The sequence below is a fragment of the Microbacterium sp. NPDC078814 genome, assembly GCF_040702645.1.
Taxonomy (GTDB): Bacteria; Actinomycetota; Actinomycetes; order Actinomycetales; family Microbacteriaceae; genus Microbacterium.
Genome location: NZ_JBFBLT010000013.1, coordinates 1 through 55,098, shown reverse-complemented (window position 1 = coordinate 55,098; position 55,098 = coordinate 1). Strand labels below are relative to the sequence as shown.

Here is a 55,098-nt window from a genome sequence, read left to right as displayed (position 1 = left end):
GGCGACTTCTCCTTCGCGAAGCTCATCGACGCCGGCACGCCCCTTGCGGAGATCCTCGAGCGCGACGCAGCCGCACGCGACCAGTCCCGGCAGCGTGACAAGATCGCCGCTCGAGAAGAGCGCCGGGCCGCGGCCGAAGCCACGCAGCCCCGCCGACCCAAGCAGGCCTCGAAGCGCACACCGACAGCACGGCCCGCCCGCCCGCCGAAGACGGCGCCGCTGAGGATCGCGACCCCGCGACCGACGTTGCTGAGGACGCGCACGCATCCTGGCTATCAGTGGATCGACAAGGCCCGCCTCGCGGCCGAGACGCTCCCCGTCGAGCGTGCCAGCACGTTCGCGGAGACGGTCGACGGCTACGAAGCAGCGCTGGATCGTCACGTCGACGAGCTCGCACAGTGGCGCAGCGACCACCGGGATCTGCGCGTCCAGCTGCGTTCCGCGGTCGAGACGCTCAAGACGGCCACCATCGCCGCCGGAAGCGGCCTATCGGTCGGCGGCGTGATCGAGCGTGCTCTGCAGGACGCCACCGCCAGGCATCAGGCAGCAGTCGACGAGCTCGCGAAGCATGATCGCCCGGCACCGCCGGCCAGGCCGCGGATGCCGCGGCCGCAGACCCCGCGGGCCCCTCGCGTCTCCCGACCGCGGCAGCTGCAGCCGCACGGCACCAACGCCTGCCGGGCGCGTGGCTGCGATCGACCGGAGTGCATCGAGGCGGGCCGCGAGTATCACCGGCAGTGGATGGCAAACCGGAAGGAACAGAGCATCCCGGCCGAACACCACGGGACCGCCTACGGCTACCAGCTCGGCTGCAAGGACCGAGATCAATGCCCTGCCGAGATCTCCTGCGCCGACGCATCGCTGACCGAAGAGCGACGCCGGCGGCGGGAAGCCGGCATCGCCCCGCAGGCCCCGCGCGTGCCCGCTGACCCCGTTCGCCGGCACGTCCGACAACTGATGGCCTCCGGCATGACCATCCTCGAGATCGCCGACCGAGCGCAGGCCTCCAAGACCGGCGTGAAAGTCCTTCTCTACGGCCGCTCCGGCGCTCGTAAGGGAGAGCTGCCGGGCGAGATCGAAGCAGCGAAGGCGCAGCGGCTCCTCGCGCTGCAGCCGACCGCCTCCGCTGCGCAGCTCGCACGTTCCGCCTGACATCGACAGCTCAACCGCCGCAAGAAGGCCCCGCCGTTGAACTGGTCGCAGCGGGTCACCATGCGGATGATCGCCGATGGCCGGTCCCCCTCCGGTGGCGCCAGCTACCTCGATACGACAGGCCTGGGGATTCCCGGTGGCACCATCCAGTCTCTCCGCAGGCGCGGTCTGATCGAGCGCTACTCATGGGTCGAACCCGGCTGGGTGCTCACGAAAGCCGGCGTCGATGCCATCAACAGTGGCGCGTGTGACGAACCCGACAGCAGCATCGACGACTAACCTCACCGATCTTCGCAACTCGGGTGTCCGCGAACAGCGCCAAGACCGGCCTATACCCAGCAAGAAGGGCCTGCGGCACAGTCAGGCACGGGGGTTCCCCTACCAGACTCGCAGGCGTATAGTCAGTGAATGTCACATTCACTATTTGATTGAGGAGACAGGCCATGACCATCACCCAGGCCGCAGCCCCCACGGGCACCGCGGTCACCATCGCAGGAACCGTCCGCACACCGCTCACCCTCGTCCGCCGACTCACCGACCGTCAGGCGCGCGTAGGGTTCCGCGTCGAGACCGACGCCGGCTCATACAACGTCCACGCCAACGGGATCCTCGCCGAGATGCTCCGGCTGACGACCCACCGCGGCGACCGTGTAATCGTCCACGGCCCGGCTGTCACGTTCAGCCACCCTGCCCAGACCATCCCCGACCTCGAGGCCGACAGCGTCGAGCTCGACCTCCGCTGACCCACGACGAGGATGGACACCACGACGCATCAGCAGGAGAGAACCCCATGACCCGCATCTTCCACGTCAACGGCAAGCCCGTCGACGTCACCGACGCCGCCGCGGTCCAGGCACTCACCGCGGACGAGTACGCCGACCTGCTCGCTCAGACCCTCAACGACACCGACGCGACCGACACCGAGATCGTCGGACTGCGCCAGGACCAGCCCGACGCCGGCACAGGGTTCATCATCACCAACCCGCCCAACGAGAGCGGGAGCGAGCGATGACCGAGCGCCGGAACAACACAGCCCATCGCCGCGGCGTTGGTGTCCGCAGCGCGGAGGCTCGACGATGCCCCGTGTGCGGACGCGGCGCCGCGCTGGTGAGCGTCACTCCCCGCCCGCTCACGCCAGAGGAGACGACCACCTACTGCCGGTGGGACGACTGCACCTATGCGCGGGTGGTGCCCTCTTCGAGTGATCTGTCGCGGCTGCGAGACGGCACACATGCGACTGCGAGAGCGATCGCCGACGCCGAGGCTCGCGGAAGGATCGACGACGCTGCGAATCAGGTGCTGATCGACCGCCTGTACCCGCCGCTCGATTCGACCGGTCAGCCGTGGCGGAGCGCGTTCGATCATGCGCGCCAGGAAGGGCACAGCGAGGCCGAGGCATACGACTTCGCAGACGAGTACGCGGCCTACGTGGAGGACCGGCAGTACGAGATCCGCGATCCTGACCTGCCGATCCCGTCCCCGAGCGAGTACACGCGATGACCGGGCGTGAGAGTAGTAGGGATCGGCATCAGCGCACGCTGAGCGAGTGGACAACTCGCGCAATCCGGAGCATGTTGCGTTCCTCGGACCCGGCCACCGCCTTCGCACAGCAGGACGGGGTCATCAAGGATCGCATCAGGAACGAGCTCGGTCAGCACCGCCGCGCAACGCTGAGGGTGATCCTGCCGATCGTGCTGCTCGCTGTCGGCGTGGTGATCGTGGTCCCCGCCCCGATCGTGCTCCTGCCTCTTGCCGGCATTGCGGTGGTCTTCGTCATCATCGTGCGAGAGGACCGACTGGCCCGCCTGCACGAGGCGATCCAGCGTGTGGACCCCGACGAGGACACCCGATGAACGAGGCATCGCCGACCGTCACGCTGGACGTGCGCGCAACGATCGTGCGCACGATCCAGCAGCACACGGACGAGGCGGACGAGGAGGCCGGCTACATCGCGGACGACATCATGGACGCGCTGAGCCTGGGCAGCGAGCTCACGGTGACCGTCCCCAGGCTGCGGCGCCGCGGCGAGCACGAATGGCCGTGCGCGCTGTTCTACGTCGGGAACTGGAACGGTTCGCGGCCGCGTGCACGGTGCAGTTGCCCGCCTGCCGAGGCGGGAGCCGAAGGATGAAGGATCCCCGCCAGCTCTCCCAGGCTGAGCTCGACGAGTACCTCGACCAGCTCGTGCGTGACGGCGACGATGACAGCCCGGAGTTTCACCGCGCCTACCAGGTGTGGGAGGAGCTCAACGGCTGACGTTTGACCATGCCGCCCTCATCGGGGCCCTGCCGACCGGCGGGGCCCCGATTTCTGTCCGCGAACACCCCCAACCCCGGCCTATACCCAGCAGACGAACGGGAGAGGCCATGTGCGACGACATCGACCACGGAGGGCGGCGGTGCCCGTCGTCGACGGCCGAAGGGCAGCGGCGTCGCCGCGCCGAGAAGCGCGAGCGGAACGCCGAGAAGCAGCTTGAGGCCTTCATCGGCGCGACCCCGTTCCGGCCGGTCTCGGGCGAGCTGATGCGGATGAGCTCGCGCCCCAGCTATTGGGACACCGACGAGTGGATCGAGTACGAAGACACCCTGCGCGCGGCCGCGGAACGTCACGGGATCGAGATCTCCGAGCTGCAGCACGCGGACGGGCTCTGGGAGGGCACGTCGGAGCCTGCAGGCGCCTACATCGTCCACGCGGACAGCTTCGAGCAGGTCACCGACTGGGCCGGCGAGCTGGCGGGGCGGTATGAGCAGGACAGCATCATGGCCGGGTACTTCGACGCTGACGGCCCCGACCGGGTCTACAGCTTCGCCGCCGGCACCGGCTCGCAGCAGCAGGTCCAGGAGACCCTCGACATTCTCCGCGCCGCCGGCGCACCGGGAGGCAGGCTCTATGACGGCAAGCTCGAGATCGCGGAACCCGCCGAGTATCCGCTGCCGGCATCCGCCGTGAACGCGATCGCCGCCCGTCTCGGAACAGAACCCACCTTCGCTCGAGCGCACGTTGCCTTCGTGCCCGGCAACGACAGCTACCGTCACCACCAGCCGATCAAGGAGATCCAGTCGCTCAGAGAGCGGTACGCCGATGCGCACGGTTTCCCACAGCGCACGCCGATCCCCCGACTGACCGAGCTCGACGACATCGCTGCAGCGAGGGCATACGCGGCCGCACCGCACGAGCCCGCGCACCCGCAGGTCGCCCGCTCCTACCGATCACTGCGGCAGCACATCGGCGCTCAGTGGGACATGCTCACAGAAGCCGGCTACACCTTCGAGCCCTGGCACGGCGAGACCGAGCAACCCTACGCCGACTCTGCCGCGATGCTGGCCGATCTCCGCGAGAACAAGCACCTGTTCTACTTCCGCACCGAGGTCTCGCAGCACAGCGAGGGGGCCCTTCCGCCGGATCATCCGATGGCTCGCAGCGTTACGGTCACCCTGCCCACGGGCGAGCGGGCGCCGATGCTCGCCAACGACGTCTTCCGCGCCGTCCACGACGCGATCGCGCACAGCGAGGGCCACCAGTTCGGACCCTACGGCGAGAAGCGCGCCTGGTGGACACATCGTGCCTGCCTCCCCCGCGAAGCGCGGCTCGCGCTGTGGTGCGAGACGCGCGCGCAGAACTGCTGGACCAACGCCGGCCCCCACATGACCACGGAGGGGGAAGCCGGGCATCCCCGGCTCATTCGGCGAAGGGAACCGGGTTGGATGCCGCTGAGTGAACGCCCCTATGCGCAGCAGAAGTGCTGCCGCGTCGACTCAGCACTCCTCTAGTCCACGGCGGTTGACGAGGGTACGTCGCCCGCGTACCATCAGTGAATGTCACATTCACTACCGTTCTGATCTGAGGAGGACTCCATGACAACGGCCATCAAGATCACCCCCGCTGGCGAGATCGACACCATCCGCATCGACGAGCTGCCCGACTACCAGCGCGAGATCGGCGGCTGGGTCGCAGAGCTCCGCCTGACCAACGGCCACGCACTGCTCGTCGACGAGGAAGCCGGTCTCAAGGTCACAGAGCCGAACCTGCTCGCCTCGCTCTACCTGACCGAGCACGGCCGCAGCGCACTGCTGTTCAGCACCGCGCTCATCGTCGGGCTGCACCCCAGGACCGGTGAGTGGATCGACGTCGCCCCCGACGTCGACGAGCAGCTCCGCGCGATCGCTGCGCAGATCTGACCTCATGCCCACCCTGAACGCTCGGCCGGTACTCATGCCGGCCGAGCCGCCCTCCTCCCCCGCGAGCGACTACTGCCAGCGTTGGTCTCGCGGCGCCCATTCGTGGCGCCACATCTCCGAAGGCGGGTTCGACCCCCGTCTATACCAGGTGGCCCCGATCACGGAAGCCGCCGCGCGAGCATTCGTCATCGACGAGCACTACGCAGCATCCTTCCCCGCAGCACGCTTCTCGATCGGGCTGCTCACCCGCGACGACCGCTTCCCCATCAACGGCGCCATGGTCGACGAGATGGCACTGGTCGGCGTCGCCACCTTCTCCACCCCGATGAGCAGAGGAGTCCTCAGCTCCGTCTTCGGCACGCTCGAGCCCTACGAACAGAGCATCGAGCTCGGCCGATTCGTACTCACCGACACACCCGCGAACGCCGAATCCTGGTTCCTCGCACGCGCTTTCCGCCACGCCTACGACCGGGGCATCCGCGGCGTCGTCTCTTTCGCCGACCCCTTGCCACGGCGCCGACAGATCACCGAGACCCTCGACAACGGCACCACAATCGAGCGCATCGAACAGACCTCGCCCGGCCACATCGGCGGGATATACCAAAGCGTCAACGCGATCGCCCTCGGCCGCAGCACCGCACGCACCCTGAACTACCTCCCCCGCCGCGGCCTCGTGCTCTCCGAGAGATCTCTGTCCAAGGTAAGAGGACAGGAGCGAGGCGCCGACGCCGCCGAGCGACACCTGGTCTCGCTCGGCGCCCCCATCCGCCGCGCAGGGCAAGACCCGCGAGCCTGGCTGCGCGAGGCGCTCGCCGCGCTCGATGTCACGAAGATCAGGCATCCGGGGAACTTCCGATACGCCTTCCCTCTTGGCAGCAGCTCCCAGCGTCGCCGGCTGCCGATCGGGCTGCCGCGCACCGCGTACCCCAAAGCCGCCACCGACATCCTTCCGGGCTGAGACCCCCGCTGCAGGCGGGTGCAAATCGGAGTTGACGGGGCATATCGAATGCCTCATACTAGTGAATGTCACATTCACTACTCGTCCACTCTGAGGGAGGACACCATGACCACCAAGACCCGCCGCAGCGGCACCACCCGCCGCACCCCGGAAGAGCGCCGCGCACAGGCCGAGGCGCTCCACGAGCAGCTCACCGCACAGGTCGCCACGCTGGCCGAGAGCGAGAACTGGAAGGCCTGGCTGCGCTTCGCGCGCATCGTCCGCCGGCGCTCGTTCTCCAACCAGATGCTCATCCTCGCGCAGGGCGGCACCCACTGCCTCGGCTACCGCCAGTGGGAGACCCTCGGCCGTCACGTCGTCAAGGGCGCGAAGTCGATCAAGATCTTCGGCTACTCCACCAAGCGGATCGTCGAGGTCGACGAGGCCACCGGAGAAGAGTCCACCAGCAGTCGAGTGATCTACCCGGTGCTCTCCGTGTTCGACGTCCGCGACACCGATGGCGAGCCGCTCCCCGAGCAGCCGGCCATCTACCTCGAGGGCGACGACGTCGCAGGCCTCTTCGACCAGCTCGCCGACTTCATCACCGCGCAGGGCTGGGATGTCGCGCTCGAGGACATCGCACAGGACGGGCTCAACGGGTACACCGATGGCCAGGCCCGACAGATCCGGGTCGACAGCAAGATGGCACCGGCCATGCGCGTCAAGACCCTCCTGCACGAGATCAGTCACGCACTTCTGCACTTCGACGAGGGCAGCACCCGCGAGCACCGCGGAGTGATCGAGACCGAAGCCGAGTCGGTCGCGTACTGCGCCGGTGGCCTCCTCGGACTCGACACGTCCGCGTGGTCGATCGGGTACGTCGCAGGATGGGCCGGCGGTGACGTCGACCTCATCCGCAGCGTCGCCGGCAACGTCCTCCGTGCCGTCAACGCGATCGCCGACGCCATGCTCGGCGCCGACGACCAGGCCGCGGCCGCGTAACAGCCCTCGGGGGGCGGGCTCGCCTATGCCCGCCCCCGAGAATCTCTGTCCGCGAACACCCCGAACTGCGACCTATACCCCTAGACGAATACCCCGGAGGAACCCATGGATCTCGCCCTGTCTACCGCCCGCGACTTCGCTCCCCTTCTGCTGGGCAGCGGCGGCCTCGTCGGCATCCTCGTCACCGTCGACACTGCACGCCGCGCAGAGCGCACGGTACGGCGCAGCCTCAAGTTCCTCGTCACCCTTCTCCTCAGCGTCGCCGCGGTCGCCGCGGCCGTCGTACTCGGCGCCGCCCTCTTCCTCTGAACGGACCACTCATGAACCGCCGAACCACACGCCTCGCCTCCGCCGCCGGCGCTGTTGTCGTCGCCCTGCTCGCTGGCGCGATCGCGATCACCAGCCAGCCCTCCGGCGTCAGCGACCTCACCGACACCGCGCCCGCGCCTGTGCCTGTGCCTACCGCAGAGATCTCCGCGGACGCCGCCGCAGCCCTCGATGAGCTCGAGCAGCTCGTCGTGGCCGATGCAGCCGACCAGGACAGCTACGACCGTGACGCGTTCGGGCAACGCTGGGCCGACATCGACCGCAACGGCTGTGACCAGCGCAACGACGCACTCGCGGCCGCGCTCGAGAACATCACCACCAAGCCCGGCACACACGACTGCGTCGTCCTCACCGGAACGCTTCACGACCCTTACACCGGGCTCACGATCGCCTTCGAGCGCGGCCAGGGCACGAGTGAGCTCGTGCAGATCGACCATGTCGTGCCGCTCGCGTGGGGGTGGCGTCAGGGCGCCGACGAATGGGACGAGGCCCAGCGTGAGCGCTTCGCCAACGATCCTCTCAATCTGCAGGCCACGGACGGCAGCACCAACCAGTCGAAGAGCGATCGCGGCCCCTCCGAATGGATGCCCCCGAACGCGGACTACGGATGCGCCTACGCTGCGCGCTTCGTCGACGTCCTCACCGCCTACCAGCTGACGGTCAACCCGGCCGACTACTCCACGCTCCGCGCGCAGCTCGCCAGCTGCGCCGCATGACCCCCCACCCGAGAGGACTGACAACGATGAGCACTCTGAACAACATCGTCATCACCGATGACACCGGCACCCGTTACAACGATCTCTTCCTCGACATCCCGCTGGACAGCTACGAGATCTCCCGCTCCTCTGTCGGCTTCCATTCCGTCGACGCGATCGTGCCAGCCGACCCCTACTCGACCCGCGCATCCGAAGATGGTCCGCTCGGTGCACTGCTTTTCCGCTGGGCTCAAGCGCACGTCGCCGGCCGCAACTACATCATCAGCTGGCAGTACATCGACGCTCACGACGTCCATACCGTCGCCGTCGCCGACACCACCACTCGCGAGCTGCACTTCGTCAACCTGTTCGGCCACGTCATCGCCGGTCGACGCAGCTACAGGCTCCGTGAGCTCGCCGACGCGCTCGACCTCCTGATCGACGCCAGCTTCGACTGAGGACCAGGCCATGCTTTCCGACGAGGTCGCTCGACAGATCATCCACGGCAGCCCCGAGGGCTACGACCTCGGATGTCAGACCCGCGCCGGATGCGCCAACCACCACCACCCCACGCTCATGACCTGTTTCGCCGCCGCGATCGCCGTCCGCGATGACTGGCGCCTCGCGAAGCTGCCTCGCAACGAACCCCTCCCCAAATCCGCTCGGCGGCTACGCCGCTCCTCCCCCAGAAGCAAGGAAGGAACACCCTCATGACCGACCCCGAGCTCACTGCGTGGCCGGCACTGCGCCTCGGAGATCATGCCCTCATCCGGGAGCGCGCGACAGCACGCGAGCTCGCCGTCACCATCGTCGCTCTGCTCGAGCCGATCGAGGGCGAGGGTGAGGGCCTGGTCGACCACCGGGGCCGCGTCATCCGGCACCACTTCTACGACGCCCGACCCATCGCGGCCGACGTCGATCTCCCCGACCAGCGCGACGTCGACACACGCTTCGCCCGACTGACCGCAGATCTCCTGAACACGAGGACACGATGACCGCACCGCTCACCACCACCGAGACCCGCCTGCTACACAAGTCGCTCGAGCTCGCCGCCGGCTACGCGAACAATGAACGCGACGAGACCGCGATCCTTGAGCTCAGCGCACGCATCCGACAGGCACAGAAGACCATCCCCTCTGCACCGGACGCGCACACCACGATCCTCGCGACGATCGACGCCATAAAGCGCGCAGGACGCCACGAGCAGCTCACCCCTCAGCTGCTCGACCGAGTCGCTGACGAGCTCCTCCAATCCACCCCGCTCTGACCGCCCCGCGCGGTACACTAAGGCGCGGCACCCGGCTGTTGAGCAGGTTCCCTTCCGCCCCTCGGGGCGATGGCTCCTCCTCAGTTGGATCGTTGGTGAATGTGACAATTTCCACGCTCCGGCCGGGTGCCGTTTTCTCTTGCCCCGGTGGCACGCGATCATCGACGATTGCTCACCGGTGGACCAGTCGCCCTCACATACTCCGACCAGGTGCACTCGACAGCGAGCCTCATTGCATCGTCGGGGAAGTAGCCGATCAACACTCGCCGCTCGGGATCGCGATCGAACGTCACGGAACGCAGCAGCCTACGGCCGCGGATCTCGACATGGCGGATGATCGCGATCCTCTTGCTGTGGTCGAACACGTACCAGATCCCCGGCTCCGGCGACGCCTGCAGCTGAGACATCGGAGACCAGTGCTGCACCACAACAGCGAACACTATGCCGGCGCACCGACAGCCCCGTGCCGACGACGACCGCGTGACTCAGCTCGTCAGCGACCCGCCGGATCCGTAGGCGTCGTGGTCATACCGCTGTAGCGCAGCAATGAACTCGGCACTAGTGATCTCATAGCGAGCCACCGCGGCCGCGGCGCCGTGGAACAGAGCAGCGTTGGGATACACACGGCCGCACACTGGGCAGACCGCGAACTCGTCGGGGTCGGCCGAACCAGCAGCATCGAAGGCAAGACGCCCAAGACGATCGGCGCTCCGCCAGTCCTGAGTCCACGAATCATTGCCACAGGCGCAGACCTGATTCTCCCCTTCCTCATCGACCGTCGCGGTCCCATCGACGCGGACGGTCGGGTACGGCCAGCTCACGATGCCGCACTCGCTGCTGTCGCCTTGCGGGGACGTTTCTTCGGCATCGCGAGCTCGTCGACCGTGGTGAGCTTCGCATAGCTGGCGAACAGCGCTCGCAGTCGGTCAGCCTCCGTCGCTATCCCCCGCAGGCCCAGGGCCTTGTCGACAGCAGTGTCGAGCTCACGATGCGCCCGGAGCAGTTCGGGCGACATCGCGAGGGGGTTGTAGTGGTCTGCGAGCGAGCGTTCTGGGCGTAGCGCTCTCGCATCCAGAACGGCTTGCCCCCCGGCGATGATGGCGGCACGCTGCGTGTCGGTGAGGGCGGGCAAGGGGAAAGTGTTCCACGTCAGGGTGCTCGAGAAGCGCAGACGAGACTCAAGGCGACCGCCGATAGTGCGCTGCCAGGTGATGAATGCCGACGACGAGATCACTGCGAAGGCGAGGCCGTCTGGGTCGTCTGCCTTGAAGTTCGCGTCACCGCAGATCACATCAGGGGTGAACAGGGCGGTCGGGAAGAACTTGCGTGTCTCGCTCACATGCCGCGGCACACAGACATAGGGCGTGTCGGGTTGCGACCTTTGACCGAACAGGTGCGGCGTGTCCGCCATCTGTCGCGTGGACTCGGCCTTCGACGCTGCGCGGAACTGACGCACGGCATCCAGCCGCCCGCGGAGTATCGGGGATCGGGCGATGTCGCTGGGGTCAAGATCCACGAGCCACAGGCACCACCGGGGTTCGTTGTGGATGAGCTGTCGGGCGCCGACAAACGGCCGGACGTACTTCGCGGCGATCGGATCTGCCATCACTTCCGCATAGTCGGCCGGCTCGATCAGGAGATTGCCGTCGTCGCGAGCCATGTTCCCGAACACCATCGGAGGGAGAGCCGACGCCAGCGGGCTTCGCCGCTGATCGATTAGCACAATGGGACCGTCGACCAGGTATCCGTTGAGCTGATCCACGACGGGGATCTCGACGGGCTCGCCCTTGAGGTTTCCTGAGTAGTCGAACAGCCGCGCTCTCTTCCTCGACGGCCGGTCAAAACCGATCACCGAGCAATGCACTGCCGCAGCGCCGGGCGCTTCACTGGTCCACGCGAACGTCCGGTGCGCGAACTTGACGCGCCACCCTGCGGCAAACACAGGGCCGAAGAGCGCTGGCACCGGCTCTCCCTGTGCGATCGAGTTTGTCGAGACGAACGCGAACTCGCCTCGGTAGCCGGGACGGCCGAGCAGCTCGAGAGCCTTCGCGTACCAGCCGGTGACATAGTCCAGCCGACCGATGTCGTCCCTCCGCCACACGTCGCGAAGTTCCTGCGCTTGCTCGGTCGAGCGGGTGGCGTGGCCGAGGAAGGGCGGATTGCCCATGATGTACAGGTGCTCAGTCGGTTGTAGGACAGCTGCCCAGTCGACACGCAGCGCGTTGCCGACGACGATGCTCTTGATCTTGTCCAGCGGCAGCGGATCTGGTGCAGATCCAAGCGCCAGCTCCATCGCCTGGTTTGCCTGGTGTTCCACCAGGTGCAGCGCCGTCGCTGCGATCTGCGCGGGCCATTCCTCGAGCTCGATCCCGTGGAAGCTCGACAGCCGCACGGCGAGGTGCTCCTCGGTGAAGAACATTGTGCGGGCCGTCTCACCGGACAGCTCTTGGATCCGCAGCAGAACCTCAAGATCGAGGGCTCGCATCTGTCGGTAGCCGACCACCAGGAAGTTGCCACAGCCGCACGCCGGATCAAGGAATCGCATCAGCCCCATGTCCGCACGCAGCTTCTTGAGCTTGGCGGTGTCGTGGTACCCGTCCGTGAACCGCTGCCGCAGCTCATCGAGGAACATCGGGCCGATGACCTTCATGATGTTGGTCTCGGTGGTGTAGTGCTCGCCGAGCTCACGCCGAGCGGTCTTGTCTTTGACGGCCTGGAAGAGGCTGCCGAAGATGGCCGGCGAGATCGCCGACCAGTTGAACATTGCAGCCGCGATCAGCCGGTCACGCATGCCTGCGTCGAACGACGGGATCGACACCGATTCCTCGAAGACTCCACCGTTGACGTAGGGGAATCGCGAGATTAGCTCGTCGAGGTTTGACTGCCGACGAGACGGCTCACGTCCCATGACCTGGTACAGCAACGACAGCTGAGGCCCGAGGTCGGAACCATCCGTCGCGGTGCGGGTCTCGAGGAACTCGAGGAACAGATCGCGATCCCACACTCCGGCGTCATCGGCGTAGAGGGCGAACAAGGTGCGCACCAGGAACACCGACGCCTCGTGATCGTCGTACCCAGACCCCTCGAGGGCCTCGTAGAGGGACGCCATCAGCTTTGCCGCTTTGATCGACGCAGACTCCTGCGCCTTCGATCCGAAGGTGCGCTCACCGTACCCGGCGAGGAAGGCGAGCACGTCAGCGCGATCCCGCATCTGGGTCAGGGCGAACTCCTGCACACCCTCGCTCTCAGCGTGGAGATCGAGCAGACGGAACCGGCGGAAGTCGCTCGTGATTACCCACCGAGGAACCTCCGGGTCAGGAAGGTCGTCAATGTAGTCGAGCGCCTGCTGCTCAGCCGCGACGAGATCCTTGCCGGCGGACTTCATTTCGATCAGCGCGAGACCAGGGATCAGCGCGTCGATGTATCCGCGCGAGCCGGTCGACGAGCGCTTGACACGCTTCTCGTAGAACGCCGCGCGGGTCTGGGTTATCCCGTACACGCCGAGCAGATCCCGGACGAAGGACTGCGCTTGCTGTCGCTCGTCGCCGGGCTCGTCCTGCCAGTCACGGGTGAACTGCGCAGCGCGGGCTCGGATCTCATTCATCGACAACGACTTCGGCACGATCCCAACGCTATCCGGCCAGACCACTCGCACCCGGTACTACCCGACCTCCGTCCGCAGCGTGGCGGCTGCTTGGCGCCACCACCACAGCGACGACGACGACGACGACGTCTTGACATGAGCGCCGACTGATTCTAGGGTAGTGAATGTCACATTCACCACCTGAGGGGGTCATCATGCGCGCGTTTCCCGTGAACCGCGACACCATCGACCTGTTGGTCACCGCCGCCTACATTTCCACACCCGCCTACCGCAGCAGCACTCCGCGCGAGCTCGCCGAGAACGCCGACCGGATGGGTCAGAGCCTCTGGGATGAGAACTACGCGAGCGTCAGCTACGCGATCAAGCAGCACATCGCCGCACCGCGCTACGAATGGCAGCCGGTCGCCGAGATCGTCCCCCATGCCGATGACGAGCAGGCGTTGCAGATCGAGCGCAGCCGTCTACTGCTCGCCGAAGTCTCCTGCCATCACCCCGGATGGGATCAGTCCCCTGCGCGTGACCTCGTCGAACGCCTCGGCGACGCGATCGCGCGACGGTTCGCTCACCGCCCGCTCGTCGACTCCCCGGACCACCTGGGCGTGAAGGAGTATGAGGGCCTGCATCGCGCCGCCGAGGTCTGGGAACGGGAGATCGGATTCCGCCACCCTCTCACGCACGACGCGGCCGCGCGGGAAGGGAGCCGGCCATGATGCTCACGATCATCCACGCGGCCGCGGAAGGCACCCTCATCGAAGGGACCAGCCGGGGCGACGGCACGGCCGATACTCTCAAGGCCAACGGCTGGCGGTGGAGCCGGGCGCTCGGATCTTGGTACATCCCCCACTCCCGCGACCGCGAACCGAAGATCGCGATCATCAACCGCACCGCCGAGCAGCTCACCGCTGCCGGGTTCGTCGTCGAGATCTCGATCGACTATGAACGCCGGGCCGCGGCCGTCGTCGAGGCTGACCTGGTCGACCGCAGGAACGATCGCGCTGCCGCCCTGGCGGTGCGCGCAGATCGACGACACCAGGACGCCACCGAAGAGGCAGAGCGCGCGGCCCGCGCGCTGCGACGCCTCCCCGAAGGTGGCGAGCCCATCAAGGTCGGACACCACTCGGAGGCCGGCCACCGCCGAGCGATCGGCAAGGCGGACGCGGCGATCCGCCGCTCCATCGACGCCGACGCGGCGGCACGGCGCGCCCAGGTGCGTGCCGACGTCGCGGCCGCGGCGACCGATGCACGGTATGCGCCGATCACCGTGGCGAACCGGATCGAGAAGCTCCGCGCAGATCGCGCCGGCATCCGTCGACGTCTCGACGGGTCAAGCCGCACCCTTCCTGGCGGGTATGTCGAGGTCACGGCTGCAGCCACCGGCGCCTACGCCGAACGGCTCGAGAGGGAGCTGGCCGCGACCGACGATCAGCTCACCTACTGGCAGGAGGTCCGCGCCGAGCAGGTCGCGACCGGCGCGGCCACCGACCACAGCAAGGACACCATCAGCGTCGGCGACCAGATCAAGTACTTCGGCGCCTGGTGCACCGTAACCCGCACCAACCCGAAGAGCGCCACCATCGTCGACGCCTACGGCCACCGCGGCACAGTCCCTTACACGCACATCCGCGAGCACCGTGCCGGCCAGAGCGGAGCGATCTCATGACCATCGCCGCCCGCCCCCGCACGATCCCGGAGCCCACGACTCGTTGGCTCCGCCGTCTCGTAATCGCGCTGCTGTACATCGCAGCCGCGGTCCTCTCTGGGTGGCTCGGGATCCTCGCCGCGCCGATCCTCGATCGCATCATCGTCACCGCCGCGGCGGTGATCCTCGTCCCCATCACCATCGCGCTCGTGATCGACTTCTTCAGCAACCCAGATTGAGCGTCCGATGCCCGCCTACAAGGTCCAATGGCAGCAGCGCGTCGACGTCACCGCCACCGTCACTGTGGAGCTCGACGAGCTCGCCGACTGGGCATGCGAGCATCTCGGGCTGCGCACCCTCGAGGCCGGTGCGCCGGCAGGCGCGGCGCCGGCAGGGGTTCGGATGATGCTCGAGCGGAACGGGCCTCTGCGGGAGCAGCTGCTGCAGCGGTGGGCAGCGGCGCACATGCCGCACAGATGATGTCCCGCTCCGATGAGCAGAGCAGAGGCCCCACCGGCGAAGAGCTGCCGGTGGGGCCTCTGTCGTCAATCACGCGAGCCGTTGCGCGAGCTCGTCGATCTTGTCGGGACGGAAGCCCGACCAGTGATCCTCATCCGTGATGACGACCGGTGCCTGCAGGTAGCCGAGCGACTTGACCTGTTCGAGCGCTGCGGCGTCTTCGCTGAGGTCGACGACGTCGTACTCGATTCCCTTAGCATCGAGCGCGCGGTGTGTCGCGACGCACTGTACGCATGATTTCTTGGTGAACAGCGTGATCGTCTTGTCGCCGTTCGTCAGTGTGGTTGTCATGGGTGATCTCTCCTCCTTCCTGGGTCTCGTTTGCTGAGCATGGCGGGCAGCTCAGACACGGGCAGCCGCGCGGCGCTTGAGCCACACGATGAGCGCGATCGCACCGATCAGGATCGCGAGGATGACGAGGATCTGTCCCCAGCCGAGGCCGACGCCGTCGACGACGGGGATCGCCACGGTTTCACCCTGCTCGAGCAAGTGGTACTTCAACATCCACGCGCGCAGCGGATCGAGGAACATCCCCAGCGACACTGCGCCACTGGCCAGGACGAGCACGGCGATCAGCAGCAGCGAGATCCAGTCGTCTTCCGACACGCTCTGGTTCGACACGCGATTCATCCCTTCTCTCGGGGCCGGTAGGCCCGCAGCATCATGACGGCCACGACGATCAGGCTGCTTCGGGTCGGCGGTAGCTGATCACCGAGTTGTCGAAGAGCGTCAGCAGCCCGTCCTCACCGCTGTCGAGGTCGCGGTATTCGATCGCGAGGTACTCGTCGTCGACGACGTCGGGCTCCACTCCTTCGACCACTCCCCACAGCCCCAGAGTCGCGTCGACGAGCAGGAGATCTCCGACCTCGAGCTCCACCGCGGGGCCCTCGAGGGATTCGCCGTATCCGTCGCCGTCAGCGGCCGCGTCGACGTCCGGTGCATCGTCGTCGACTTCGGGCACGAACCGGACCCGTTCACGAGAGTCCAGTGGGGTGACATTGGAGGGTCGAAGCGCGTCGTGCTTGGTCGTCGACGGTACCGATGCATCCCAAGCGACAATCTCGGCCGAGGACCACTGGAAGTAGTCGGGCTCGAGCTCCTCCCCCTCGCCGTCGTCGGTGAGCTCCGCTTCCGGGTCGCGCACCATCATCCGCTCGTAGTCGGCAGCGTCGGGACGCAGCGCCGCCAGGTGATCCCAGTCCGCCTTGTCGGTGGAGTCGAGCTTGGCGGGGTCGGGGGTGTAGAACGCCTGAATCTCGACGGGCTGAGATTCGGCGTTCAGAGTGACACCGCGGCCACGCTTGTTGCGAGGGATCGCGACACCGACCGCGAAGCTGTCCCACATCATGTTGGCGCCCTGCGGGGAGAGACGACCGAAGCTGACGCGGGCGCCGAAGTTGTCTCGCATCTCACCGCCGAGGAACTCGACGTCGGGGCGCTGCAGACCGAGCAGGATGTGGATCTTCGCCGACCGTGCCAGTCGCGCGAGATCGGAGAGCAGATCGAGAACGGGGGCCTGCGCCGGCGCACCCTTCGGCTTCACCGTCTTGTACCAGCGCTGCACGCGCGCCTTGAACGTCGCGTACTCGTCGATGATCAACGCGAGGGGGTCGAAGTCCTCGAGCCGGGCCGTGCCGTTCTCGAGCTGCGAGTACCGCTCCTCCATGAGCTCGTGCGCAGCGTGCAGCATCCGCACCTGGTGCTCCACCCGCGCGCCGACGAGCTCGACGTTGGGCCAGTCCCGGAATCCGGCGAACTCGATCCGCTTCCCATCGAGTACCCACACCCGCCAGTGAGCGTGCGCGAGATGGGTGAGCACCGTGTGCTGGAAGCTGGTCTTTCCCGATCCGGTTCCACCGATGACGAGGCAATGCGGGGAGACCGCCGGATGCCACGACTGGATCTGACCGTCTTCGTCAGGACCGATCGGGATCTTGAACGCCTTGTAGGCGGCGTGGGTGAGTGCGGCCGCGGGCTCCACTTCGTGCAGGACCATGTCGGGCATCGTCGGTCGGACCTCGAACGTGATCTTGTCGCCCTCGAGATCCCAGTGCGCACGCCACCGGCCAGGGAGCATCGAGGAGACCACCTTCTCGACCTGGGAGCGCCGCGCCGCGATCGCCATCTTCGGTCCCACGTTGTGCTTGACGTCGATCTTCGAGACCGAGCCGTCATCGGCACTCTTCACCGAGACGCTCGCGGTCGGGTCGATGACCAGCTTGACGACCTCGATCGCGCGCTGCTGCTCACGGGAGACCGGATCACTCACGGGTGCGAGCTCGACGACGAGCACGCACCGCCTCGAGTTGTGCTTGCGTACCCGGTACTCGGCACCAAGCCTGCGTGCAAGGCCTGCGAGGATCTGGTCGACGAAGCGGGGGTCGGTGTCATCGACGTGCGAGGCGTACCGGATCTTGATGCGCTCCGGGAGGCCCACCCATCCACGAGTCCACTTCACCGGCACGACGAGAGCACGGGTTGGCTGTGCCGCACCGAGCATCGGAAGGACCGCCTCGATCGCCGGGTCCATCCGCCCTTCCCGTTGGAAGGTCCGCACGCCGGATGCGACCGCGCCGGCGGCGAGCAACACGGCCACGACCCACACCAGCGGGATCAGATCGGTGAACGGGCGCACCGCGTTCAACCCGGTGGCGGCGGTCGCCAGTGCGATGCACAGCAGCGCCGGGATGATCCCGGTCAGCTGACGCCGAGGAAGAACACCCAGAGCCACCGTCGCCGGTGCAGGTGGGCGCGCCGGCGGACGAGATGCCACACGAGTTGTCGTTGCCATTCGAGCCTCCTGAGTGGGCCGAGTACTTCACGACCCTCTTGCGAGGTATAGGCCGGAGATCTGCTCCTTCGCGGACATCGCGGATTCTCCCCGCGTCTGACGCACTCGTGATGTCCCCTGTGCAAGAGTGTGCTCGAGGAGATCGCCACGGCGGCTGGAAAGGGTTATTGCGCCACATCGCGGCGCAGACCAGCGCAATACCTCCGCCACACCCGCGCTTGACACGGGTGATAGGATCAAGCCCGATCGGCGTTCTGCCGCAGGCACGGTTGTCGAATCGAGCTTGAACCCCTCCCCCTGGGAAATATTTCCAGCAGGCACACCCGCGCAGTTATGTGTCGTGTCTCACTCCAGTTGTCCGATTCTCACGGACCTGTCGAGTCGTCTCACTCCACTTGTCGGATTCTCACTCCAGTTGTCCGATGCTCGGCGCGCCGCGTAGTGCTGCTTCGAGGCGGGAGCAGCAGGGTCGGATTCGTGACAACTCGTGTGAGACAGACCGCTCTGCCGGGACTGCACCGCGAATGAGAGAAGTCCCGGTCAGCCCATCCGAGATCCGACAAGTCAAGCGAGATCCGACATTATGGCGCAATACTGCGCCGCACATCGGCGGCATACTGCACCGCACACCCGGTGCAACACGTCGCCGTGGCGCGGAGTCGGGTCAGTCGTTGGAGTCGGTCGGCGGGGTCTGCGCCTGTCGCCGGCGCTCCCACTCGCCTCGCAGCCATTCGCCCTGTCGTTGTGCTGCAGCGCGGCTGATCCCTCGCGCCTTGGCCGGCGCCGGCGGGAACGGGGCACCCTCGTTGTAGAGCTGCTCAAGGCGGTCGGCTTCCCGCATGAAGGCGACCTCGACGAGACCGGCCAGCGCGGGCGCACCCTCCGGCTCATCCCTCGTCGACCACCACGCAGCCTTGAGGCGCGCGTGCAGCGCGACCGGCAGGTAGTAGGTCTGATGGCGGTATCCCGCGGCTCCTCTTGGGTTCACACCCTGGGCACGGTCGGGGGCAGGAGGGAAAGGGGAGCCGGCGTTGTAGAGCTGCTCGAGGCGGTTGGTCTCGCGGCCGATGGCGACCTCGACGAGACCGGCCAGCGCGGGCGCACCCTCCGGCTCATCCCTCGTCGACCACCACGCAGCCTTGAGCCGTGCATGCAGCGCGACCGGCAGGAAGTATGCGATCGAGCGGTAGCCGGTGGCCGACACTGACCCGGCGGGTCGGTCGGTGTCACCAGCGGCGTTGACATCTGTTGAGGGCACGAGTCACCGTCTGGGTGGGAGAGGCTTCGGCCCCGTTTCGGGCCGGGGCTGCCCCCAGCCTACAGGCCGGTTTCCAGGCCGTCAGGAGGGTTACATGCCGCGAGTTGACTCGGTTTTCCAGGGGGGTCAGAGGCGTCGGCAAGTGCCGTCTGTGGGACAGATCTCGATGCCATACAGGCGGAGGAACTCTTCGGGGTTCACGTAGCCGGCGTACTGCGAGGGGGCACCGAGTGCAGTCGCCTCCTGCAGCCCGGCGACGGCCTGATTCGTCGTCCCGTTCTTGTTGACGGCCAGGTGCAGGTGGCATCCCCCACTGGGCGGCACGTTCCCGACGACACCGATCTGCTGGCCGGCGGTGACGGTGTCTCCGACGTCGACGAGCCGCTCGCTCTTGTACATATGCAGGTAGGACACCACGAACCCATCGGGGTGCTTGATCGACAACCACAGTGAGCTGCTGAGAGTCACCGTGCCCGGCAGGACCGCGTAGACAGGGTCGCCGCACGGGTTTGGCCAGCGCTGCAGGTCGATTCCGACATGCCAACTCGACGCACCCGGAACGGTGATGTCGCGCGGCCCGTAGCCGGAGGTCATCTGGTAGCCGGCCGCAAGGGGGAAAGCGGCCTGCCCGACGACAGTGCTGCTGTCGCAGCTGATCGACCCGCCGACCGCGGTGATGATCTGCTGTGCTGCGGGCTCCCACTTGTCGTAAGCGGTCGGGTATGCGGAGACCTGCACGGTCTGCGCGGCCTCCCCCAGCCCCATGTCCTCCCAGCCGGGGATGTCGAGCAGCCCACGCGGCGATCCGCCGTTGGGGCCCTCCTCGCCGCCGAAGAACGCCTTGGCTGCGTAGAGGGGGTCCATGAGCTCCTCGACGGTGCCCCAGCCCGACACACGCTGCTGGAAGTAGTTGACGGAGTCGTGGTCGCTGCCGACCGCGTCGTGCGGGTAATCGAGGGACTCAGGCACGGAGGAGTTGGCGTACATCTTCAAGCCGGACTCCTGCAGCGCGGTCATGATCGCGATCTGCTGGCCCCGCGCGGACACGCCCAGTGAGCGGGCGACCGAGAGGATGGTGGCCGCGTGGCCGAGCTCCGTCGCACCGAGGGTGCGGGTCGATCCTCCTGTGGTCTGGACCTCGAGCTTGTCGGTGGTCAGCGACCCCGCGGTGCACTGCGACGACCCACCGCCGGAGGCGCCGGCGATCGCCATCATCAGGAACATCGTGTAGCCGGCGAAGAGCACCACCGGCACCAGCACGAGCGCGATCACCCAGAGGACGACCTTGCGCGAACCACCACCGTCCCCGTCGTCTCCCCCATTGACGGCGCCGGCGACGTCGGCAGAGCGCTCGAGTACTCCCGATGCGGACATGCGGGGTTACTTCTGTGCGATCGCGAGCCGGGCGCGCATCTCACCGCTGCGCGGAGAGCGAGGCGCGCGCGCCGGCAGGGACGAGATGTCGACGACACCTGACGAGGGGCGCCGTTCGATGTGTCCCATGCCCGAGGAGTCGACGACGATCCGTCGAGGACCGTCCGGGGTGCGCGTGGGCGCCGGGCCCTGGTCGACGACCATCGAGACCACCTTCGGGTCGCCCGCAGCTCGCGGCTTGCTCGCGCCTGCCGCGGCCGCGGAGACAGCCTTCGACGCTCCCTTGCTCGCGACTCGGCCACCGACCTCGAGCGCCGCGGCGCCGGCGGCGCCGGCCACACCGCCCGCTGCGGCACCCTTGCCGATCCGCGCGGCCGTGAAGACCAGGTCCGCGGTCTTCGAGGCCTTGGCGGCAGCACCCGCGCCAGCGCCGCCCCCAGAGCCCATCTGAGGCGACGGGAGGGCGGGACGGCTCGGTGAGCCGCCAGAGGGCGTCGAGGGCGGCTTGGGAGCCGCGGGCGGGCGTGTAGCGGTCATTGTGCCGATGTCCTGCGCAGCCCCCGCGCCGAAGTTGATGGAGCGCGCGTCGACCTTGTTGTCAGGGCGACGCAGCGCCGCGGCCGCGACGGTGGATACGGCGCTCATCGCCGCGACGGTCTTGACCCCGTCGCGCTGCGCCGGCGCGCCCTTGCCGATGCCGTACTTGGAGAGCTGCTCGGCGATCGACCGGCCGGTCTTCTTGGCAATGCGACGCGCTCGGATGATGAGGAACAGCAGCACGATCATCACCAGCGTCGCAAAGGTCATCTGCGCGACGAGCGGGATTCCCAGGCTGCTGAGCCCGGTGATCGCTGCGACGGTGAGCTTGAGGACGGCCGCCATGACGACTGCCATGAAGACGATGGCGACCAGGCCCATGAAGGTGTCGGCGAGGGACTTCCACAGCGGGTATCGGTTGACCGGGAGGATCCCGATGTAGACGTTCCACATGGTCTTGAGTGCGGAGATCAGGAAGCCGAGAACCGTGACTAGGAACAGCACCCCGAAGGCCATCGGCAGGATGAACAGGGTGAGCGCTCCGGGGGTCATCGTGACGGCCGTGAGCACCTGGCCGAAGTTCGGATTCTGGTTGAACGTCTTCGCCGCCTCGTCGCACCCGCCGACCGCGTCACGGACCTCGTTGCCGCCGGTCTGGATGGGCGCCGAGTTGGTCATCGTGTCGGTGAACGTCGCGGCGCACTGCCCCTCGAGGGCGTGGCCGAACGCGATCGTCTGCGCAGGGATCTTCACGAAGATGTCGACCAGCTGCGACGTGACCGCAGCTGACAGCAGGTTCTCGGAGTCGAGCTCCGTGCTGTTGATGTCGTCGGTGACGACGACGGCAGCGATCTGACCGCCGTACTCCTGGGCGGTGTCGAATGCTCCGCCTGCGGCGGTGAGCGAGGCGATCGGGTTAGCGAGCAGACCGGTCGCCAGCACCGCACAGCACGCAGAGATGAACAACTCCGCCCACCCGGTGGAGTGCCGGCCGAGCATGATCGCCAGGCCCGCGACACCGCCGGCGATCGTCAGCGCGAACGGGATCCATGCGATCTCGCCGAGGAAGTCCTGCAAGAGGTCGGCCAGCGCGCCGAACGGTGCCGCGACGATGTCGACCCACTCGAAGGAGAGCAGCCAGTTGCAGAACCAGATCATCCACGACACCAGACCCAGATGCCCGGTCCAGATCGGGTCGATCCACATGGAGATGAAGAACTTCCCCATCGTGAACACATCGCCGCGGTCCAGTGGAAGCACCGTGTAGTTGGTCAGCGGGACGCCGTCGCTGTCAGTGATGTCGCCGCCGAGCATGAACGGGGACGAGCCGCCGCCGTCAGCGGCGAAGGCCCAGTACGTGTTGCCGAACAGGACCAGGAACAGGTCGATCAGGACGACGGCGATGACCTTGCTCCACCGCGGGTGATCGTGCGCCCAGAAACGGACCCGCCAGAACGCGCCGCCCAGAGTCTCGAAGGTGTGCCGGTAGAAGGTGATCATGGTGTCACCAGAGACGGGGTCGACAGCACGGCTTCGCGGCGGTCGGGGCGCTCGGGCAGCGTCTTGCGGAACTTCCCGATTCGACCGCGCTGGTCACGGATCAGTCCCTCGCCGCGCCGCTCCGGGGCGACCTTTCCGTCCGCCCCGAGCGGGGACAGGTCTTCGGTGACCACCTGGACCATCGCCGGGTCCGCGGGCTCGCCGGTCAGCCACTCGATCGCGCGGCGAGCGAGCTCCTTGTCGGTCTGGCGCATCACGTAGCGGGTCTTGAGCAGGCCTCGGGTCTGGGTTTCTCCGAAGTCGGCGGGGTCGTGCGAGCCGAGGGCGAAGAACGCGCGGTGCTTGCGACCGTCGCGGATGCCGATGCGCAGGTCGCGCTCTCCCTCCGGTGACTGGGTGATGTGGTGGCACTCGTCGAAGTAGGCGCCGGCGAGCTCGCCGGGGTTCATGAAGCAGACCTCGCGGGAGATCCCCATGAGCATCGCGTACATGGCGCGGCCGTAGATCTTTTCCAGGGGCATCTCCTCGAACAGGTGCGCGTGCTCGAGCTCGGTCTTGTCTGGCAGCGACAGCCCATGGGTGAGGAAGACCAGGGCACGCGATTTCAGGTCGACAGCGGTCAGCCCGTCATTGAAGAGAACCTCGCCGATGTCCTTCGACGCGACCAGGTTGATCAGGCCCGACAGCTCATCGCTCTCCGCCGAGGAGATCGTCTTGAGGTGCGCCCGCAGGCGACCGAGGCTGGTGATGTCGTGCGCGGCGACGTACTCCGGCTCGAGGAGGCGGGACAGGGCGACGCCTCGGGAGTCGCGGGCCCGGATGCCGAGCATCACCGCGAAGAGCGACTGCACCATGCGTGCGCCGACGAGAGGGCCGAACACCCGCAGCGGGTCCAGCGAGTACTCCGGGGTCATCAGGTCAACGATCGTCGTGGTGTCCGGCCGGAGGCTCTGCGCGAAAACCGCGTACTCCTTGGCCTCTGTGCGGTCGATCGCGACGACGCGGCCGTTGCGGTCGACCGTGTCGCCCATGTCTCCCTTGAGCAGCACGCTCTTGCCGGCGCCGAGCTCGGCGACCACGCCGAAGCTGGCGCTGGTGTCGGCCTGGATACTGCCGTCCGCGTCGCGGAGGATCGGGGTGTGCCGGGCGGTGCTGATGTTCTCGCCGAAGCGGGCGCCCTTCTCGTCTCCGAGCTCGTTGCTGGAAAGCGGAACGCCGGTCGCGAACTCCCGGCCCGTCGTGATCTGGGTGAGCTCACGGACGATGCGCCCGGTGGGCGTGCCGGGGATCATCGCCCACCAAAGCTCCTCCTGACCTCCCAGGGGAGCCTCGAGGAGGAAGTCAGCGCGCTTGTACTCGTCTGCCACGAACCGGCCCTTAGCCTTCGCGAGATCGGCGGTATCTGCCCCCACAGCGAACAGCACCGTCGCCTGAACCTCGACCTCCTTATCGGAGCGGTTGAGGGAGGCGTGGTAGGCGGCCAGCGTCTCCGCGATCTCTCCGAGGTCGGATCCGCCGCCGGTGATCGTCGCGGTGCCCTCCTGGTGCTTGTACTGCTCCTCGAGGGCGGTTTCGGCCTTCTTGTTGCGACGCTTGACCTCGTCGGCGCCGGTGACGGTGAAACGGATCCCCCAGTCGACGTCAAGGGGGAACTGGTCGACGTGTGAGATCCACTCGACGCCGGGCGAAACCCAGCCGGCCTTGGGTGCGGCGACCATGGCCTGCACCACCTGGTAGGACGACGTCTCGTCCGCGTAGGGGCTGTGCACCTTGAGGTAGCGGCGCTTGAACGGGAGGAACTGCTGCCCCTTGGGAAGGTCGCTCTGTCCGCCTTCGTCGAGCCATGGGTTCGGCATCGCGGAGGGCATCTGGAAGTGCGCGAGCTCGTCGACGCCGAATCCGTCCTCGGTACCCTCGGCGGGCGGGACAGGGGCGGCGAGATCTGCGGAGAGGCCGCGCTGCTGCGAGTGAAGGGCGATCCAGATCTGCTCGGCCGGCGTTGCACGGGTCGGCTGGAACGCGGCCGGGATGCGAACCTCGATCTCCTTGGCCATCCGCGCGGCCGCAGCGATCTCGGAGTCGGTAGGCAGCTGACGGGGAAGAGCCAACGTGTCGCGCAGCTTGGTGTCGGCGGCGCGCACTGCCGACCTCGCGCGAGCCTTCATCGAACCGGCCGCGAGCGGGACCGAGAACCAGAACGCGCGCGTTCCAAGCGGGATCTGCTCGAGCGCGTCCAGGGTCAGCTCGACCTCGCGCGCCCAGTCCGGACACTCGTCGATGCGAACACCGTCCAGCATCCGCTCCACGACAGACACCGGATCCAGGTCAGCGCACAGCCCCAGCAGCAGTCCCTCGCCCCGGTGCGCCTGGAAGAGCGCCTGGTGGTGCGCCTTGACGAGCTGCTTTGCCGCCGTGGTGGCGTAGGCATACGGGAGCGGCTGCAGCCGCCACGTAGCCCAGACCACGCCCGAGCGGGTCCACATCAGGTTGCTCGTCATCGCTGTTGCCGGAATCTGCATCGTCGTCTCGTTTCTCAGTCGGTCGGCGTGGCCAGCAGCAGATCGCGACCGCCGCTGAGGGGTGCCGTGATCGGCGTGCCGCCGAGGATGGGGAGGAGGGCTGCGTAGCTCGTGGTAGCGGGGTCCGCACAGATCGGCCCACGCGCGGTCTCCGCCTTGACCACGAGGGTCTTGATGACGTAGCCGCGGCCTCGGCCGATGATGCCGAGCGGGATGTCGGTGTTGTTCATGGTCAGTTGCCTCCTCGGGCTTGCTGCAGCAGGCGCTCGACGCCGCTGACCGCGTGTGCGGGTGCGTGCGCCGGCAGCGGCGTCGAGCGCGGCTGCAGGACCGGCTGCGCCACGACGGGCGCTTCCGGTGCGGGTGCGGTGGTCTCGCTATCCGGGGTGGTGAGCGTGGCTCCGACCGGCTCGGCGATCGTTGTTCCGCCGCCTGCGAAGTGGGGCGGGCGAACCCGCATGGTCACTCCGCGGTAGCGGCCGGCTGCGGGGCGGGTCATCGCGGACAGGCCGCTGGTGATGATGCTCAGCAGGTTCCGGCGTGTGGCCGGGATCCTTCCGGCTCCCCACGCTGCTCCCCAGGACACGAAGGCAGCGACGGGGATATCGACGATCGGAGAGCCAGTCCCCCACACGCTCTGCGTCAGCAGGGCGACGACCAGGACGATCGCCAGGACGACGCCCTGCGTCAGCGTGTAGGGGCCCCCGGGGATCTTCGTGCCGTCGTGGAGACGGCCGATGAACTTTGGGAACCGGCGGCTGCGCGTGTAGAAGCGCGCAACCTCTCTCTCTTCGTCGCGATCGGCCACGTTCGCCCCTTTACGCGACCAGCCGGTAGACCGTGTCGCCGGCCGCGGTGGTGGTCTCGTTGAGCACCAGGGCGTCCGCCGGAGCTGCGATCTGATGGATCGTGACTCCGATGGCGTCGACGGTCTCGGTCTGGATGAGGCCCATGACCCACTCGCCACCGCCGGCGGCGAGGAACATGGCCAGGCCGCACGCGATGCCGGTGATGATGGTCGTCGCCATGGCGAACCGCACCTTGGCGGCGACGACGAAGAAGATCACTGCTGCTGCGAGAAACACGACCGCCCGGAAAGCAGTCGTCGCATCAGCGGTGATCCCGTTGATCCAATCGAACATGGTTGGTGTTCCTTCCTTAGTTGCCGTTACCGGACGGTGTCGGCGTGGGGGTTGTCGATCCCTTGTCGGAGACCGCTTGCGGTGCAAGATCAATGGCGCTGACCTCCCAGCGGGAGGCACGCGCGGTGAGGGTGAGCGTGTACGTCGAGGTCACTTGCTGGTCCAGCGGGCTCAGCAGTGAGACGGTCGCGAGCACCTTGAGGGTGTCGCCATCGCTCGGGGACTCCGTAGGCGTCAGGTCTGACCGCATCTCCTCGACGTTGACCATCACGTAGGGGGCGGGCGAGATCGCCACGAAAGATGTGTCCGGGGCGCTGTATCGGGACAGGTCACCCGAGCCGGCAAGGTACGCGCCGAGGAACGCCGACACTGTCTCCGCGGACGGGTCAGAGGATCCGATGGTCTGCTTGTAGACCAGCGACGTTGTCTCGCCCTGGACGGGAGCGGAGATCTGGGCCGGGAGACCGACTGCCCTCACCGTGTCCCCGTTGACCGCGATCGCCACCTGGAAGTAGCGGCGCGGCCAGCTCGTCGTGCTGGTGTCGTCGGAGTCCGTCACCGACAGCTCCTTGATGTTCGCCGCGACGACGACGTTGACGAAGTCCGAGCCGTCGACGGGCGTGATGGAGACCACGGACAGGTCGCGGTACTCCCAGGCCGTGACCGACAGCTGCCGCAGCGCCGCCAGGTCGACGTAGGTAGCCAGGTCGCCCGGTGCGTCCTTCGTCGCGCTCAGCCACGAGGAGACGAAGCCCTCCGCGTAACCGCCGGCAGCCTGCTGCTGCGTGCTCAGTCCCGCTGCCTGCGCCTCGGGCGCTGCGGCGACGACGGGCGCCGGACGTGCGGCCGCGGCGAAGAGCGCGATAGGCCCACACGCGATCGCGGCGAACAGAAGCGCGGACAGCAGCTTGCCGCCCAGCTGCCGACCATGGGTCCAGCTGCTCCCCTGTGCCGGGACGGTCTTCGTCTCCTTGGCCGGCTTCGACGTCTTCTCACGACGCGCCATTATGCAGCTCCTCCCACTCGCAGCTGCGCCACCCGCAGAGCTGCCGGCACCGCTGCCGAAAGCTCCTCAACCGCCTTCACCACGCGACCATGCGTGGAGGGGTCGAAGGGTGCGTCGAGAGTGCTCGCCACTGCTTCCTCGAACCCCTGGCGCGCACGGATCGCGCGTGCAGCGTCGGGCTTGAATCCTTCCCACATGGCGTCGTCGGCGCTGTCTGCGGTGCTGCTCTCGCTCACGTTTCTGTCCCTTCCGCGGAGTCCTGATGCCTCCCGACCAACGGGGGCATATCTGTATAGGCCGGGTTTTCGGCCCTTCGCGGACATCGCGGATCGAAGAAATCTTGCGTGGATATTGCGCCCATGCAGCGAGGCATGGAAACCGCCCCTGAACAGGTATTTACAGCATCGGATCGCAACTCAGATCCACCGAAGCCAGCATCCGCCGATCGGGCGCTCTCCTGCCCGGCCGGAACTTTCCAGGATCTGAACCAGGGGTGCTGAGGAACGTGGCCCTTCGTCAACCGACGTCACGACGAAGGGCCATTTCTCATGACTGCTTGGGCGAAGACATCACCTCTTGCCGACCAGCTGTTCGATGAGTGGAACAGCTTCCACTCCCACACCACTCACCACTTCGGAACGCTCGGCGAGCTGACTGGCGATGAGGCCGTGAACCTCATCCGGCAGCCGCAAGCTCCCGAACAGCGCGACGCGCTCCTGCTCGAGCTGCTCACCCTCGAGCACGCCGGCGATACCATCGCCGGCCGCGTCCTGCTCAAGTCGTTCATGCCGCTCGCGCTGCGGCTGCCGAGCAGCTGCAGCAGCATGCGCAGCCTGTGGCAGCACTCCCCCGCCGACGCCCGTACCGCGACGATCGGCGTGCTCTGGGAGGTCATTCACACCTACCCGCTCGAGCGGGTCCACTCCGTCTCCGGAAACATCCGCCTCGAGACGATCAAGAACCTCGGAGTCTGGTTCGGCAGCGAGCACAGCGTCGACGCAATGCCGGTCGAAGACGAGCTGCTCGAGAAGATCGCAGGCCCCGACGAGAGCGATGACGTCTTCCGGGATCTGGTGACGATCCTCACCTGGGCGATCGACTCCGGCACCCTCCGCCGCGACGAGGTCCAGCTGCTTGCTCGCATCGAGCTCGCGGAGGGTGATCCCGGTGTGGCGCGTGAGGAAGCAGCTGTCGAGCTCGGCGTCAGCCGGGAGACGCTCAACCGCCGAGTGTGCCGAATCCGCACCAAGCTCATGCAGGCCGTCAGCGGCGACATGGAGGCCAAGGTCTCCTACGCCCCGCGCCGCAGCTGAGCCAACCCGCCATCCAGGGGGCAAGCGCAGTCGACGAGTCGAGCGCTCCCCACAGGCCGGAGCAACACTCCCGCTCCGCCCCCCCAGACAGACAGGGCCTCTGGATGGCCCCCAGGGGCCCTGTCTTCCCCTCCGCCTCACTCGGAGCCCTCCTCATGGCCGAAATCGCCTCAGCAGGCCGCACAGGCCCGTCTACGCCCGCATCCATCGTTTGGATGCCCCACCACGACTCCATGACCAGCCCTCGCGACACCGCGCACCCCACCATCGCCAGCGCCGCGCTACACACGCGCCACCCCGCCGCCATGCTCTGCGCTGTACCCTCGCAGCAACACCGCGATAGCCTCCGCCACTCCCCCGCCAGATCACCGCATCACTTGCGCGATACGCTGAGCAACCCCCGCGCCATACCCGCGCCAGCCATCCGCAATATCAACTGCAATATTCGCGCTATTACATCGCCCTACCCGCGCATGCTGTTGCGCTCTAACGTGCGCATTACGAGCGCCCGGCTGTCGCCTGTACGGCCCCTTACTTGCGCATTGCTTGTGCCCGTATGTAGCCACTATGGCGCGGGTCTTGTTTTAGATGATGCGCACTGTCAAGCGCTCTGCTTGCGTTGTTCTTGCACCGACAGAGCGCGTTCATCGCACAGTTCTAGCGCCGTAGCTCCACATGCTCTAGCGCATGTGTCGCGCCAGACACGCGCGATTGTTGTTGCATATAGGCGTGAATGTGACGCTATACTGGCGCCCATGAACCCGCCACAGTTGCCCCATACCCGCGCCACACATCCGCACACCGCGCGCTCGACTGGCGCGACCGCTGCCAACGCCCTCAGCCGTGGAGGCCGATCGTGAGAATCATCGGCGTCTGCAACCAGAAGGGCGGGGTGGGCAAGACCACCACCGTCATGAACCTCGCGGCCGCGCTGTCCCGCGCTAACAATGTGCTCGTGGTCGACGTCGACCCGCAGCAGTCCGCAGCACGCTGGGCCGAGCGCGCGGGGGATGACCTTCCGTTCGACTTCGCCGCCGACGTCGACCCCAACAACATCATGGGATTGCGTGACCTCGACGGATACGACATCGTCCTCGTCGACACACCTGGCAGCCATGAGAACACCGGCGTTCTCACCGCAGTCCTGCAGGTCGCCGACTTCATCGTCCTGCCGCTCGAAGCGGCCACCATGGCCATCGAGTCCGTCGCGGACACGCTCGCCGAGCACATCATCCCGACTGGGGTGCCCTACCGACTCCTGCTGAACAAGATCGACACCCGCCGAGGCGGGCGGCGACTCGAGGACTGGGAAGAGCAGCTCGACACCGTCGAGTTCATCGAAGGACAGATCGGACTCCCGCGGTTCCAGCGTCACATCCGCCTGTCCGCGAGCATCGAGGACGCTCCCTACGACGGCAAGGTCGTCACGCAGTACACCGATTCCCGCAAGAACCAAGCAGCGATCTCCGACTACACCAGTGTCGCGTTGGAGCTCACATCGCTGTGGGCCAACCAGATGAAGGAGGCCTGACGTGGCACGCCAGGATCTCGGAAAACTCACCCGCCGCGCCGTGCCGACGCCGGCTCCCGCAGAACCCGTGGAGCCCACCGTCGACCAGGCTCCGCCCACCGAGCCCGTCCCTGCAGCGGCGGTCGAACCTGCGGCCGCTCCTGCGAAGAAGCAGGCGCCGCGCAAGCAGCCGACTCGCACGACCCGCGCGGAGGACGAAGACGGGGGAGAGGGGGAGGAGCGGGAGACCGCGACCAAGGGCGTCCCTGTCCACCTTCCGGTCCCGCTGAACGACCGACTGCAGGCGTACATGGCCAAGACGCGCAAGAGCCACCAGACGGTCCTCCTGGACGCCGTCTCGGCCACCTATAAGCGTCTTCCTGAACTGATCCGCCAGGCCACCGCCGGCGGAGAAGAGACTGACGAGGACTGGACGGATCTGTTCAACCGGCAGAAGCGTCCCGCCCCCGTCACTGATGCGGGGCCTCGCGTCAAGCACACCGTGCGCGTTGCCCCGTCGTACCGCGCGATCCTCGATCGCGTCACCGCTGAACTCGATGCTCCCTCCCGGAACTTCGTCATCATCACCGCCTACGAGGCATTCCTTCCGCCTCTCGAATAGACGGTGCGGTGTCCAGCTACAGCAGAAGACCAGCTGTCGCGACAGCGGTATATGAGACACTCACCGAACTGCTTAGACACCTACGCCACATCCGCCCACGTTGAAGGACTGACTTCCAATGACCACCACCACTGACCGCAAGAGCAAGCGCACGAAAGACACCACCGAGCAGGGCGAGCAGAAGCAAGGACTCACTCCTGCAGTCCTGCAGCCGACGAAGTCTCGCCGGCGCCCCGCGATCATCGCCCTCGGCATCGCGCTTGTCCTCCTCGGCGGAATCGGCGTGTGGTGGGTCACCACGAACCTCACCCGCACCGTCAGCGTCATGGCGACCAGCGTCGATGTCTCACGCGGGGAGACGATCACCACAGACGACCTCACGACCATCCAGCTCGCCGGCGGGCAGCAGGTCGACGCCGTCTCCGCCGCGGATGCCGCCGACCTCGTCGGAACCACCGCGCTGGTCGACCTGCCCGCTGGCACCCTCATCACGTCGGCCAACACCGGCGACACCCTCGCGGTGCCGTCCGGCTCCTCGATCGTGGGCGTCACGCTCACCCAGGCGCAGATGCCCGGCTACCAGCTCGCAGCAGGCGACAACGTCCGTGTCGTCGAGACCCCCGTCACTCAGGGCGACCCGCCCGTCGAAACCCCCAAGAGCTTCGACGCCACGGTGTTCACCGCCACCTACGACACTGAGACCCAGGTGTGGGTTGTCGACCTGGTCGTGCCGAACCGTGAAGCACCCGACATCGCCGCTCGTGCCGCCACCGGCCGTGTCGCGCTGGTCATCGACTCGACGGGGGAGTGACCCCGCATGGCGATCATCTTCCTTGCCAGCGCGTCCGGCGCCCCCGGCGTGACCACCGCCGCCGGCGCCCTGGCCCTCAACTGGTCCAAGCCCGTGATCCTCGTCGAGGCTGACACCACCAAGACCAGCAGCATCATCCCCGGACTCATCCGCGGGCAGGTCTACCACAGCACCGGACTGACCGAAGCGGCCGTCGCAGACCAGTACGGCGCTCTGACCCCTGACAAGCTCTGGGAGCAGACCGTCGAGCTCAGCCCCCGCTCAGTGCTCATCCCCGGCTTCAAGAGCCTGCAGGGCGCCGCCGGCGCGGGCCCCCACTTCTGGCGGGCACTGCTCGACGCGCTGCGACCCTACGAGTCCGCCGGTTACGACATCCTCGTCGACGGCGGGCGCCTCCACGTCAACGACCCTCGTCTCCCGCTACTGCGCGAGGCGGACAGCATCACCCTGTTCACCGATCGCACGTTGCCCTCCGTGGCAGCCGTGCTCGCACACTGGCGATCCCTCGACGAGAACCGCAACACCGTCCCCGAGTGGCTGCTGAACACGCTCAACGAGATCGGGCACGCCAGCTACGTGGATCTCCTCGTTACCGAACGCTCCACCACGCAGGAGACCTGGCCTCTCAAGACCGTCACCAAGCAGATCGGCATGAACCTGCTGGGCACCATCCCCTGGGATCCGAAGGGCGCCGCTATCTACTCGGTCGGCGCACCCACCCTCGGTGCCCAGCGCACCCCCTACTCGCGGGCCATCGGCGCACTGCTGCACAGCTACAGCGATGTCCTCAACACCCGCACATACACAACCACCGACTGGGAGGGACAGCAGTGAGCGACTCCACGCCCGACCCTGCAGACCTGGGCAACATCCCGTTCTTCACCGCGCCAGCACCGGCCACCGCGCCGGCACCGGCAACACCGCAGGCACCAACGACCGCACCGGCCGACACGGGCCTGCGCAACCTGGGACACGCCGCCGCGCACCTGACCCGTGCGGCGCAGCGGAACGCTCCGGCCGAAGCCGCCCCCACGACACCTGCTGCTCCGATCGTGCCGACACCGCCCTCCACCCCCGAACGGCCTGCACCCGAGGTCACTCCGCAAACCACCCTCGACGCGCGCAGCGATCTGCCCTGGGCCGACATCGCCGCCATTCGCGACGAGGTCTCCCGTGAGCTCGCCGCGGTATTCAGCGAGTCCATGGACATCACTGCCGAGCAGCGCGAGCAGACAGCGCAGGACCACATCGTTGACCGGGTCCGAGCTCGCGTCGACGACCAGACCCGACGCCCCGGCGAGGGCCGCTGGCCGGCGCCGATGCAGACCGCGATCCGGCAGGCCGTCTTCGACCAGCTGTTCCGCCTGGGTCGGCTGCAGCCGCTCGTCGACGAGCCCGACGTTGAGAACATCCACATCAACGGGTTCGACGACGTCTGGATCTCCTACGCGGACGGCCGCGTGGTCAAGTACCAGTACCCGATCGCCGAGAATGACCGTGAGCTCGAGCGAGAGATCAACCTGCTCGCCGCCCGCTCGGGTGAGGGCGGACGATCGTTCACGAGCGCCCGGCCGCGACTGCACATGGACCTGCCCGGCGGAGCGCGCCTGGCAGCGATCGCCGAACCCGTCGCCACCCGCCCCACGATCGTCATCCGTATCCACCGCCTCGTCGACGTCACCCTCGACCAGCTCGTGGAGCGCGGCACCATCACCCGCCAGGCGGCAGCCTTCCTCCGCGCGGCCGTCATCGCCGGGGTCTCCGTCGTCACCAGCGGCTTCCCCGGCGCAGGCAAGACCACACTGCTGCGCGCGCTCGCCGACTGCATCCCGGCCGAGGAGAAGATCGTCACAATCGAGATGGAGCGTGAGCTCTACCTTCACAAGATCAACGACCGCCACCCTCGAGTGGTCTCGCTCGAGGCGAAGCCGGGGGAGGGGGAGCGTGGCGCCGATGGGCGGCTGCCTGGTGAGATCACCCCCGAAGACCTGGTCTACGACACCCTCCGACTGGACACGCAGCGCTTCATCGTTGGTGAGGTCCGCGGGCCTGAGATCTACGCCATGATGCAGGCCATGCAGTCCGGTGTCGGGTCGCTGTCCACTCTGCACGCCGCCAGCGCAGACGACTCGATCGACCGCATGTCGGCGCTGATGCTGTCGCGCGGCAACAACACGACCCCCGTGTACGCCTACCGGATGATCGAGCAGAACATCAAGATCGTGGTGCAGATCTCGAAGATCATCGACCCCGCTACCGGCAAGCCCCGCCGCGTCGTCACCGAGATCGCCGAGATCCTGCCCGGCGAGGAGCAGAACAACTCCCGCCCTGTGGCTTCTCAGGTGTTCCGCTTCGACCGATCCACCGGCAGCCTCATCACCGCTGACATGCCATCGCCGCGGCTCCTCGAGGAGCTCAAGTTCTACGGCTTCGATCCCGCGAACCTGGGAGTGTGAGATGACTACCGCAACCCTCGCTCTGTGCATCATCGTCGCGGTGGCCGGCGCGATCCTGGTCATCCTCGGCGCCGCCCATAAGCCCAGCACCAGTGGGCTGCCCACGCGCAGCGCACTTCGCGGGAAGGCGACACGCGACTTCACCCGCACGCAGCAGATCCAGCTCGTCGGCGGCGCCGCGGTCGGTCTGGTGTTCGCGCTGATCACCGGATGGTGGCTGCTCGTGATCGCGGTGCCCGTCGCCGCTGTCGGCCTGCCATGGCTGCTGCAGAAGGGCCCCGAGGAGAACACGATCGCCAAGCTCGACGCCCTCGAGTCCTGGACCCGCAGCCTCGCCGGCCTCACCGTCTCCGGTGCCGGCCTCGAACGCACCATCGCCGCATCGCTGAGCAGCTGCCCCGAAGCGATCCGCCCACAGGTCACGCAGCTCGTCGCGCGCATCAACGCCCGGTGGACCACCACCGCGGCGCTGCAGGCGTTTGCCGACGATCTCAACGACGAGACCGCGGACGTGCTCGTGATGCATCTTCTCCGCAAGGCCGAGCTCCGCGGCTCCGGTCTCGCCGCCTCGCTCGAGGATCTCGCCAAGAGCATCTTCGAGCGGGTCAAGATGCGCCGACAGATCGAAGCCGACCGCGCCACCCCGCGCAACGAGGCCAGGTTCGTCGTCTACTTCACCGTCGCGCTGCTCGTACTTCTGGTCCTCGCCCAGCAGTACTCCGCCCCCTACGGCACCCCGATCGGTCAACTCCTGTTCGCCGCGTACCTCGTCAGCTACGCCCTCGTACTGCTGTGGATGCGACGCATCAGCCGCGGCGTGCCGGCACCCCGTCTGCTCGTTGCCTCCGAGAAAGCTGGTGAGAAGTGAACCTCGCACTAATCGTCCTCCCTGGCCTCGTCCTGGGGCTCGGCTTCGCGCTGGTCATCGCCGCACTGGTGCCCACCCAGCCCAGCCTCTCCGCAGCGCTCGATCGGATCGGCACCACCACCGTCGCCGCCGACCCCGCCTACGCCGCCACCCTTGAGAACCGGGTAGGCTCAGCCGTCCTCCGTCGCGTCGGCGACAGCCCCTCGCTCAAGATCCCCACCCGCGATCTGCGCCTGATCGGCATGAGCGTCAACCGGTTCCTGTACCAGAAGGTGCTCTCCGCCGGCCTCGGCCTCATCGCCCCCATCGCGATCGGACTGATCTTCCAAGTCCTCGGCCTGACCGCGTTCTACATCCCCGCACTGTTCGGCATCCCCCTCGCCATCGGCGGCTGGTACCTGCCCAACCTGCTCGTCCGCGACCAAGCCGAAGCCGCCCGCAAGGAGTTCTCCCGCTCGGTCGCCGTCTACATGGAGCTCGTCGGATCCGAACGCATCAGCGGCGCCCCTCCCGGCAAAGCCCTCGAGTCCGCAGCCCAAGTCGGACGCAACTGGGCCTTCGTCCGTATCCGCCAAACCCTCACCGAAGCCCGCTACGCCGGTACCGCCCCCTGGGACGCGCTCGAGCAGCTCTCCGTCGAGATCAACGTCCCCGACCTGGGTGAAATCGCCAAGGTGATCAGGCTCTCAGGGGAGCAAGGAGCATCGGTATATGAGACACTCAGGGCACGGGGGCAGAACCTCCGGGACCGACTTCTGAATGACGAAGTGACGGAGGCGAACAAAGCAACCAACAAGATGACCATCCCGATGACCCTCACCGGCGTCCTCTTCATGCTCCTCCTCGGCACACCGTTCGTTCTCAACGCTTTCTTCTGAAAGGTTGTTTATCCACCGATGTCCGCGAAGGCTCCAAACCGGGGCCTATACCTAGTAGACCAAGCACCACCCACCCAGAGAGAGAAAGGAACCAGGATCCTATGTCGACCCTGAGCCGAGAGTTCCTGTCCCGCATGCGCGGGCGGGCAGCTCGCTTCACCGAAGAGCCCGAACGTGGCTCCATCACCCTCGAGCAGGTCATCTGGACCGCCGGGATCGCGCTCGCCGCGGTGGCCGTCGTGGCGATCATCGTCACCGCGATCAACGCCTACGCCGGTCAGATCCCCACCGGCTGAAAGAGCCACCCGCAGATGGTCCGCACCACCAACCCCGGTCACCGGCAGCGCCTCAGAGAAGCGCTCGCCGGTGATCGGGGTGCGGCCACGCTGCAGAACACGATCATCGCCCCGGTACTGCTGCTCGTCCTCGCGGTCTTCCTGCACCTGGGCATCATCCTTCACGCCAACAACCTCGCCCACGCCGCCGCCACCAGCGCCTACAACGCCGCCCGCGCCTACAACGCCAGCGGAACAGACGGCTCCACCGCCGGCCTCGCTGTCCTGAACCAGTCCGGCTCACCGATCAGCGGCGCGTCCGTCGCGGTCGACCGCGGCGCCAACACCGTGACAGTGACCGTCACCGGCAACGCCCCCTCCTTCGTCCCCGGACTGACCACCAACATCGACGTCACCGTGACCGGCCCCACTGAAAGGTGGGTCAACTGATGCGCACCATCCGCACCCTCATTGCCAAGCTCCGCGACGACCGCGGCTCCGCCGGCCTCGAGATCGCCATCCTCGCCCCGGCCCTCGCCGCCGTGCTCGTGCTGCTCGCAGCTTCCGGACGTCTCGCTCTGGCCGGCAATGCCGTCGAGTCCGCAGCGTCAGCCGCAGCTCGCGAAGCCTCGCTCGCGCGCACCACAGCCGAGGCGCAGGAAGCCGCCGAAGACATGGCGCGGATCTCGATGGAACAGTCCGGCGTCAACTGCACCACCCTCTCCGTCAACATCGACGCCTCTGGCCTGAGCGCCCCGATCGGGACCACCGGCCGAGTCAGTGCGACCGTCTCCTGCACCGTCGCACTCAGCGACGCCGCCATGATCGGCCTCCCCGGCACCCGCGACCTCACAGGCACCGCTGCTTCTCCGGTCGACGCCTACAGGGAGCGGCGATGAAAACCATGATCCAGAGGCTCCAAGCCAAGTTCCGTGACGACAAGGGCGTCGCGACGATCTACTTCGTCATCATGACCGTCGCGTTCCTCGCGATCGTCGGACTCGTCGTCGACGGCGCCGGCAAGGTGCAAGCCAACCAGCAGGCCTACACCACCGCAGCCAGTGCCGCCCGAGCCGCAGCGAACGCGGTCAGCGGCCAAGCGATCATCGACGGCACCACCGCGATCGACAGCAACCGAGCCGTCAGCGCCGCCAACGGCTACCTCGCCGCCGCTGGCGTCGGAGGAAGCGTCGCCGTCAGCGGCGACCGCATCACCGTCACCGTCGACACCGACTACTCGGCAACCTTCCTCCCCGTGCCGTTCCCCGTCCAAGCCACAGCCACCGCAGAGCTGATCACCCAATAGGAGCCCCACCATGAGCATCAAGCGCCTCGCCATCGCCGGCATCATCGCCGCCGCACTGACGCTGACCGCATGCACGGGCACCGGCAACCAGAACCCCACCGCCAGCCCCACAGACACCCCGACCCCCACGCCTACCGCCAGCAACGCACAGGTTCCGCCGCCGGCGAGCGAGGATGAGGCGATCACCGCAGCGGAGACCGTGCTGACCCAGTACTTCGTCACACGGGGCGAGGTCAACGCAGCTGGTGGTACCGATACTGCGCCGCTTGAGGCGTGGGCGACCGGGCGAGCTCTCGAGGTCGCTGTCAACGATGCAGCTGGCATCGCAGAGGGGCCGATTCTCAACGTCGACCAGGTGAACGTCGAAGGCCCCGCAACCACAGAGGGAGCGATCAAGTACGAAACGGTTGCTTCCTACGGGCAGGAGTGGGAAGGCATCGAGAACGGTCTTGTCACGATCAATGCCTGCCAGGACGCGAGCGAGTACAAGGTCTGGGCTAGCGACGGGTCGGAGGCCATGCGCCCCGAAGCTCGCAGCACCTTCGACTACCAGGTCGTCTACGACAGCGAGAGCGAGACCTGGCTGGTTTACAACCTGATCAGTCTGGGGGAGAGCTGCTGACCGTAGCTCGGGAGATCGCATGCTGAAACGACTAGTCACCGCCCTTGCCTCGATCGCCTTGATCGCAGGCACCTTGATGGCCACGGCTGCGCCTGCTAATGCTGCCGGTGGTGTTTGGTGTGACCCGGAGTCTTCGCGTTGCTACCTCACGATCTCGATACCTTCGGATCCGGCGCCGAACCCGGACAGCAACGGGTGGACCCCTGGCGCACCGACCTGCTACTACGAGAACTCGCAGTCTGGCCTTCTGCAGCTGGGCTGGACCGAGGATCAGATTCGAGTGTTCGAGGGCGGCACCTACCAGCGCTTCTACGCGATCATCGACTGCGGTGGATCCGACTCGTACTGGTCGAACACGCGGCAGTGCTACGTCTTTATGAAGGACGGCGTATGGCCGGCCCGCCCGCCGGGCTACTCGCAGGAGGCCGGCTACTACGGCTGCATCATGTTCAACCCGACGCCCGGTGGATCGCCGGGCCTGGGCACGGAGAGCAACTTCTGGGGTGAGACGGTCCCGCCGGGGCTGCGGGTGCTCACTCCGGGTGCCGCTGCTCAACAGCTCATCTCCACGTTCGCCCTGCGCGGCATCGACATCGGCATGGCTCCCGAGGTCAACCCGGAATGGGGTCACCGTCGCGGCTACGTCGGGGTGCCGATCTGGCTCTGGGTCAACAACCCCGAGCCCCTGACCTGGGGCCCCTATACGGAGACCGCGACGCTGGGTGGGCAGACGATCACGGCGACCGCTCAGGCCACGTCCGTTCGCTGGCAGATGGGCGACGGCGCGTCGACGACCTGCGGCAACACCGGCACCCCGTACAACGTCGGCTACGGCATGACGACGTCGCCGACCTGCGGTTACCAGTACACGTCGACCTCGAGCCGGAACCCCGGCGATCGCTTCACGGTCACGGCCACGACGAACTGGACCGTGACGTGGACCTCTCTCGCCGGCCCCGGCGGCACCATCAACCTGACCACCAACAGCGCAGTCGACCTCGAGGTCAACGAGCTGCAGACGGTCATCGTCCCCTGACCCCCAAGGAGGCATCATGAACCGCATCGGAAAGGGCCTCGGGTCGCTGATCCTGCTCGCCGTGCTCCTGGTCGGTATCCCCGCCGGGCTCGTGTTCTTCGCCGGCAACCCGCTGCCGTCGTGGGACGAGCTCGTGGCCGGGTTCACGATGCGCGACTACACCGGATCCTTCCTGATCGGGACGATCATGCCGATCGTCGCGTGGATCGCGTGGGCGACCTTCGCTGTCGGCTTCCTCGCCGAGCTGCCCGCGCAGCTGCGCGGCGTGCCGCGGCCGCGGATCCCTGGCCTCGGCGTCCAGCAGAAGGTCATGGGCGGTCTGCTCGCCGCAGTCATCGCACTGTTCTCGCCCGCGGCCGCGTTTGCGTCAGAGGTACCCACACAGCCTTCGGTGTCGATGAGCACCTCTGTCGTCTCGGTTGCGACCACCGAGGCTGCGACTGAGGAGGCCCCTGTCGTCGAGGCAGGCCCGCAGTACGTGGTGACGGGTACGGACACACTCGCCCGGATCGCGGAGAGCACGCTGGGCGACCGCAGCCGCGCTGCAGAGATCTCCGCGCTCAACCTCGGTGTGCAGCAGGCCGATGGGGGAGCGCTGACCGCATCGGGATGGCTGCAGGAGGGATGGGTGCTCACCCTGCCGGCAGACGCCGTCGTGCCAGCCGCAGCGGATGTCGCGGCAGCGCCTGCAAGCGCCGAGGCGGAGACGGTCACCGAGATCACCTACGAGCAGCGTGCCATCGTCTCCGGCGACACCCTGTGGGACATCGCGGCCGAGGAGCTCGGCGACGGTACCCGCTACCCCGAGATCTTCGAGGCCTCGAAAGACATCGTTCAGCCTGGCGGCGGCACCATCACCGATCCGAACTGGATCTACCCCGGCCAGCAGGTCAACATCCCCGTGGCCACCGTCGTCCCCATCGCTCCGACCGACGACGCGGCGGGCACCACCGGCAGCACTGGCTCGATCGACACGGACGAGGGCGCTGCCGGCGCCGTCGACGTCGACGCAGACGAGGGTGCTGGTGCCGCGGGTGCTGGCGGCGGCGCCGACGAAGGCGCTGGCGCGTCGGGTGCGGATGCCGCGGCCGAGGACGAGGCCACAAGCGGTCTGGGGTTCACCACGGATGCCACCCAGGCGCCCGCCGACGAGGCGCCCGTCGACGAGGCTGCAGCTCCGGCCGCGGCCGTCGACGTCGACGAGGACGACACGAGCGGCATTGAGGACTACTTCCAGGTCGCCACCATCGGAGGCATCGGCGCCACACTCGCCGCCGGCCTCCTCACCCTCCTCGGGTGGCGGCGTCTCAAGCAGCGCCGCGACCGCAAGCCCCGCCAGCGGATCGCGATGCCCGACGAGACGGTGTCCTCCGTGGAGCTCGAGCTGCGCGCCGTGGAGAACCCGCTGGGCGCCGAGGCGGTCGACACAGCCCTGCGCCACCTGGCCGTGTGGGCGCAGGAAACCGGCAGCCGGCTCCCCGCGCTGTACGCCCTCCGCCTCGATGAGAGCTCGGTCGCCGTCTACCTCGACGAGCCGACCGACCTTCCGGCACCGTTCACCCAGTACGACCCCGAAGACAAGCTCGCTTGGATGGTCGCGCTGACCGACCTCGAGCCTCTCGACACGGTCCCGTCCGCGCCGTACCCGGCGCTGGTCATGCTCGGCCACGACGACAACAACGGGCACATCTTCGTCGACCTGGAACGGATCGGTGCGCTCAACGTCACCGGCGCCACCGGAGAGCTGCGCCAGGGCGTGCTTACCGCCATCGCGATCGAGCTCGCCGCGAACACCTGGTCTGAGGACGTCCAGGTCACCCTCGTCGGCGTCGGCGATCGCCTCCCGCTCGCGCTCGGCAGCGGCCGCGTGCGTCACGTCGAGGACACCGACACGCTGCTGCGCAACCTGCACGGACAGGCCGCGGCGGTCGAAGCTGCTCTCGCTGAGCTCGGCGTCGACGGGCTCGAGCAGGCACGTACTACCGGAGCGGATGCGGAGGCCTGGGCGCCGGAAATCATCATCCTCGGCGACAACCCGGACGAAGCCACCCGTGAAGCCATCAGCGAGCTGGTCACCCGGATCCCGCGGGTCGGTATCGCAGCTGTCAGCGCCGGCCACCTGACGGGCAGCTGGAACCTGGCACTCACCGAGGACCGTCGAGCTCAGCTCGAGATCCCCGGCACCGGCGTCGCCATCCCGATCACCCCGCAGCTTGTCGGCACGCGCGAGTACAACGAGATCCTCGCGCTGTTCGACGTCGCCACAGAGGGCGCCGCTACCGGCGTCGCGCTCGACGACGAACTCGAGCTCGACGAGATCCCCGCCGCTGCAGTCGAAGCCGACGAGGTCGAAGCCGAGCAGCTCCCGCTCGTCGACGAGCCCGACGTCGAGATCTCCGAGCCTGTCGCCGCCGAGAAGGAGGCGGAGATCTCCGAGGCGGACGAGGCAGCACCCGCCGCCGTCGACGAGGAGCCGGCGGAGACCGTCACGGTCGACCTGGTCGACGAGGAGGCCGCGGCCGAGCACGACGAGCCGCTCGCGGCGATCACACCGCTGCACCGTGGGCCGTACCTGCAGCTGCTCGGACCCGTCGAGGTTCGCGGCGCGCGTGGAGAGGCGCCGGTGAACCCGAACACCGCCGCGCAGTGGCGATCGGCAATCCGCAAGGGGACCGAGCTGGTCGCGTTCTTGTCGGTGAACCCGAACGCCACCGCCGAGCAGGTACACGCCGTGTTCTGGCCCGGCCAGATCGCCTCGGGCAAGAAGGCAAACGACGACCGCAACGGGCTGACCTCCAAGACTCGCCGCTGGCTCGGACAGAACGATGACGGCGAGCTCTATGTGCCGCTCGTGACGACGGGGGAGTACCGGCTGCACGAGGACGTCCGCTCCGACTGGCAGGACTTCCTCGGTCTCATCGGTGACGAGATCTCTGACACCCCCACCGACCGGCTGCTCGCTGCGCTCGAGCTCGTCAAGGGACAGCCCATCAGCGGCGTCCCCGACAAGCGCTACGTGTTCGCCGACCGGCTGCGCAACGAAATGATCGCGACCATTGGCGACGTCGCCCATGAGGTAGCCACCCGCAGCCTGTCCACAGGGAAGGTCCGACACGCACGCCTCGCCTCCGCGATCGGACGCATGGTCGACCCCATCAACGAGGTCTTCTGGCGTGACGGTCTGCGCGCCGAGCACCAGGCAGGCGACCACGCCGGCGTCGAGCGACTGATCACGCAGCTCGAGCAGAACCTTGCCGCCGTCGACGAGGACTACGAGCCCGACACCGAGACGCAGTCCCTCATCGCTCAGCTGCGACAGCGCCACGCGATCGCCAGCTGACCCATGACCACAACTCGTGAGGCCCCCCAAAGCGCGCGCGCGGGACGTTTCCCGGCGTTGCGGTACCCGCTCGCGGCTGTGGGGGGCTTCGCTCTGTCAGCGGCCATCACAGCGCCCCTGAGCCCCGATCTCGGGCTCACGGTCGGCAGTTGGGTCATGATCAGCGTCTACAGCGTCTACGGGGCGCTCCTGGCGCGCACGGACCTGCAGGAGCGTCGACTGCCCGACGCGCTCACACTCACGCTCGCCGCCTTCCTGACGGGCACCGTCCTCGCTCTCGCGATCACTGCCGGCGCCGGCGGTGCAGCGATCTCTGCAATCAGCGGCGCACTCGGCCTCGCGGTGTTGCTGGCAGCGTTCGGGCTGCTCGGGCAAGTCGGTTTCGGTGACGTGAAACTCGCTCTCAGCGTGGGGCTGCTCACCGGGTGGCACACCTGGTACTTCCCGTTCATCGCAATCGCGGTCGCCTACGTCCTCGCGTTCCCCCACGCGATCATCGCGGCGGTGCGACGCAAGCACGGACACGAGAGCACGGACCTCCCGTTCGGCCCCTACATGATCGCCGCCGGCCTGGTCGTCGCGATCGTCGCCACCCTCGCCACCCTCGCCAGCTGAATGTCCGACGAGTACTACAGCCCCGAAGGGGAGTACCTACGGCGCGTGCTGCGGCGCAGGCGCGCGCGGACCGAAGTCGCGGCCGCGGGCTGGTTCGGCCGCAGACGCGCACGCGACCAGCTCCGTGAGCTCGAAGAGAGCGACGGCCTCGACGATGCAGCACAGCGATGGGCGCGTTCGATGCTGCTGACCGAGATCGCGAACGCCTGGGCGCGGACCTCCCGGCATTCCAACGAGTGGCATCCGCGACTGCTCGAGCACCTTCCGGGCCTCGCCGAGGAGGCCGCGGCCGAGGCTGTGCTGCAGGCCGGTGACGACGAGTTGCTCCACCCGCTGCTCACCGCCGCGGCCGCGGAACAGCTCGCGCGTGAGAACGTCGATCGGGTGAGGCGCGTGGTGGACGACCCGACCATCTACCTGCTGCGCACCACGACGCCAGAGGGGAACCCGATGACCGTGCTGCAGCACGCTGCGAGCGGTCTGCGTGGACGATTCGCCGTCGATCCCTTCGACGGGTTCGGTGACGTGTTCTCGAAGCCCTACGACATCCCGTCGATCAACCCGGACAACCCGCACGACGATGGCAACCGCTGGGAGCTGTACGCGGGTCTCGGCATCGGGCGTCGCCTGTACCTCTCCGCGGCCGACCTCCACCCACACGTCCGCTGGCGTGCCGGTATCCAGAGCCCCTATGCGGCGCCGCTGCGCACCAGGCTGCACGACGCCGACCCGTACCACTGGGGGGCGAGCTGCACCTGGTGCAACGAGCGGCGGATCATCTGGCGCGAAGCCGACCCGACCAAGCTCGCCGAACACCCCATCACGCCGGCGCCGGCCGCGATCGCCCCCCGGATCATCGAAGTCATCACCAGCTCGAGGTAGCAGAGGGTCATCCTCCGTGGATGCTCGCGCCGACGAAGACCGGGGGAGAGGCCACCTGTGGCAGCGCCTCCTCACGGCCGCACACCACGCACGCCAACGCGGCAGGGCGATCGCGCATCACCACACCGCAGCAATGCGGCTGGGTGCCGGCTGCCAGCCAGTCGTGGACCATCCTGCGAAGCTACGCCCCCGCGCGGCCGCGAGCATCGACTTCTCCACAGCACGTTCCCCAGACAGGTGTTTTGTGGCACAATACCTATATGGGAATCGAGTGGCCGGAGTCAGCTGACAAGCACGACATCCCCCACGCTGACGCTCTCTACGCAATGCAGAACGCGACCTACACGAGCACCAAGGTCAAGATCAACGACGGCGACACCCGCAACCAGCGTCGCGTCTTCATCGGCCCACAGCACGCACAGACCGATCGGCTGATCGAAGTGCTCATTGAACTCAAGCCCGGCGGCAACTTCGTCGTCTACCACGTCATGCCGCTGGGCGCCTACTACCGCCGACAGATGGAGGAGGAGAACGAATGACCCTCAGCAAGAAGGACCAGGAGCGCTACGCCACCCTCGCCGCGCTCGAAGAGCAGCCCACCGGCGCGTCAACGCCGGGGGATAGCGCCCACGGCGCCGACGCCGCAGCCATCGGGCAGCAGCTCCTCCTCGAGGCCCTCGGAAGCACACAGGCTGTCGCACGGGCCGTCGGAGGACGACCCCGCGTCGGCGGCACGGCCGCGGGATCCGGCGCGTCCCCGACGATCCGCACCCGCGTCACCCCGACCCGCAAGCGCGAGGTCGACCAGCTGCGCGCGCAGCTGGGGATGAAGACCGACTCCGACGTCGTCCGAGCCGCCCTCGACGAGTACGTGCAACGGCACCTGCAAGCCAGCGCATGACAGCGGGGAATGTCGGAGACGACCACTAGGGTCCGCCCATGCGCGTCATCGGAACCATCCGCAGCACCGCCACAGAGCGGATCACCGTCGAGGCCGGCAGCTACCAGGAAGCGCGCGAGATGCTCGAAGCGCAGATCCCCGAAGGCCACGAACTCATCGCCATCCGCACCGACGACACCGACGCCAGCTGACCATGGGCACACTCGCAGACTCGATACCCGCAGCTCACGCGCGAAGCGCCTGGGCTGCGGGTATCGAGCCCCTGCGTGAGGCGTTCCCACTCCACGCCGACAAGCTCGTCCGCGCGATCGCGTACTCCTACATCGAGCCCCTCCCGACACCGATCTTCATCATCGGGGGAACCCCCACAACCCGAGACGCGCTCGCCGACGCACTCGCCGAGCTCGCCGGCGAGATCGAACGACCACACATCGACCCCCTCACGTTCGCAGGAGTCCGACGTGCCGTCGTGCCCGGCAGGCCACTGGTCCTCACCAGCGCCCCCCACGTCAGCCCCCGCGCACCACTCAGCGCGCTCGACGAGATCGAGATCGAGAGCTTCGTCTCATTCGCCACCCCACTCAGCAAGGCCTCCGCGCTGATCATCGCCAGCTCTCAGACAATTCAGCCGCTCAGCGCCGAGCGCTCCATCACCATCGAGCTTCCCCAGCGTCCGCGCAGCCTTCAACCGCTCCGCTCGCTGGGAAGTGAACCCGCCGCTGCCGGCCGACGCATCATCGCGAGCTATCTGCAGCAGAACGCGCCCCACCTGGATCTCGACCCTCATGGGATCAACATCGCCCGACATCCCGACTTCGCCAAGCCCCGGCGCCTCGACGCCGCGTTCTACCTCGGCGACACGATCCTGAGCACCCTCGGCCTCGATGCTCCCGCCCAGCCCGCGACGTCATGGCTCGGCGAGGACGACCAAATCATCTGGGCCCTACGCGAGGCCGTCAGATACCTGCTCGCCAACGGCGGCGAGCTCACCGACAACGCCAGCCAGACCAAGGAGTGGGTGATCGGACGCACCGACCACCGCTACCTGTATATCCGCCCCACCGAAGCGCTGCCCTTCATCCGGGCCGCGCACGGTGACCCCACCCTCAGCATCAAAGCGATCACCACGACACTGCGCCGGCTACATCTGATCGGCACCAAGACCGGAACCGTGACCGCGCGAATCGGTGGAGAACCCACCCGCGTCTGGAAGATCCCCGCCGATCGAGAGATCTAGCGCGACACGCCGAGCTCAGCGAGCGAAGACGGGCCACACCACCCGAGGAATCCACTCCGAGGAAGCGTCGGATGACACACAACCCTCGTCGACGCAGCAGTATTGCTCGCACGTCGCTGTAACAGCAAAGCCCGACTCGCGCGCAGTGGTACACAATTGAGGTGTACCAACGAAATTAGCGCTGACCTGGGGTTTCATTACCTCTGGTACACCTGCCGATTCGCAAGGTGTACCAAGCATTTTTGCCTTCTGATCAGTGTTTTTATCGCGTTTGGTACACCTGGTACACCTTTTCAGCGGCAGCCCTCACACATGCGCGCCCGCGCGAGGCGTAAAAGGTGTACCAACAGCGAAGCCAAACTTTTTTCGGGAACCGATGTCCGCGAAGCGTCCGAGGCTGGGCCTATACCTGGCATGAGAGCTCAGAGCCGTCTGCGCGACGCACCGAACCAATCCGTGATTCTGAATCAGCTACGTGCTAGAAACAGGGCATGCCAGCCAGAGCGAAGCCAGGACGTCGTTCATACGGCCCTCGCGCCGTCAGGACGGTTCGATATCCGGAGGCCTACGACCCGATCCTCGAACGCCTCGCTGCGGAGTCTGGGATCCCCCTCAGCAGCTGGCTTGCGCTGGCTGTCTCACAGCAGGCCGGGCTTGAGATCCCGGACTACGTCAAGGACGAGTTGGAAAAGGCGGCGCGCGAGCGCGCTACGCGCGAGGCAGAACAGGAGCTCGACATGCTCGACATGCCAAAGTCCGCGTAGAAAGACTCAACCCCCTCCGGTCTGCCAACCATCGGGGGTCTTGAGTGCTTTTGGGTCACAGCCTCCTGCCAGAGGCTGATCAAGTTACTGATGCTGAGTCAGTCAATCCATGATCGGATGTTCATGATTATAGCCGCGATATTGCGGATGTCTAGCGTTGGTGTGGCCGTCGTGTCGCACACGCTGGGCGCTGCAGCGTGCACCCGAGGGGGTGTGCTGCAGCGATGACGCTTGAGTACACCGGCACGTCGACGGCTACGAACTCTCTCGATCGTGTTCTCGAGGCCCTGGACCGGGGCGGGTGGAAGCCCCGCCGGCAGGGAAGCCAGCACATGGCGCTGTGCCCAGTGCACGGCGACGCGATGCCGTCGCTGAGCATCCGCTACGACCGCACCGGCGGCAAGGTGATGTTGCACTGCTTCGGCTGCGGCGATGCCTTCGATCTCCGCGACGTGTGCGGCGCGCTCGGCCTGACCGTCAGCGACCTGTTCGACGCACCGCTGCCCGCCGATCGCCGCACCGGCTCGCGCACCCCGCGGGCGAAGCGGCCCTCGCTGCCGCCGCGGCTGACGCAAGATGAGCTCGCCCCCAAGACTCCGGATCTGACGGGCGCGACATGGCGCCAGGTCAAGGTCTACGAGTACGTCGACGACAACGGCGTCGTCCTGCAGCGCGTGCACCGCGAAGAGACCACCCTGGACGGACAGCGGCACAAGAGGTTCACGCAGAGCTACCGTGGCGCCAACGGCCGGTGGGTCAAGCGCAAGCCCGAAGGCTTTGCGCCCCTCCTGTACAACCTCGCCGCGATCCGCGCAGCGGTCGCCGCCGGCGGCGACGTGTGGCTGCTCGAGGGGGAGAAGGACGCCGACAGCGCGATCGCCGAGGCCCTGGCCGCGACGACGAACGCCGGCGGTGCCACGGCGTTCCCCGCCGAGCTGCTCGAGCAGTTCCGCGGCGCCACCGTCAACCTGGTCGTCGACAACGATCCCGCCGGCGCACAGCGGGCCGCGGCGGTCGGCGCGCAGCTGGCGGAGCTGGGCATCCCGGCACGGATCTACCTGCCCAACCTCGACGACCGCAAGTCGGACTTCACCGACCACATGGACGCCGGCGGCACCGTCGCTACGCTCGTCGAGATCTCCGTCGACGACGCCCGCGCCATGGTCGCCGCGGCCGAGGCAGACAAGCTCGTCCACGGCCGCACCGGCGTCGCCGTGTGCCTCAAGGAAGCGACTGCCCAGCTTGAGCAGAACCAGCAGGACCGGGCAACCTCCGAGCAGCACGCCGAGGCGTGGGCGCGCGAGTCCCTCAACCGCCTCGAGCGGATCCACGCGATCAACCCGGACCTGACCGCGGAGCAACTCAGCGACCGGGGCCGCGTCGCCCTGACCGAGTACGCGGCCGCGGTCGCGGAGGGCGCGCGGATCTCCCGCGACACCTACATCGTCGCAGGTCTCGACGTGCCCCAAGCGGTCGCCTCCTCCGTGGTCGCAACCCGCCCCGTCGTCGACGAGCAGCAGCCGGCAGAGACTATCGAGATCACCCCCTCCGCACCCCTCACGCAGACCGGCAGCGGCGGCGGGGGAGTGTTCTTCGGCAACGACAACCCCGAGGACCAGCCCGAGAAGCGCCCCTTCATCCGAGGCAACCACTACGGCGTGGTTGAGGGGCAGACCGTGCTCATCAAGCACACCCCCGGCGACGAGGACGACCAGTACCATCGGGTCATGCACGGCTGGGCAGAGGTCCAGACAGTCGCCATCGAAGACGACGGCACGGACAACGAGATCGCTCGCCCCCCGCACCTGTACGTGATCAAGTTCTCCCGGTGGGTCCGCAACGATCGCGGCTACCCGATCCGCGACAAGGAGACCGGCCAGTTCCAGACCGAGTCGGTGGTGCTCAAGTACACCGAAGACCAGATCCGCGACGGGTCATGGTCCAAGGCGATGCCCTGGCCTGGGTTCCTCGAGTCGAACAGCCGCCGCGGCGCGGATCAGGCATGGGATGCGATGAACGCGATCAAGCCGCCGCGGAACAACAGCATCGTGCACACCACGGTCGGATGGCGCACCACCGACACCGGCGACTACTTCGTGCACGCGACCGGCGCGATCGCCAAGAACGGCGCGCTCGGCGTCGAGGTCGACGTCGCGACGACCTCCGAAATCTACGCGATGCCCGAGCCGACCACCGACCGCGACCAGCTGCGCCAGGCGTGGCTCGACGGCACCGTGGCGCTGCGGGAATCCGAGCTGCCCGCCCGTGTGATCGCACCGCTGCTCGGCCACTCCTGGACCGCCCCGGTCCTGCCTGGCCCGATCTTGCTGCACCTGGTGGGCGGGTTCGCTTCCTACAAGACCTCACACAGCCGTCTGGCCGTGCAGTACTTCGCCCCGAACCTCACCCACAACACCAAGGGCCTGATCTCCGGCGCATCCGGCGGATCCACCGCGATCGGCCTGCAGCGCACCCTCTCCGCGATCAGCAACGTGCCGGTGATCGTCGACGACTTCGCCCCGGACGGCAACGCCAGCGACGCGATCCGCCGCATCAGCACCCTGGGCCGCACCGTGTTCAACGGCATCGGTCGCATCCGCGGCAAGCAGCGCGGCGGCGCCGAGGCCGACCGCCCGATCCTCGCCAGCATCATCACGTCCGGCGAACTCTCCGCCCAGGGCTCCGCCGACTCCCGCATTGTCAACCTCCCGCTGGATCCCGCCACGCTCAAGAACGGCGGCGTGATCTTCGGTCGCCTCGAGTCCAAGCGCGCCCGCCACGCTCGCGCGCTCATCGGTGCTTCGCTCGTGCAGTGGACGGCCGCGCGCCGTCAGCAGCTCGTCGACGACTTCACCGAGGCCGAAGAGGACAGCGAGCACCGCCTGTGCACGCAGGCCTACTGGCGTGAGGCCATCCCCCGCCAGAACGGGCACGCGGGCCTCCACGACCGCCTCGTGCAGTCTGCCGTGGTCCTGGACCGCGGCATCATGATCATGCTGATGATGCTCCGCGACCTCGACGTCATCAGCGACGACGAGGCCCGCGACTTCTACGGGTGGGCGCGAGCGGGCATCGCCGAGGCGATCAGTCTGCAGGACTCGTCCGCATCCGACCCCGCCGAGCAACTCATGGAGTACCTGCGCGAGGCGATCGCCAACGGCAACGCTCACCTAGCCGGCATGGACGGCACAGTCCCCGACGATGCGAGCTCGCTGGGGTGGGCCGACCAGTCCACCGGAATGAACCCGCAGTGGCGCCCCAACGGGCAGCGCGTCGGCGTCATCAACAAAGACCGCCTCTACCTGTTCCCGACGACGGCCGTCGCCGTGGCCCGTCAGATGTCGCAGCGCGCCGATGAAGCGTTCAGCGACACCAAGACCTCGCTCTCCTCGTCGATGCTCTCCCACGGCTGGCTCATCGCGGACGGCGCCGGCAAGCGCAGCGTCGTCCGCCGCACCGGACGGTCGATGCAGCACCGCGTGTGGGACATCCCACTGTCCGCGCTCACCGGCAGCGGCCCCGACACCCCGAACGACGACACCGGCCTGGACGGGGGAGAAGGCCCCCAGACGCCGCCCGAGAACGACATCCCGTCGCTGTTCGAGGCGCCCAAGGTCGACGAGGCCACAACCACCCCCGAGGCGCCCGCACAGCCCGCCGTGACCGAGCCCCAGCAGCCTGCATCCGCAGAATCACCCGCCGCGCCTGCCCCCCGACCGGCAGCGCCCGCACAGCCCGCCGTCGCGACGTCGGCCGAGGACTTCCGTGCACCGCTCGGCGTGCTCCACACGGACGGGCTGTGGCTGTCCACGGGCGAGCTGATCACCATCCGCGGTCAGCTCGAGCACGCCGGCCAGCTCGCGCAGCTCGCCACCGACCTCAACCTGGGCACCCGCATCAACCAGGGCACCAACGGGGCGCGCAAGACCGAGCGCGGCCAGATCTTCCTCACCATGGAAGCCGCTCTCGCTCTCGGACTCCCGCTGGACACCCTGCCCGAGTCCACCGACTCCGACTACGGCAAGCTGCTGCGCGAAGCCACCAAGGGGCACCCGTTCATCACCATGGCGACCGAGACCGGATTCTCGCTCAGCGGCGACGGATCCATGGCCGGCAGCATCGACATCTGGCGCGAGGATGACCGCCGGATCGGCGCGCACATCGCCCTCATCCCTGCCCAGGACTTTCGCTTCATCAGCACGATCCTCGACGGCGACCCAGACCCCGCGACCATCGCCCGTCGCCTGGGGAAGTTCACCGCGGCGCTCAAGTTCCCCTACCGCAGCAGCGCCGGCACCACCGGCACCAAGCTCATGCGCGCGCTGCTGCCCCGCGACAAGCACGACGAGATCTACTACCCACAGGACCGCCCCGGCCCGGTCAAGGACCAGATGATGGCCGAGGGTGACTTCAACTGGCAGCGCAAGCTCTTCGGCGACGAGCTCGAGCAGCGCTGGGTACACGGCTTCGACCGTGGAGGCTCCTACCTCGCCGCCGCGAGCACCGAGGTCGGCGTCGGAGCCCCCACCCACTACGACGGCCCGCTGCAATTCACCAAGGCCACGAACAAGCCCGGCTACTGGCTGATCACCGCACCGGAACCCGGCAGCTGGCTGATGCCCGACATCTTCGCCGCCCAAGGCATCGTCCGTGACGGGTTCACCGGATCGCAGATCTGGGTCACCACCCCCACGCTCGAGCTCGCGAGCGAAATGGGCCTCGAGCTCGAGATCCACGAAGCCTGGCTGTGGGACCGCAAAGCCAAGGTCTTCGAGGCCTGGTACAAGCGGGTCCGCGACGCCCGCACCACCCTCGACACCACCGACGTCGACGACCAGGCCGCTCGTGACCTCCTCAAGATCGTCTACGCGGCCGCGATCGGCATGCTCGACTACCGCGGCGACCACGACACCCTCGCCGTGTGGGCCCCGCACCGCCACGACATGATCGTCGCGAAGTCCCGCGCCAACATCATCCGCCGCGTCCTCGCCAACGCCGAGCGCACCGGCCGCTGGCCCGTCGCGATCGAGAAGGACACCGTCGTCTACACCAGCGACCACATCGACCCGCTCGAGGCCTGGCCCGGCGACCCGTCCTGGTTCGGCCGCGGCCTCGGTCAGTACAAGTACGAGGGCTCCGACCAGCTCTCGCATCACGCCGAGTTCCTCAACGGCGACGGCACCTACAAGGGCAAGCGACACCTGAATGAGTTGATCTGATGGCACTGAGCAAGGAAGCGCAAGCGCGGCAGCTCGCCGCGATGTTCGAGGGACTCACCGGGCACAAGCTCCCCGAGGTCTCCCGCGACACCAAATCCATGCTCAAGTTCCTCTTCCCCGGCCAGAGCGACCGGTTCCCGATCGCCACGAAGCTCGCCGCCACGAAGCTCGGAGTCTCCCAGGGCACCGTGCAGCGCTGGATCCGCGGGGCGCAGAATCCCCGCGCCGCGATCACCCAGGAGCTCACCAAGCGCGTCCGCCAGTCCGTCACCACCAAGCGCGGCCGCGGTCAGCTCGCCAAGCGCATCCAATCCCAGATCCCCACCCGTCAGCGCACCATCCGCATCAACGCGCTGCAGGGCCCGTCCGCAGACCCCACGGACAAGAAGTACGTCGCCGAACGGTTCAGCAACCTCGATATGTCGCCCTCCGAGCAGCAACAGCTCTATGACGCCTGGGTGCAAGGCGGCGACACCGGCGCCACCGACTACCTCACCGGCCTCTACGACAACCGCTACGTCGACGGTTGGCAGTTCCACGGCATCAAGGGCGTCGAGTTCCGCTGACACGAATGACCCGGCACCACAGCCTCGTCACGCTACGCTGTATGTAGTGAATGTCACGCTTTTATCAGGTGTGACCGGACTGACGACCAGAGAAAGGACCAGCCGATGGCAGCCTCCATGCCCGAGCTCGTCGACTACGCCTACATCGCCGAGAAGCTCAACGTCTCTCAGCAGACGGTGCGCGTCTACGCCACCGGCACCAAGCAGCGCAAGGCCGGCTTCCCCGAGTCGGTCGCACCCAAGACCGCGCGCTCGCCGCTGTTCCGCAAGAAGGACGCCGACGCGTTCATCCAGCGACGCCTCACCGAGACCGCCGGCGACACCGCCCAGGAAGAGGCAGCTCACAGCGCATTCGCCGAGCTCGGCCGCGAGATCAACCTGCGCAGCCGCGAACAGCTGCAGCAGGCCCTCTTCGAGGATCTCAGCCTGCCCCGCACCGAGAAGGACTCCGTCTCGACGCCAGCGCTCAAGAAGCTCTATGCCGACACCGGATCCACCTTCGTCGCCCACGTACTCGCCTACCGCGGCGCTGCAGTCGAGTGATCGCCTCGCGCTCGCCGCAGCGCCGGCACCAGCTCGGTTGACGGAGCGCGCCCACGCCTCTAGGCTGTGAATGTCACATTCACTAGTAGGAGTCAGGTAATGCCAGACGAGATCGACACGCCGGCACCCTTGTGGTTCACCCCCGAGAGCGCCGACGTCGATGCGCTCGAGCAAGCCTGGGGAGCCCACAAGCTCAGCAAAATCATGGGCGCCGCCCTCGGCAGCTTCAACCGGCTCGGCCACGTCAACGCCGGCACCGCCTCCGACACCTTCGGCGTCTCGGAGGGCACCATCCGCCGGTGGATCCGCGACGGAGTTCCTGCCAGTCGACTCGAGCGTGTCATCTCGCTCGTCCGCCCACCACAGGGCGCATTCGACCAGGAGCGCAAGGATCTCGTCTACGCCCGCGGCGCCGTGACCAAGATCACCACCGATCCAGAGAACGCCGTCGCACTCTGGGGCTACAAGGGCTACCTCGAGCAGTGGGATCTCGCGATCATCAAGATCAAGGGAATGCCCGTCCTCACCGTCCGCATGGCCCGCACCGACCGCGACCGCGCCGCAGACAAGCGTCTCGTCGCCGGCGGCGAGCTCGTCGAGCGCGTGACCTTCCCGAGCTACTGGGCAGCCATCGTCGCCCGTAGCGAGCTCCTCGAGGACGTCTACCCCTACCGAGTCCAGCTGCGCAACACGAAGCTCGCCAGCGGCGCTGGCAAGGCTTTCCTCGACGAGGCTCCCCGCAAGACGTTGCGCTCCTACCGGAAGCGTGCCCGCACCAGCGTCCGCAAGACCACCGAACAGAGCGACTGACAGGCGGCAGAGGCATGCTCCGACAGCTCCCGCTCAACCTTCCCGACGAGGACGAGCTTCTCGCCGTCGCCACGATCACGCTCGACGGCGCCGGGGAGTACAGCCTGAGCATCCACAACATCGTCGACGCCCCGCTCAAAATGACGCCCACTCAGCAGGCTCGAGCGCTGCGCATCCTCGCCACCGGTATCGAAGCAGAAGAAGCAGTCGGCAGAGAGCAGACCCCGTGAGCAAGGGGCACACGGGCCCCACGTTCTGGCATGGCGGGTTCCCCGGCCTCACGGTCGGCTCACGCCTCCTGAGTCCCTATGACGCCGCGGCCGCGCGCATCCCGATCTCATACACACCCCGCGATCGGCCGCAAATCGGCCTCGTCTCTCGCACCGATCGCGTTTACTTCAGCACGCGCCAGGAGTTCGCTCGCGCCTTCGCGTTCCAGACCGAGATCACCACACCCTCCGGCACCCTGACATCGCGAGGCACCCTCTACGCCGTCGAGCCGATCGGCGCCACCGAGGAAGATCCCGACTTCGCCGGCCACGAGATCTCATGGTGCGCGCCCGGCGCCATCATCACTGCGATCGTCGAAACCGATGTGCGCATGCGAGCTCGTGACGCAACCCGCGTCATCGGCAGCTACGCCACCTGGGACGACGGTCGACCGATGTACCTCGAGGACGGACGGCTCTGCATCACCTGGCAGATGGAGAGCCTCGGCCTCACTCAGGACACCGTCGACGAGATCGTGCGTCCGTGGACTCCTGTCGAAACCGCACTCGAGCGCATCGCGACAGCCACCCGTACCCATCACCCCCGCTGACCGGGGGAGCCGCGGTGTCGACCGCGCTCGGAATCGAGGCGAGGCCGGCCGAGCGCAGCGAGCCGGACCTGCCGGGCACCGCCACGACAACTGCACCCACGACAGCGGCCGGCTCGCCGGCCCGCCCGAGGCGTGCGGCGCAGCCGCTTGCCCACCCGGGAAGACCCGCCGATGCCGGGCAGTCGCTGGAGGCCTACCTCGCCGACCCGGCCTAGTCCGGCCCGTCGCCAGGCCGCGCTCGGGCGCGCCCCGTAGAC

65 protein-coding genes (1 of these 65 only partly in view) are annotated in these 55,098 nt (G+C 67.4%); 50 read left to right on the top strand and 15 right to left on the bottom strand.

The annotated features are described in order from the left end of the window. From AB0300_RS17620 to AB0300_RS17535, 18 genes are all read left to right on the top strand, one after another. Positions 1-1,152 carry the 3' portion of a hypothetical protein gene (locus AB0300_RS17620; RefSeq protein WP_005051902.1) on the top strand. The gene continues 126 nt to the left of window position 1, outside the view, so the window shows 1,152 of its 1,278 coding nt (coding positions 127-1,278); the start codon falls outside the window, past its left edge; its stop codon occupies positions 1,150-1,152. A 36-nt stretch (positions 1,153-1,188) separates the two neighbouring features. Then, complete coding sequence (locus AB0300_RS17615; protein ID WP_005051904.1) at positions 1,189-1,431, top strand: hypothetical protein; 243 nt, start codon at positions 1,189-1,191, stop codon at positions 1,429-1,431. 164 nt (positions 1,432-1,595) lie between these two features. Further along, entirely contained in the window at positions 1,596-1,895 is a 300-nt protein-coding gene (locus AB0300_RS17610) for a hypothetical protein (protein ID WP_062633405.1), read from the top strand. A gap of 47 nt (positions 1,896-1,942) precedes the next feature. Then, positions 1,943-2,164: a hypothetical protein gene (locus AB0300_RS17605; RefSeq protein ID WP_005052790.1), complete on the top strand. Its 222-nt coding sequence runs from the start codon at positions 1,943-1,945 to the stop codon at positions 2,162-2,164. Positions 2,165-2,235: 71 nt separating this feature from the next. Continuing rightward, a complete protein-coding gene (locus AB0300_RS17600) occupies positions 2,236-2,652 on the top strand; it encodes a hypothetical protein (RefSeq protein ID WP_043341034.1) in 417 nt (138 codons plus the stop codon). A 71-nt stretch (positions 2,653-2,723) separates the two neighbouring features. Further along, complete coding sequence (locus tag AB0300_RS17595; protein ID WP_043341033.1) at positions 2,724-3,005, top strand: hypothetical protein; 282 nt, start codon at positions 2,724-2,726, stop codon at positions 3,003-3,005. Continuing rightward, the gene (locus AB0300_RS17590; RefSeq protein WP_005052783.1) at positions 3,002-3,283 is read left to right on the top strand and encodes a hypothetical protein; all 282 of its coding nucleotides are present in this window, start codon (positions 3,002-3,004) and stop codon (positions 3,281-3,283) included. Before AB0300_RS17595 ends, AB0300_RS17590 begins: the two co-directional genes overlap by 4 nt. After that, on the top strand, positions 3,280-3,408 hold the full coding sequence (locus AB0300_RS17585; RefSeq protein WP_005052780.1) for a hypothetical protein: 129 nt from the start codon (positions 3,280-3,282) through the stop codon (positions 3,406-3,408). Before AB0300_RS17590 ends, AB0300_RS17585 begins: the two co-directional genes overlap by 4 nt. A gap of 110 nt (positions 3,409-3,518) precedes the next feature. After that, positions 3,519-4,922, top strand: a complete 1,404-nt coding sequence (locus tag AB0300_RS17580; RefSeq protein ID WP_005052778.1) for a hypothetical protein — start codon at positions 3,519-3,521, stop codon at positions 4,920-4,922. A gap of 84 nt (positions 4,923-5,006) precedes the next feature. Continuing rightward, positions 5,007-5,330 carry a DUF3846 domain-containing protein gene (locus AB0300_RS17575; protein WP_005052776.1) on the top strand — a complete coding sequence of 108 codons (324 nt, stop codon included), beginning with the start codon at positions 5,007-5,009 and terminating at the stop codon, positions 5,328-5,330. 4 nt (positions 5,331-5,334) lie between these two features. Then, a complete protein-coding gene (locus AB0300_RS17570; RefSeq protein WP_139833212.1) occupies positions 5,335-6,288 on the top strand; it encodes a hypothetical protein in 954 nt (317 codons plus the stop codon). Positions 6,289-6,393: 105 nt separating this feature from the next. Then, positions 6,394-7,269, top strand: a complete 876-nt coding sequence (locus AB0300_RS17565) for an ArdC-like ssDNA-binding domain-containing protein (protein ID WP_005052771.1) — start codon at positions 6,394-6,396, stop codon at positions 7,267-7,269. A gap of 105 nt (positions 7,270-7,374) precedes the next feature. Then, positions 7,375-7,578, top strand: coding sequence for a hypothetical protein (locus AB0300_RS17560; protein ID WP_005052768.1), 204 nt, complete (start codon positions 7,375-7,377; stop codon positions 7,576-7,578). An 11-nt stretch (positions 7,579-7,589) separates the two neighbouring features. After that, positions 7,590-8,312, top strand: coding sequence for an HNH endonuclease family protein (locus tag AB0300_RS17555; RefSeq protein WP_005052767.1), 723 nt, complete (start codon positions 7,590-7,592; stop codon positions 8,310-8,312). Between the two features lie 26 nt (positions 8,313-8,338). After that, positions 8,339-8,749, top strand: a complete 411-nt coding sequence (locus tag AB0300_RS17550; protein WP_005052764.1) for a hypothetical protein — start codon at positions 8,339-8,341, stop codon at positions 8,747-8,749. A 10-nt stretch (positions 8,750-8,759) separates the two neighbouring features. After that, positions 8,760-9,005, top strand: coding sequence for a hypothetical protein (locus tag AB0300_RS17545; protein WP_005052762.1), 246 nt, complete (start codon positions 8,760-8,762; stop codon positions 9,003-9,005). After that, entirely contained in the window at positions 9,002-9,286 is a 285-nt protein-coding gene (locus tag AB0300_RS17540; RefSeq protein WP_005052760.1) for a hypothetical protein, read from the top strand. Before AB0300_RS17545 ends, AB0300_RS17540 begins: the two co-directional genes overlap by 4 nt. After that, on the top strand, positions 9,283-9,558 hold the full coding sequence (locus AB0300_RS17535; protein ID WP_005052758.1) for a hypothetical protein: 276 nt from the start codon (positions 9,283-9,285) through the stop codon (positions 9,556-9,558). The genes AB0300_RS17540 and AB0300_RS17535 overlap by 4 nt, the downstream gene beginning before the upstream one ends. 158 nt (positions 9,559-9,716) lie before the next feature. Here the strand turns inward: AB0300_RS17535 and AB0300_RS17530 are convergent, their stop codons facing one another. The 3 genes from AB0300_RS17530 to AB0300_RS17520 form a co-directional block, all read right to left on the bottom strand. Next, on the bottom strand, positions 9,717-9,965 hold the full coding sequence (locus AB0300_RS17530) for a hypothetical protein (protein WP_043341029.1): 249 nt from the start codon (positions 9,963-9,965) through the stop codon (positions 9,717-9,719). A gap of 78 nt (positions 9,966-10,043) precedes the next feature. Next, positions 10,044-10,379 carry a hypothetical protein gene (locus tag AB0300_RS17525; protein WP_005052756.1) on the bottom strand — a complete coding sequence of 112 codons (336 nt, stop codon included), beginning with the start codon at positions 10,377-10,379 and terminating at the stop codon, positions 10,044-10,046. After that, entirely contained in the window at positions 10,376-13,180 is a 2,805-nt protein-coding gene (locus AB0300_RS17520) for a DNA methyltransferase (protein ID WP_228164380.1), read from the bottom strand. Before AB0300_RS17520 ends, AB0300_RS17525 begins: the two co-directional genes overlap by 4 nt. Before the next feature lie 176 nt (positions 13,181-13,356). On the opposite strand from AB0300_RS17520, the gene AB0300_RS17515 reads away from it, so the two are divergent. From AB0300_RS17515 to AB0300_RS17500, 4 genes are read left to right on the top strand one after another with little or no spacing between them, the layout of a single operon-like run. Next, positions 13,357-13,872, top strand: coding sequence for a hypothetical protein (locus AB0300_RS17515; RefSeq protein ID WP_005052752.1), 516 nt, complete (start codon positions 13,357-13,359; stop codon positions 13,870-13,872). Continuing rightward, positions 13,869-14,822, top strand: coding sequence for a DUF3560 domain-containing protein (locus tag AB0300_RS17510; RefSeq protein WP_005052750.1), 954 nt, complete (start codon positions 13,869-13,871; stop codon positions 14,820-14,822). Before AB0300_RS17515 ends, AB0300_RS17510 begins: the two co-directional genes overlap by 4 nt. Next, positions 14,819-15,040 carry a hypothetical protein gene (locus AB0300_RS17505; RefSeq protein WP_005052747.1) on the top strand — a complete coding sequence of 74 codons (222 nt, stop codon included), beginning with the start codon at positions 14,819-14,821 and terminating at the stop codon, positions 15,038-15,040. Before AB0300_RS17510 ends, AB0300_RS17505 begins: the two co-directional genes overlap by 4 nt. A 7-nt stretch (positions 15,041-15,047) precedes the next feature. After that, a complete protein-coding gene (locus AB0300_RS17500) occupies positions 15,048-15,281 on the top strand; it encodes a hypothetical protein (protein ID WP_005052746.1) in 234 nt (77 codons plus the stop codon). Positions 15,282-15,350: 69 nt separating this feature from the next. On the opposite strand, the gene nrdH is transcribed toward AB0300_RS17500, so the two are convergent. From nrdH to AB0300_RS17440, 12 genes are all read right to left on the bottom strand, one after another. Further along, positions 15,351-15,611 carry a glutaredoxin-like protein NrdH gene (nrdH, locus tag AB0300_RS17495; protein WP_005052743.1) on the bottom strand — a complete coding sequence of 87 codons (261 nt, stop codon included), beginning with the start codon at positions 15,609-15,611 and terminating at the stop codon, positions 15,351-15,353. 51 nt (positions 15,612-15,662) lie between these two features. Further along, positions 15,663-15,941: a hypothetical protein gene (locus tag AB0300_RS17490; protein WP_139833205.1), complete on the bottom strand. Its 279-nt coding sequence runs from the start codon at positions 15,939-15,941 to the stop codon at positions 15,663-15,665. 58 nt (positions 15,942-15,999) lie between these two features. After that, the gene (locus tag AB0300_RS17485) at positions 16,000-18,111 is read right to left on the bottom strand and encodes an FtsK/SpoIIIE domain-containing protein (protein ID WP_005052740.1); all 2,112 of its coding nucleotides are present in this window, start codon (positions 18,109-18,111) and stop codon (positions 16,000-16,002) included. A 664-nt stretch (positions 18,112-18,775) separates the two neighbouring features. Further along, positions 18,776-19,369, bottom strand: a complete 594-nt coding sequence (locus AB0300_RS17480; RefSeq protein WP_005052738.1) for a hypothetical protein — start codon at positions 19,367-19,369, stop codon at positions 18,776-18,778. 126 nt (positions 19,370-19,495) lie between these two features. Then, positions 19,496-20,743 (bottom strand): M23 family metallopeptidase, encoded by a 1,248-nt coding sequence (locus AB0300_RS17475; protein ID WP_005052737.1) that lies wholly within the window; start codon positions 20,741-20,743, stop codon positions 19,496-19,498. 6 nt (positions 20,744-20,749) lie between these two features. Beyond that, the gene (locus AB0300_RS17470) at positions 20,750-22,780 is read right to left on the bottom strand and encodes a hypothetical protein (protein WP_005052735.1); all 2,031 of its coding nucleotides are present in this window, start codon (positions 22,778-22,780) and stop codon (positions 20,750-20,752) included. Beyond that, complete coding sequence (locus AB0300_RS17465; protein ID WP_005052733.1) at positions 22,777-25,299, bottom strand: ATP-binding protein; 2,523 nt, start codon at positions 25,297-25,299, stop codon at positions 22,777-22,779. The genes AB0300_RS17470 and AB0300_RS17465 overlap by 4 nt, the downstream gene beginning before the upstream one ends. A 14-nt stretch (positions 25,300-25,313) precedes the next feature. Beyond that, positions 25,314-25,529 (bottom strand): hypothetical protein, encoded by a 216-nt coding sequence (locus AB0300_RS17460; RefSeq protein ID WP_005052730.1) that lies wholly within the window; start codon positions 25,527-25,529, stop codon positions 25,314-25,316. A gap of 2 nt (positions 25,530-25,531) precedes the next feature. Further along, a complete protein-coding gene (locus AB0300_RS17455; RefSeq protein ID WP_005052728.1) occupies positions 25,532-26,107 on the bottom strand; it encodes a hypothetical protein in 576 nt (191 codons plus the stop codon). A gap of 10 nt (positions 26,108-26,117) precedes the next feature. Further along, a complete protein-coding gene (locus AB0300_RS17450; RefSeq protein ID WP_005052725.1) occupies positions 26,118-26,441 on the bottom strand; it encodes a hypothetical protein in 324 nt (107 codons plus the stop codon). Positions 26,442-26,457: 16 nt separating this feature from the next. Further along, positions 26,458-27,447: a conjugal transfer protein gene (locus AB0300_RS17445; RefSeq protein WP_005052723.1), complete on the bottom strand. Its 990-nt coding sequence runs from the start codon at positions 27,445-27,447 to the stop codon at positions 26,458-26,460. Next, positions 27,447-27,683 (bottom strand): hypothetical protein, encoded by a 237-nt coding sequence (locus AB0300_RS17440; protein ID WP_005052720.1) that lies wholly within the window; start codon positions 27,681-27,683, stop codon positions 27,447-27,449. The genes AB0300_RS17445 and AB0300_RS17440 overlap by 1 nt, the downstream gene beginning before the upstream one ends. A 312-nt stretch (positions 27,684-27,995) precedes the next feature. On the opposite strand from AB0300_RS17440, the gene AB0300_RS17435 reads away from it, so the two are divergent. From AB0300_RS17435 to AB0300_RS17300, 28 genes are all read left to right on the top strand, one after another. Next, positions 27,996-28,760: a hypothetical protein gene (locus AB0300_RS17435; RefSeq protein WP_005052717.1), complete on the top strand. Its 765-nt coding sequence runs from the start codon at positions 27,996-27,998 to the stop codon at positions 28,758-28,760. An 856-nt stretch (positions 28,761-29,616) separates the two neighbouring features. Then, complete coding sequence (locus AB0300_RS17430; RefSeq protein ID WP_005052715.1) at positions 29,617-30,291, top strand: ParA family protein; 675 nt, start codon at positions 29,617-29,619, stop codon at positions 30,289-30,291. 1 nt (position 30,292) lies between these two features. Continuing rightward, the gene (locus AB0300_RS17425; protein ID WP_005052713.1) at positions 30,293-30,892 is read left to right on the top strand and encodes a hypothetical protein; all 600 of its coding nucleotides are present in this window, start codon (positions 30,293-30,295) and stop codon (positions 30,890-30,892) included. A 118-nt stretch (positions 30,893-31,010) separates the two neighbouring features. Continuing rightward, on the top strand, positions 31,011-31,703 hold the full coding sequence (locus tag AB0300_RS17420; RefSeq protein ID WP_005052710.1) for an SAF domain-containing protein: 693 nt from the start codon (positions 31,011-31,013) through the stop codon (positions 31,701-31,703). Between the two features lie 6 nt (positions 31,704-31,709). Beyond that, positions 31,710-32,537, top strand: coding sequence for a hypothetical protein (locus AB0300_RS17415; RefSeq protein WP_005052708.1), 828 nt, complete (start codon positions 31,710-31,712; stop codon positions 32,535-32,537). Next, entirely contained in the window at positions 32,534-34,159 is a 1,626-nt protein-coding gene (locus AB0300_RS17410) for an ATPase, T2SS/T4P/T4SS family (RefSeq protein ID WP_005052704.1), read from the top strand. Before AB0300_RS17415 ends, AB0300_RS17410 begins: the two co-directional genes overlap by 4 nt. Position 34,160: 1 nt before the next feature. Further along, positions 34,161-35,027, top strand: coding sequence for a type II secretion system F family protein (locus AB0300_RS17405; protein WP_005052702.1), 867 nt, complete (start codon positions 34,161-34,163; stop codon positions 35,025-35,027). Next, positions 35,024-35,905: a type II secretion system F family protein gene (locus tag AB0300_RS17400; protein WP_005052700.1), complete on the top strand. Its 882-nt coding sequence runs from the start codon at positions 35,024-35,026 to the stop codon at positions 35,903-35,905. The genes AB0300_RS17405 and AB0300_RS17400 overlap by 4 nt, the downstream gene beginning before the upstream one ends. Positions 35,906-36,006: 101 nt before the next feature. Beyond that, positions 36,007-36,201 carry a hypothetical protein gene (locus AB0300_RS17395; protein ID WP_005052697.1) on the top strand — a complete coding sequence of 65 codons (195 nt, stop codon included), beginning with the start codon at positions 36,007-36,009 and terminating at the stop codon, positions 36,199-36,201. Between the two features lie 15 nt (positions 36,202-36,216). Continuing rightward, positions 36,217-36,630 carry a TadE/TadG family type IV pilus assembly protein gene (locus AB0300_RS17390; RefSeq protein WP_005052695.1) on the top strand — a complete coding sequence of 138 codons (414 nt, stop codon included), beginning with the start codon at positions 36,217-36,219 and terminating at the stop codon, positions 36,628-36,630. Then, the gene (locus AB0300_RS17385) at positions 36,630-37,079 is read left to right on the top strand and encodes a hypothetical protein (RefSeq protein ID WP_005052692.1); all 450 of its coding nucleotides are present in this window, start codon (positions 36,630-36,632) and stop codon (positions 37,077-37,079) included. Before AB0300_RS17390 ends, AB0300_RS17385 begins: the two co-directional genes overlap by 1 nt. Continuing rightward, positions 37,076-37,486, top strand: a complete 411-nt coding sequence (locus AB0300_RS17380) for a pilus assembly protein TadG-related protein (protein ID WP_005052691.1) — start codon at positions 37,076-37,078, stop codon at positions 37,484-37,486. The genes AB0300_RS17385 and AB0300_RS17380 overlap by 4 nt, the downstream gene beginning before the upstream one ends. Before the next feature lie 10 nt (positions 37,487-37,496). Further along, a complete protein-coding gene (locus AB0300_RS17375) occupies positions 37,497-38,108 on the top strand; it encodes a hypothetical protein (RefSeq protein ID WP_005052688.1) in 612 nt (203 codons plus the stop codon). A gap of 280 nt (positions 38,109-38,388) precedes the next feature. Continuing rightward, complete coding sequence (locus AB0300_RS17370) at positions 38,389-39,144, top strand: hypothetical protein (RefSeq protein ID WP_253247343.1); 756 nt, start codon at positions 38,389-38,391, stop codon at positions 39,142-39,144. A gap of 16 nt (positions 39,145-39,160) precedes the next feature. Further along, on the top strand, positions 39,161-42,484 hold the full coding sequence (locus tag AB0300_RS17365) for a LysM peptidoglycan-binding domain-containing protein (protein WP_005052682.1): 3,324 nt from the start codon (positions 39,161-39,163) through the stop codon (positions 42,482-42,484). Positions 42,485-42,640: 156 nt separating this feature from the next. Beyond that, on the top strand, positions 42,641-43,099 hold the full coding sequence (locus tag AB0300_RS17360; RefSeq protein ID WP_172400032.1) for a prepilin peptidase: 459 nt from the start codon (positions 42,641-42,643) through the stop codon (positions 43,097-43,099). Further along, the gene (locus AB0300_RS17355) at positions 43,100-43,981 is read left to right on the top strand and encodes a hypothetical protein (protein ID WP_005052679.1); all 882 of its coding nucleotides are present in this window, start codon (positions 43,100-43,102) and stop codon (positions 43,979-43,981) included. A gap of 20 nt (positions 43,982-44,001) precedes the next feature. After that, a complete protein-coding gene (locus tag AB0300_RS17350) occupies positions 44,002-44,520 on the top strand; it encodes a hypothetical protein (protein WP_139833210.1) in 519 nt (172 codons plus the stop codon). Beyond that, entirely contained in the window at positions 44,517-44,882 is a 366-nt protein-coding gene (locus tag AB0300_RS17345; RefSeq protein WP_005052673.1) for a hypothetical protein, read from the top strand. The genes AB0300_RS17350 and AB0300_RS17345 overlap by 4 nt, the downstream gene beginning before the upstream one ends. 38 nt (positions 44,883-44,920) lie before the next feature. Next, positions 44,921-45,073 carry a hypothetical protein gene (locus AB0300_RS17340; RefSeq protein ID WP_005052671.1) on the top strand — a complete coding sequence of 51 codons (153 nt, stop codon included), beginning with the start codon at positions 44,921-44,923 and terminating at the stop codon, positions 45,071-45,073. Between the two features lie 2 nt (positions 45,074-45,075). Continuing rightward, positions 45,076-46,119, top strand: a complete 1,044-nt coding sequence (locus AB0300_RS17335) for a hypothetical protein (RefSeq protein ID WP_005052668.1) — start codon at positions 45,076-45,078, stop codon at positions 46,117-46,119. A 491-nt stretch (positions 46,120-46,610) separates the two neighbouring features. Further along, positions 46,611-46,883, top strand: a complete 273-nt coding sequence (locus AB0300_RS17330; protein WP_005052665.1) for a hypothetical protein — start codon at positions 46,611-46,613, stop codon at positions 46,881-46,883. 224 nt (positions 46,884-47,107) lie between these two features. Further along, on the top strand, positions 47,108-52,102 hold the full coding sequence (locus AB0300_RS17325) for a CHC2 zinc finger domain-containing protein (RefSeq protein ID WP_005052663.1): 4,995 nt from the start codon (positions 47,108-47,110) through the stop codon (positions 52,100-52,102). Then, positions 52,102-52,668: a hypothetical protein gene (locus AB0300_RS17320; protein ID WP_005052659.1), complete on the top strand. Its 567-nt coding sequence runs from the start codon at positions 52,102-52,104 to the stop codon at positions 52,666-52,668. The genes AB0300_RS17325 and AB0300_RS17320 overlap by 1 nt, the downstream gene beginning before the upstream one ends. Before the next feature lie 105 nt (positions 52,669-52,773). Continuing rightward, complete coding sequence (locus tag AB0300_RS17315; RefSeq protein WP_005052657.1) at positions 52,774-53,211, top strand: DNA-directed DNA polymerase; 438 nt, start codon at positions 52,774-52,776, stop codon at positions 53,209-53,211. A gap of 99 nt (positions 53,212-53,310) precedes the next feature. Continuing rightward, a complete protein-coding gene (locus AB0300_RS17310) occupies positions 53,311-54,021 on the top strand; it encodes a hypothetical protein (RefSeq protein WP_005052653.1) in 711 nt (236 codons plus the stop codon). Positions 54,022-54,035: 14 nt separating this feature from the next. Further along, complete coding sequence (locus tag AB0300_RS17305) at positions 54,036-54,251, top strand: hypothetical protein (protein ID WP_005052651.1); 216 nt, start codon at positions 54,036-54,038, stop codon at positions 54,249-54,251. After that, the gene (locus AB0300_RS17300; protein ID WP_005052650.1) at positions 54,248-54,841 is read left to right on the top strand and encodes a hypothetical protein; all 594 of its coding nucleotides are present in this window, start codon (positions 54,248-54,250) and stop codon (positions 54,839-54,841) included. Before AB0300_RS17305 ends, AB0300_RS17300 begins: the two co-directional genes overlap by 4 nt. Positions 54,842-55,098 lie beyond the last annotated feature (257 nt).

Excerpts from the sequence above, each read along its gene's own strand:
- AB0300_RS17610 (WP_062633405.1), top strand. The coding sequence starts at position 1,596 with ATGACCATCACCCAGGCCGCAGCCCCCACGGGCACCGCGGTCACCATC.
- AB0300_RS17605 (WP_005052790.1), top strand. The coding sequence starts at position 1,943 with ATGACCCGCATCTTCCACGTCAACGGCAAGCCCGTCGACGTCACCGAC.
- AB0300_RS17595 (WP_043341033.1), top strand. The coding sequence starts at position 2,724 with ATGTTGCGTTCCTCGGACCCGGCCACCGCCTTCGCACAGCAGGACGGG.
- AB0300_RS17590 (WP_005052783.1), top strand. The coding sequence starts at position 3,002 with ATGAACGAGGCATCGCCGACCGTCACGCTGGACGTGCGCGCAACGATC.
- AB0300_RS17585 (WP_005052780.1), top strand. The coding sequence starts at position 3,280 with ATGAAGGATCCCCGCCAGCTCTCCCAGGCTGAGCTCGACGAGTACCTC.
- AB0300_RS17580 (WP_005052778.1), top strand. The coding sequence starts at position 3,519 with ATGTGCGACGACATCGACCACGGAGGGCGGCGGTGCCCGTCGTCGACG.
- AB0300_RS17575 (WP_005052776.1), top strand. The coding sequence starts at position 5,007 with ATGACAACGGCCATCAAGATCACCCCCGCTGGCGAGATCGACACCATC.
- AB0300_RS17570 (WP_139833212.1), top strand. The coding sequence starts at position 5,335 with ATGCCCACCCTGAACGCTCGGCCGGTACTCATGCCGGCCGAGCCGCCC.
- AB0300_RS17565 (WP_005052771.1), top strand. The coding sequence starts at position 6,394 with ATGACCACCAAGACCCGCCGCAGCGGCACCACCCGCCGCACCCCGGAA.
- AB0300_RS17560 (WP_005052768.1), top strand. The coding sequence starts at position 7,375 with ATGGATCTCGCCCTGTCTACCGCCCGCGACTTCGCTCCCCTTCTGCTG.
- AB0300_RS17555 (WP_005052767.1), top strand. The coding sequence starts at position 7,590 with ATGAACCGCCGAACCACACGCCTCGCCTCCGCCGCCGGCGCTGTTGTC.
- AB0300_RS17550 (WP_005052764.1), top strand. The coding sequence starts at position 8,339 with ATGAGCACTCTGAACAACATCGTCATCACCGATGACACCGGCACCCGT.
- AB0300_RS17545 (WP_005052762.1), top strand. The coding sequence starts at position 8,760 with ATGCTTTCCGACGAGGTCGCTCGACAGATCATCCACGGCAGCCCCGAG.
- AB0300_RS17540 (WP_005052760.1), top strand. The coding sequence starts at position 9,002 with ATGACCGACCCCGAGCTCACTGCGTGGCCGGCACTGCGCCTCGGAGAT.
- AB0300_RS17535 (WP_005052758.1), top strand. The coding sequence starts at position 9,283 with ATGACCGCACCGCTCACCACCACCGAGACCCGCCTGCTACACAAGTCG.
- AB0300_RS17530 (WP_043341029.1), bottom strand. The coding sequence starts at position 9,965 with ATGTCTCAGCTGCAGGCGTCGCCGGAGCCGGGGATCTGGTACGTGTTC.
- AB0300_RS17515 (WP_005052752.1), top strand. The coding sequence starts at position 13,357 with ATGCGCGCGTTTCCCGTGAACCGCGACACCATCGACCTGTTGGTCACC.
- AB0300_RS17510 (WP_005052750.1), top strand. The coding sequence starts at position 13,869 with ATGATGCTCACGATCATCCACGCGGCCGCGGAAGGCACCCTCATCGAA.
- AB0300_RS17505 (WP_005052747.1), top strand. The coding sequence starts at position 14,819 with ATGACCATCGCCGCCCGCCCCCGCACGATCCCGGAGCCCACGACTCGT.
- AB0300_RS17500 (WP_005052746.1), top strand. The coding sequence starts at position 15,048 with ATGCCCGCCTACAAGGTCCAATGGCAGCAGCGCGTCGACGTCACCGCC.
- nrdH (WP_005052743.1), bottom strand. The coding sequence starts at position 15,611 with ATGACAACCACACTGACGAACGGCGACAAGACGATCACGCTGTTCACC.
- AB0300_RS17485 (WP_005052740.1), bottom strand. The coding sequence starts at position 18,111 with ATGGCAACGACAACTCGTGTGGCATCTCGTCCGCCGGCGCGCCCACCT.
- AB0300_RS17475 (WP_005052737.1), bottom strand. The coding sequence starts at position 20,743 with ATGTCCGCATCGGGAGTACTCGAGCGCTCTGCCGACGTCGCCGGCGCC.
- AB0300_RS17470 (WP_005052735.1), bottom strand. The coding sequence starts at position 22,780 with ATGATCACCTTCTACCGGCACACCTTCGAGACTCTGGGCGGCGCGTTC.
- AB0300_RS17465 (WP_005052733.1), bottom strand. The coding sequence starts at position 25,299 with ATGCAGATTCCGGCAACAGCGATGACGAGCAACCTGATGTGGACCCGC.
- AB0300_RS17460 (WP_005052730.1), bottom strand. The coding sequence starts at position 25,529 with ATGAACAACACCGACATCCCGCTCGGCATCATCGGCCGAGGCCGCGGC.
- AB0300_RS17450 (WP_005052725.1), bottom strand. The coding sequence starts at position 26,441 with ATGTTCGATTGGATCAACGGGATCACCGCTGATGCGACGACTGCTTTC.
- AB0300_RS17445 (WP_005052723.1), bottom strand. The coding sequence starts at position 27,447 with ATGGCGCGTCGTGAGAAGACGTCGAAGCCGGCCAAGGAGACGAAGACC.
- AB0300_RS17435 (WP_005052717.1), top strand. The coding sequence starts at position 27,996 with ATGACTGCTTGGGCGAAGACATCACCTCTTGCCGACCAGCTGTTCGAT.
- AB0300_RS17420 (WP_005052710.1), top strand. The coding sequence starts at position 31,011 with ATGACCACCACCACTGACCGCAAGAGCAAGCGCACGAAAGACACCACC.
- AB0300_RS17415 (WP_005052708.1), top strand. The coding sequence starts at position 31,710 with ATGGCGATCATCTTCCTTGCCAGCGCGTCCGGCGCCCCCGGCGTGACC.
- AB0300_RS17405 (WP_005052702.1), top strand. The coding sequence starts at position 34,161 with ATGACTACCGCAACCCTCGCTCTGTGCATCATCGTCGCGGTGGCCGGC.
- AB0300_RS17395 (WP_005052697.1), top strand. The coding sequence starts at position 36,007 with ATGTCGACCCTGAGCCGAGAGTTCCTGTCCCGCATGCGCGGGCGGGCA.
- AB0300_RS17390 (WP_005052695.1), top strand. The coding sequence starts at position 36,217 with ATGGTCCGCACCACCAACCCCGGTCACCGGCAGCGCCTCAGAGAAGCG.
- AB0300_RS17385 (WP_005052692.1), top strand. The coding sequence starts at position 36,630 with ATGCGCACCATCCGCACCCTCATTGCCAAGCTCCGCGACGACCGCGGC.
- AB0300_RS17380 (WP_005052691.1), top strand. The coding sequence starts at position 37,076 with ATGAAAACCATGATCCAGAGGCTCCAAGCCAAGTTCCGTGACGACAAG.
- AB0300_RS17375 (WP_005052688.1), top strand. The coding sequence starts at position 37,497 with ATGAGCATCAAGCGCCTCGCCATCGCCGGCATCATCGCCGCCGCACTG.
- AB0300_RS17365 (WP_005052682.1), top strand. The coding sequence starts at position 39,161 with ATGAACCGCATCGGAAAGGGCCTCGGGTCGCTGATCCTGCTCGCCGTG.
- AB0300_RS17360 (WP_172400032.1), top strand. The coding sequence starts at position 42,641 with ATGATCAGCGTCTACAGCGTCTACGGGGCGCTCCTGGCGCGCACGGAC.
- AB0300_RS17355 (WP_005052679.1), top strand. The coding sequence starts at position 43,100 with ATGTCCGACGAGTACTACAGCCCCGAAGGGGAGTACCTACGGCGCGTG.
- AB0300_RS17350 (WP_139833210.1), top strand. The coding sequence starts at position 44,002 with ATGCTCGCGCCGACGAAGACCGGGGGAGAGGCCACCTGTGGCAGCGCC.
- AB0300_RS17345 (WP_005052673.1), top strand. The coding sequence starts at position 44,517 with ATGACCCTCAGCAAGAAGGACCAGGAGCGCTACGCCACCCTCGCCGCG.
- AB0300_RS17340 (WP_005052671.1), top strand. The coding sequence starts at position 44,921 with ATGCGCGTCATCGGAACCATCCGCAGCACCGCCACAGAGCGGATCACC.
- AB0300_RS17335 (WP_005052668.1), top strand. The coding sequence starts at position 45,076 with ATGGGCACACTCGCAGACTCGATACCCGCAGCTCACGCGCGAAGCGCC.
- AB0300_RS17330 (WP_005052665.1), top strand. The coding sequence starts at position 46,611 with ATGCCAGCCAGAGCGAAGCCAGGACGTCGTTCATACGGCCCTCGCGCC.
- AB0300_RS17325 (WP_005052663.1), top strand. The coding sequence starts at position 47,108 with ATGACGCTTGAGTACACCGGCACGTCGACGGCTACGAACTCTCTCGAT.
- AB0300_RS17320 (WP_005052659.1), top strand. The coding sequence starts at position 52,102 with ATGGCACTGAGCAAGGAAGCGCAAGCGCGGCAGCTCGCCGCGATGTTC.
- AB0300_RS17315 (WP_005052657.1), top strand. The coding sequence starts at position 52,774 with ATGGCAGCCTCCATGCCCGAGCTCGTCGACTACGCCTACATCGCCGAG.
- AB0300_RS17310 (WP_005052653.1), top strand. The coding sequence starts at position 53,311 with ATGCCAGACGAGATCGACACGCCGGCACCCTTGTGGTTCACCCCCGAG.
- AB0300_RS17305 (WP_005052651.1), top strand. The coding sequence starts at position 54,036 with ATGCTCCGACAGCTCCCGCTCAACCTTCCCGACGAGGACGAGCTTCTC.